Origin of the sequence: Martinezella miluonensis (genome assembly GCF_900094545.1) — a bacterium.
Taxonomy (GTDB): Bacteria; Pseudomonadota; Alphaproteobacteria; order Rhizobiales; family Rhizobiaceae; genus Rhizobium; species Rhizobium miluonense.
This window is the reverse complement of record NZ_FMAH01000011.1, coordinates 55,698-112,999: the sequence shown is the minus strand read 5'-3', so window position 1 is coordinate 112,999 and position 57,302 is coordinate 55,698. Positions and strand designations below refer to the sequence as shown.

The window sequence follows — 57,302 nt, the reverse complement described above, 5'->3', positions numbered from 1 at the left end:
CCGCCTCGACCAAGGAAATCCGCATCGAGACGGTCTTCCGCTATGCGCATCAGTATGAGCGCTCCATCGCGCTGATCGCTTCCGGCCGCGTCGATCTCAAGCCGCTGATCTCGGAGACCTTCGCCTTCGAACAATCCATCGAGGCCTTCGACCGCGCCGTCGAGGCCCGGCCGAGCGACGTAAAGTTGCAGATCGTTCTCGACCAGTAAGCGTCGACTGTCACATCGCCTTGTCTTCAGCCTGATATCGGGCCGTGTATCGGCAAGGCGATGTTTCCTCTCAGTTTCATATCACCGGTAGACGGCCCGGCAGAAGCGATGCTAGGTAGCCTGAAACAAAGAGGAACAGGCTTTAACGCCGTGAAACGGGAAGGACCGCCGTGCCGCACGACGTTGCATTGATCGCATTGATTGCCGCCGGCTTCGTATTCGCGGCTGTTTTCGGCTATGTGGCCGACAGGCTACGTCTGCCGCCGCTGGTCGGCTATTTGGTTGCCGGCGTTATCATCGGTTCATCCACGCCCGGCTTCGTCGCTGACATCTCGCTGGCGTCGCAATTGGCCGAGATCGGCGTCATCCTCCTGATGTTCGGCGTCGGTCTGCATTTCTCCGCCGCCGACCTTTTGGCGGTGCGCGGCGTCGCCATTCCCGGCGCCATCGGCCAGATCATGATCGCCACGGTCCTGGGTATCGGTTTGACCTCGCTCTGGGGATGGAGCATCGGCGCAGGCGTGGTCTTCGGGTTGAGCCTCGCCGTTGCCAGTACGGTCGTGCTCCTGAAGGCGCTGGAGGAGCGCAATCTGGTGAGTTCGACGAATGGCCGTGTGGCTGTGGGTTGGCTCATCGTCGAGGATCTGGCCATGGTGCTCGCTCTCGTCCTGCTGCCGGCCTTCGCCGGTGTCATGGGCGGCCATGCGGAGGCAGGCGATCATGCGGCTTCGGGTTCGATCTGGCTGACGATCGGCATGACGCTCGTCAAGGTCGTGGCTTTCGCCGCCGTCGCGATCTTCCTCGGCCCGCGCATTGTGCCCTGGCTGTTGACGTCGGTGGCGCGCACCGGCTCGCGCGAGCTGTTTACGCTGTCGGTTCTGGCGATCGCGCTCGGCATTGCCTTTGGCGCCGCGGAAATATTCGGGGTTTCCTTCGCGCTCGGCGCCTTCTTTGCCGGCCTCGTAATGAGTGAATCCCATCTCAGCCACAGGGCAGCAGCCGACTCCCTGCCATTGCAGAATGCCTTTTCGGTGCTGTTCTTCGTTTCGGTCGGCATGCTTTTCGATCCATCGGTCCTGATCCGCGAACCGCTGATGATCATCGGCGTGCTGGCGCTGATCATGCTGGGCAAGTCGATGATTGCTTTCGGCGTCGTGCTGTTGCTGCGCTATCCCGCCAGCATGGGCTTTGCAGTGGCAGCCGGCCTGGCGCAGATCGGTGAATTCTCCTTCATCCTGGCCGGGCTCGGCGTTTCGCTGGGTCTATTGTCCCGTGAAGGGCAGGATCTCATTCTCGCAGGCGCGATCCTGTCGATCACGCTCAATCCGCTGGCTTTCTTTGCCATCGAAAAACTAGAGAAATGGACGTTCTCCCGGTGGCCGTCGCTGGCGAACAAATACGGCATGGCAAAGCAGGATGGCCTTCGCCGCGAACTGGCCGTCATCAACAAGCAGCGCGAGGAGCGCGATCGCCAGCATAATCTCGAGATCGAGCAGCTGATCGAAACATTCCCGATGTTTGCCGAGTTGGACGATAATGCGCATGAAGAGCTTCTTCTGCTCTTCCGGCCGCGATCGGCCTCGCCGGGCGACCGTGTCATCCGCACCGGCGATCGTGGCGACAGCATGTTCTTCATCGCCTCCGGTGCCGTCGAAGTACAGCTTGAGGATGACGAAATCCCGCTCGGCGCGGGTTCCTTTTTCGGCGAAATGGCGCTGCTGACCGGCGCGCGCCGCACCGCCGATGTCGTTGCTGTCGATTTCTGTCAACTCTTCGTGCTGGAGCGCCGCGACTTCAACCTGTTCATGTCGCGGCATCCGCAGCTGCGCGCTGCCGTCAGCCACATGGCGCGGGAGCGGCAGGAGAGCAACGTGTCGCGCCAGCGGCGCGACCAGTCGCTCGATGCCGGCTGATATCCGGCTGGCGCATGAGAGGCTTCACGCATTCCGGACGGAAAACCGCTGCGCACTTTTCCTGAAAGTGCTTACCGGCGCGTCAGCCAGGATTTCGAAACGCGGCAGGCCATGGTGTAAGCCGGGTCGAAGACATTGCCGACATCGTAGCGAACGACCTGACCGAGCAGATGGCTGGCGGCCGTCTTGTCCAGCCCGTAGTCCGAGCCGAGCCAGCGCAGCATTTCGCTGGTGGCGTGTTGCAAGGCCTGGTCGAGCGGGCGGGCATTGCCGATGGTGAAAATATCGTCCGCCGTTTCGCCGCGCGGCCAGATGATCGTCTTTTTCTTTTCCACGCTGAGCCGCACCGTCACCTCGAAGGTGGTTTCGATCCCCGTGCCGACGATCTCTCCATCTCCCTGCACGGCATGGCAATCGCCGAGGAAGAAGAGCGCGCCGGGTGCCGCCACCGGAAACCAGATGGTCGTGCCTTGTCCGAGCAGCCGATAGTCCATGTTGCCGCCGAATTCGCCGCTTGTCGCGGTCGATATGGCCTGGCCGAGCGAAGGCGCGACCCCGAAGCAGCCGATCATCGGTGCGAGCGGCAGCGTGAAGGCCTCAAGGCCGGCGACCGGTTCGGCAAGCCTCGTCGTCAGGGCTTCGCGATCGATCTGCCAGATGACCTTCTCGCTCGCGGGCAGCGCGCGCACATCCTGAGGATCGACAACATTGCTTGCGACGACGCTGCGGGTGAAACCCGTATCGCGCGTCGGTACCATGCTCAGGATTTCGACCTTGAGGGAATCGCCCGGTTCCGCGCCTTCGACGAAGATCGGACCATTCATCGGATTGGGGCCTGAGATGCGGTGAACGCCATGCTTGTCGTAACCGGCGGCATCCAGCGTTTCGGTAATCACGGTATCGCCGTCGGCCACATGCAGGGCCGGCGGCAGCGAACCGATGACATTGTAATAGAGAGTGGGGGTGAAACGGTGCGTCGCCATGTTGCGGAACCTTGTTAACAATTTCGTTCGGCCAGACCCTATGACAGCTTTGCCGTGTCGGGAAAGGCCGTGTTCGCGTCTATTTGCAGAACATTGGATCGAAGTCTGGAGGACCGTAGCAAGCCTTGATCCGGATGCAAGTCTGGTATGGGCATGAAATGCCAGATGCGTGGCTTCGAGCAGCCGCATCAAATCATACTGGCTGGTCTCTTCTTTGGCGGCATACTGGGCAGTCCGGCAGATGGAAATCAAGTTCATATCGCCTGCAATACTTGACACAAGTCGCATTTCTGCGACCGTGGCATCACGACATCGTGTGCGGCCTTGCGGGAAAAAGGCTATTTGTATGAATGAGTTCCGGTCATTTCGTTTCATCTTTCGTTTTGCCATGGCAATCGGTGTCCTGATAGCTGCCGGCCTCTCGACGGAGCTGACGACATCAAGGGCGCAGGCGTCCGATGTCGAGCAGCAGACGAAGGCATCGAGCGAGCAGGTCGAGAAGCTGATCGGCGCCATTCGTCAGAATGGCGCTATGTCCGACAAGGATCTGGTGCAGCGGCGCGCTGACTTCGAAAAGCTGATGGCATCGACGCCGGATCCGACACGCGTGCAGATTCGTCATGTCGATGCCAATGGGATCGACGCCAATCTGGTATGGCCGGCCCGGTTGCATCACCCTATCGGCCGACGGGCAATTCTCTATCTGCATGGCGGCGGCTTCTATAGCGGTTCGCTCAGAACGCACCGCAACATCGCCGCCTTGCTTGCCAAGGCTGCATCGGCCGATGTGCTGCTGATCGACTATCGCCTCGCACCCGACTACGGCTTTCCGGCACAGATCAACGATGCCATGGCCGCCTACCGCTGGCTTTTGTCTTCCGGATACAAGGCCGGAAACATCGTGATTGCCGGCGAGTCGGTCGGAGCGACCCTGGCTATCGAGGTCGTCCTGAACCAGATCCGTTTTAACGGGGCGCTTCCCGCTGCCGTCATTGCCATGAGTCCGGTGACCGATTTTGCCGGAACCGGAGAGTCGCTGGCCGCCAACGCTGCCCAGGATCCATTCATGGGCAAGGCCGAGTTGGCAGTCATTCATGATGCCGTTGCGCGCGGCCACTCAGCCGTCGATCCCGATCTGTCGCCGCTCTATGCCAGTTTTGCCCGCTTTCCGCCGCTGCTGATCCAGGTTGGATCACGCGAGACGCTGCTCGACGACAGCAGGCGGCTGGCGGACAAGGTGCAGCAGGCAGGCGGGAATGTCAGCCTGGAAGTCTGGCCCGGCATGATCCACCAATGGCAGATTTTTCCCTTCTGGCTCGACGATGCCAGGAAGGCGGGGGGAAGAGCCGCCGAGTTCGCGAGTTCACATTTTGCCGACAAGCCCGGGCCATAGGCCCGGGCGGCGGCAACGCGGCCATCGAAATTGGGTAAGGAATGGAGCCGGCAGGCGTGGATTGTCCGCCGTCCGCCGCAGCATCGTCCCGGCTCGAGTTTTATTTATCGCGATAAATGATAGCGGAACAAGTTTCTGATGGACAGCGCGACGGAACTCGTTTATGCATTTAAATATCGCGATAATAGATCGCGTGATAAATTCATGGAGATTGAAATGAGCCAGTCGATCCATCAAGCTACTCGCCGGGGTGTCATGGCAGCCGGGCTGGGCCTCGTCGCCGCAGCCGCCACGCCGTTCGCTCAACCTGCACAAGCCTCCAAAAAGCAATCTTCGAAAGGTAAGGACACAATGAGCAGCAGCACGATCACCACCAAGGATGGAACTCAGATCTTCTACAAGGATTGGGGAACGGGCCAGCCGATCGTCTTCCATCACGGATGGCCTTTGAGCTCCGATGACTGGGACGCCCAGATGATATTCTTCCTCAATCAGGGATATCGCGTCATCGCCCATGATCGCCGCGGCCACGGCCGTTCTAGCCAGACGGCAACCGGCAACGAGATGGATACCTATGCAGCCGACGTTGCCGCGCTTGCCGAGCACCTGGACCTGAAAGGCGCTATTCATGTCGGCCATTCGACCGGCGGCGGCGAAGTTGCCCGCTATGTGGCTCAGTATGGCGGTCATGGGCGCGTTTCGAAGGCTGTGCTGATTGGCGCCGTGCCGCCGATCATGGTCAAGTCCGACAAGAATCCCGGCGGCCTGCCGCTTGAAGTCTTCGACGGCTTCCGCGCTGCACTTGCCGCCAACCGCGCGCAATTCTTCCGTGATATCCCCGCAGGCCCGTTCTATGGCTTCAACCGCCCGGGCGCTGCCGTTTCGCAGGGCGTGATCGACAATTGGTGGCGTCAGGGCATGATGGGTGGAACCAAGGCGCATTACGATTGCATCAAGGCCTTCTCCGAGACGGATTTCACCGAAGACCTGAAGAAGATCGAAGTGCCGACGCTCGTCATGCATGGCGATGACGATCAGATCGTGCCGATCGCAGACTCGGCGCTTCTCTCCGTCAAATTGCTGAAGAACGGCACGCTGAAAGTCTACAAGGGCTTGCCGCACGGCATGGCGACGACCCATGCAGACGTCATCAATGCGGACTTGCTCGCCTTCATCAAGGCCTGATGTGATCGCAGGGCAGGGGCAGGGCGTCCGCCGAAAGGCGGGCGCTTCACAGCCTGCCGGGTGCTGTTACCACCCTGGCCGGTTCAGCTGTCGAGTTTCAAAGAGAGCTGAACGGCGCGCGGCAATGGCGGTAGCGGCCGGCTGATTTCGACACGGCGCGTCCAGTTGGCGCGCCGTTCCTGTTCGCGCTCCCGAAGGGCCTTCGAGACAGCGACAAAGGTCATGGCACGTTCGATGACTTGTTCGGCTTTCGTCATGGATGCCTCCATTTGTTCACTTTATGTTCTCATGAGAACTTCATGGAGTCAAGCCGGTGCGCGGCAGGCTCCCTCGCATCTGCAGCTTGGCGGCATCGGGCAGCTCGTTGGCCTTGATCTGTGAAATATCGCGAGCGTGGAAGCGCCGGCGCATTGGCCTGACCTGCATCATCGACCGGACCCGCCGCGAATGTGGGCATGCTTCCAATCGGATGTCGGCGATCGACTAACTTGTGGCTCCGCGGCTCTCCGTTTCCACAGCGACTTCATCATGGAGGATGGCTTGTGCAGACAGGTTTGCGGCAATCGCAGTCCGTGCACGTCGGGCAGCGGTTGCTTCTGCTGCCTGTCGAAAGGCAATGACGTTGCCTCCCCAAACGGCAGGCAACAAAAAAGGCCGGAGCGAAACGCGCCGACCTTCCTGATTGTCGCTCCTACACCAATGCCAGTACATCCGTGGTCAGAAGAGCAAAGCGACCGAAACATTGCGAGCGGCTAATTTGTTAGCGCTCACCAGCAACGTTACGGAGCTTATATAGTTCAATATTCCGGCCAATGCAAGTGATGGGAGGTTTACACTGTTCGACTGCCGTTCCTATCCAATGACGGAACGCTGGAGATGACCTGCAGCTTGCGTCTGCCGGCGAGGCGGTTTCGTCATTGGCTGGAATGAACCTGCATGCCGCTGCCGATCTTATGACAGTCGTTGCTGCACCGCGCCGCAGGCGTGCCGCACTGATGCAAATCCTGTATGATAGGCCCAAATGGAGGAACCGCCGGGCGAATGATTTTACCTGTGAAAGAAAGGCCATTCGCCTGTTTTGAGCTTGGCGTGACAACGCCCGCTTGAAATTTCTTCCGTCATCCGCCACCTGTTCGGCGCGACTTTCAACATTCCCAGGAGACTAGACGCATATGACAACCACCGCAGAAATGACCGCCGAGAGCCACGTCTTCGAGGCCGACGTTGCCCGCCTTCTGCATATGATGGTTCACTCGGTTTATTCGGACAAGGATGTATTCCTGCGTGAGCTGATCTCGAACGCAGCCGATGCCTGCGAGAAGCTGCGCTACGAGGCGATTGCTCATCCCGGCTTGCTGGCGAACGATCCCGACAGCCGCATTCTGCTGACGCTCGATGCCGATAACGGCAAGCTCGTCGTGGAAGATAACGGCATCGGCATGAGCCGTGACGAAATGATCGAGGCCCTCGGCACGATCGCCCGCTCCGGCACGCGCGCCTTCATGGAGCGCATCGAGGCCAACAAGCAGGGCGAGGGCGCCCAGCTCATCGGCCAGTTCGGCGTCGGCTTCTATTCCTGCTTCATGGTTGCCGATCACGTCGATGTCGTTTCGCGTCGCGCCGGCGCCGAAGACGCCTGGCTCTGGTCTTCCGATGGCAAGGGCGGCTACAGCGTCTCCCCCGTCGACGCAAGCGCGGCTCCGGCGCGCGGCACCCGCATCACGCTGCATCTGATGGAAGATGCCAAGAGCTATGCATCGCGCTGGACCGTCGAGCGCATCGTCAAGGAACAGTCGGGCCATGTGCCGGTGCCGATCAAGATCGCCGAGAAGCCCGGCGAGGAGGCCACGCAGCTCACCGACGGAACCGCACTGTGGACCAAGTCGAAGAACGACATCACAGCCGAGGAATATACCGATTTTTATCGCGGCGTTTCGGGCCAGTATGACGAGCCGGCGCTGACGGTGCATTTCCGCGCCGAAGGCCGCCATGAATATTCGGCGCTCGCCTTCGTGCCCGGCTCGCAGCCGTTCGATCTCTTCGACCCGGATCGCAAGGGCCGCATGAAGCTCTATGTGAAGCGCGTCTTCATCACCGATGAGGCGGAATTGCTGCCGCGCTATCTCCGATTCGTCCGCGGTCTTGTCGACACGGCCGACCTGCCGCTTAACGTTTCGCGCGAGATGATCCAGGAAAGCGCGATCCTGTCGGCGATCCGCAAAGGCGTCACCAATCGCATCATTACCGCGATCGAGAAGCAGGCGGAGAGCGACCATGATGCGTTCCTGAAAATCTGGGAAAACTTCGGCAGCCTGATCAAGGAAGGGATCTACGAGGATTTCGAGCGCCGCGCGCAATTGCTGGCTTTGTCGCGCTTTCGCACGACTGCATCTGCGGACGGCTATCGCTCGCTCGCCGATTACGTCAAGGATGTGAAGGAAGGCCAGCAGGCGATCTACTATCTGGTCGGCGGCAGCCTGGAGCAGCTGAAGGCTTCGCCACAGCTCGAAGGCTTCCGCGCCCGCGGCATCGAAGTTTTGTTGCTGACAGATTCCGTCGACAGCTTCTGGGTCACCAATGCTCCGGAATTCGAGGGCAAGAGCTTCAAGTCGATCACCCAGGGTTCCGCGGATCTCACGCAATTCAAAAAGCAGGATGAAGACAAGCCGGAGAGTGCGACGGCTCCGGCCGACGTGCAGGCCTTCATCGATTTCGCTAAGGAAAAGCTTGCCGACGAAGTCTCCGACGTGCGCGCCTCCGATCGCCTGATCGAAAGCGCCGTCTGCCTGGTTGCTTCCGAGCAGGGCTACGACCGGCAGCTCGAGAAAATCCTGCAGGGGGCCGGTCGCTTGCAGTCCGGCGCCAAGCCGATCCTTGAAGTCAATATGGAACACCCGGTCGTCAAGGCGATCGCTGCCAAGATCGATGCACCCTCGCTGCGTGACGATGCGGCGTTCCTGCTGCTCGACCAGGCGCGTGTGCTCGATGGCGACAAGCCGGCGGATCCGCGCGCTTTTGCCGAGCGACTGGTGCGGGTGATGGAAAAAGCGCTCCGGTAATCAAGGCGGCCGGCGCGGCTCGAAAAGACGCGCCGGCCTCTTCAGCCGGGGATCACAGTACCGCTTCGTCCCTCGCGATTAAAATCTTGTCTAAAATAATCATCTTTTTATTGCTAGATGGGCGTTCCTCTTCTATAGAGAAACGCGAATTGGCTGGGCATCGTCCCGCCACGTAAGCGTTAACGTCACTCAACGCGTATGATCGAACGGCTCTGCGGCTTCGGTCTGCGCGACTGTGTCCTGCGGATCGAGACCAAAGAGCCTCGAAAGGATGCAGATGGATACTCCACACACGTCAAATCCGATTGGTTCGGCTCCGAAGATCGAGCGCGTACGCCATGAGCTGAAGCGGCGCTCCTTGACCGTCGCCAGCGTCGTGAACGTCACACCCGGCATGCTGCGCATCGAGTTCTCCGGGGAGGATCTCGCCGACTTCGTCAGCCTCGCGCCCGACGACCACATCAAGGTCTTCGTTCCGGGTTCGGGCGAGGAAATGGAACGACGCGACTATACGCCCCGTCGTTACGATACCGTTACCCGCACGCTCGTCATCGATTTCGCCGTTCATGAAGCAGGCCCCGTTACCCAATGGGCGCTTGAAGCCAGCGTTGGCGACAGGCTGGAGATCGGCGGCCCCCGTGGTTCCGCAGTTATCTCCAACGACATCAAGAATTGGCTGCTCATCGGCGACGAAACGGCCTTGCCGGCAATCGGCAGACGCATCGAGGAAGCCGGCGGCGATGCACACATCACAGCCATCGTCGCAGTTGCTGACGAAGCCGAGCATCAGGTTCTTCAAGGTGAAGCGCGGGTGACGATGCATTGGGCGCATCGGCCCTTGTCGCGAGCGACCGATGCGTCTGCGCTGATAAACATTCTTCGTTCGGTCGAGCTAACGGCCGGTACCTTTGTCTGGATTGCCGCCGAAGCCTCGGTGACACGCGCGCTGCGAACCTATCTCGTCGAAGAGCGCGGCTATCCGCTGAGCTGGATCAAGGCATCCGGCTACTGGGTGAAAGGCAAAGCGGATACAACCGAGAAGTTCGAATAAGGCTGGATATGGCAGGCGCTTATGAAAAAAACGCCTGCCAGTCCTGATGTGACGACCGGCAGACCTTGCCGATGAATGTTCCTGCTCCATCTGATGGCACAACTGTCCGGTAGCTCGATGCCAAGATTGGCTTTACCGGGACTGGAATCAGGGAAGATTTCGGCTTCCTAAATTGCGTGGGATCGCCGAAGGTTAGGTGCAAAATGGAAACGGCGGCGAAGTCATCACCGGTCCTTTTGCAGGTTCCAAGCGCCGAGCGGGAGGCGGTGCGGACGAACGTTGTGCAAACTCCTGTCGCTCGCGACGGCCAATATTGAGGATCGAGGCGAGGTGCTTGCCGTCCCGAAAGAACCGCCGCAGACCTTCGTCGCGCTGATGCTCTTGTCATTGCGCAAGGCCTTCTTCAGCATCGCTCTTGCCAGCGCCGCCATCAATGTGCTGGCGCTGACCGGCTCCTTCTTCATGCTGCAGGTGTATGACCGGGTCATTCCGAGCCGTAGCCTGCCGACGCTTTCCGGACTTGTCGTCATCGTCGCGACGCTGTTCCTGTTCCAGGGAGCGCTGGAGCTGCTGCGCTCCATGCTGCTTGCGCGGATCGGCATGTCGCTCGACGAGCGATTGAATGGAAGGGTCTTCCGCTCGCTCTTGTTCCTGCCAACCCAAAAGCAGACGTCGGATGATGGATTGCAGTCGGTTCGTGATCTGGAGCAAATCCGTTCTTTCCTGTCGGGCAGTGGTTCCACCGCGTTTTTCGACCTGCCCTGGATGCCTTTCTACCTGATACTCTGCTTTCTGTTTCACGTCTGGATCGGCGTCACCGCCCTCTGCGGCGCTGTCCTGCTCGTCGGCATCACCTTGCTTGCCGAAACACTGTCGCGACGGCCGGCGCTCGAGGCGGCAAAGTCTTCAGCCGCGCGTCTCGGCTTCGCGCAAGCAGCGCGGCGAAACTGGGAAGCCGCAATCTCGATGGGATTTGCAGGCCGGCTGACCGAGAAATGGGCTGCAATGAACGATGACTACCTGAGGCATCAGGCTGCCGCGGGTACCATCGTCGGCGCGCTGACGATCGCGGCAAAGATGGCGCGCATGATGCTTCAATCTGCCGTGCTCGCGGTCGGTGCGATCCTCGTCATTCGCCAGGAAGCGACCGGCGGCATCATCATAGCAAGCTCGATCCTGGTGACGCGAGCGCTGGCTCCAGTGGAGCTTGCGATCGCTCAGTGGAAGGGTTTTGTTGCAGCCCGTCAGGGCTGGGCGCGGCTTGCAGCCCTCCTCGATGTCGCGCCGGACGGGCAGCATGTACTCACTCTGCCGGCACCGGTGAACGAACTCGGCGTCGAAAATATCAGCGTGATATCTCCCGGCGGTAGAGACTTCATCCTGCGCAATATCTCGTTCAAAATATCGGCCGGCACGGTGCTTGGCATCATCGGCCCGAGTGCATCGGGCAAATCGTCGCTTGCTCGGGCGTTGACCGGCCTTTGGCCGATTGCAATCGGCACCGTCAGGCTCGACAAGGCGGGGTTGTCGCAATGGGATGCGAACGAGCTCGGCCGGCATGTCGGTTACCTGCCGCAGGATGTCGGTCTCCTCGAGGGCTCGATCGCCGACAATATTTCCCGCTTCGTGAAGGACGTAGCGCCCGAGCCGGTCATAAGAGCGGCGAAGGCTGCCGGCGTCTATGACATGATCGTCAAGCTCCCCGATGGCTTCGATACGATGATCGGGGAGGCGGGATCGCGGCTCTCAGCCGGCCAGAGGCAGCGCATCGCCTTGGCGCGCGCTCTTTACGGAGATCCGTTCCTGGTGGTGCTGGACGAGCCTAATTCCAACCTCGATGCCGAGGGTGAGGCGTGCCTGACCGCAGCGTTGACGGGTGTGCGTGAGCGTGGCGGTATCGCCGTTGTCATCGCCCACAGGCCAAGCGCGCTTGCAGCTGCCGATACGGTGATGATCGTTGCCGGCGGCCAGGTGCAGGCATTCGGCCCGAAGAAGGATGTTCTCGGATTGCCGCCCAAGCCTGCCGGACCGGCAACTCTTGCGATCGCCGGCGGGGAAGCACGATGAGCGAGACGCCTTCGCCATCAACCGAACGCGCCATTCGCCGGCTGTCGCTGTTTGTGGTGATCGCGATATTGCTGCTGTTCGGTGTCATGGGAGGCCTCGCTGCCGCCACCAAAATTTCCGGGGCGGTGATTGCCTCCGGCAGCCTGGTGGTCGACAGCTATGTGAAACCGGTGAAGCATCTGAAGGGCGGCATTACCAGCACGATCTTCGTGAAGAATGGTGATCATGTCGATGCAGGCCAGGCGCTTGTGCGGCTGGACGACACGCAGACCAGGGCCAATCTCGCCATCATCCGCAAGCGCCTCAACGAATTGTCAGCGCGCACCGCGCGCCTGGTGGCCGAGCGCGACGGCAAGGACGAAATCGCCTTTCCGGCCGATCTGCTTTCCGCGATCGGCAGTGAGGATGTCAGGGCCATTCTGGCCGGAGAGCGACAGCTTTTTCGAGACCGCTTGGCATCACGCGAAGGTCAGAAATCGCAGCTGCGCGAGCGAATTCAGCAGTTGAATCAGGAGATCGAAGGTCTTGTGGCGCAGGAGCAGGGCAAGCGAAGGGAAATTGCTTTGATCGCCAAGGAGCTAGGTAGCCTCGAAGGTCTGCTCAACCAAGGCATTATTTCGGCAACCAAGGTCTTTTCGCTGCAGCGTGAAAGCGCTTCGCTGAATGGCGATCTCGGCAATCTCGTCTCGTCGATCGCCCAGACCCGCGGTAAGATCGCTGAAACAGAATTGCAGATCCTTCAGATCGATGCCGATCGCAGCTCGCAGGTCTCCGAACAGCTGCGCCAGGCGGAGAGTGATACCGGGCAGTTTTCCGAGCGCCTGGTTGCTGCCGAGGATGATCTCAAACGGATCGACATCAGGTCGCCGCAGGCCGGCATCGTGGATCAATCGAGCGTCCATGCCGAGGGCGCGGTGATCTCGCCGGCCGAGACGATCATGCAGATCGTCCCCGACAGGGATGCGCTGGTGGCCCAGCTGAAACTTGCGCCGCAGGATATCGACCAAGTCGCCGTCGGACAGTTGGTATCATTGCGGTTTCCCGCTTTCAATCAACGGATCACGCCTGAGCTGAACGGGCATGTGGAGACCGTCTCTGCGGATCTGATGACCGATCAGCGTTCGGGCCAGAGCTATTATGTCGTGCGGGCAAGGGTGCCAAAGCAGGAATGGGGCCGCCTGGGGCAATTGACGCCCCTGCCGGGCATGCCGGTGGAGGCCTTCATGCAGACAGGCCAGAGAAGCGTCCTGGCCTATCTGACGAAACCGATGACCGATCAGATCAAGCGCGCATTCAAGGAGGATTAGGGCACCTCAATGAGGTGCCCTTGTCGTCTTTAGATGTGCCAGTCCGTCGCCGTCGTATGGGTGGAATGGGTTGAAGCGGCGAGCTGGGCGGCATGGTCGTCCAGCGAATAAGCCTTGATGTAGTCGATCTTCATCTCGGATCCGTTCGGCAGCCCGTCCGTCGGAGTGCCCGCCACGCCGCCGACGGCGAGGTCGACCAGCATATACATCGGGCTGTGCATATCGGCAGGCGTAGCGGCATGGGCGACCGCAACGTCGTCGAAATACCAGACGATCTGATCCTTTTCCCAGAGCACGCCGTAATTGTGGAAACCGTCGGTGCTCGGTACCTCGACCGGGATCGAATTCATCGTGTGCTGACCGGTGGCATTCGAATGAACCGTCACGTTGACCGTATCGGGATTTTGCCCGCGCATTTCCACCACGTCGAGTTCCGGCGGCCAGGATCCGTCCTCCGGCAGCAGCCAGAAAGCAGGCCAGACGCCCTGGTTATGCGGCATCTCCGCCCGCATTTCGAAATAACCGTAGGTCTGAGAGAAGGTAGAATGAGTGGTCAGAATGCCTGACGTATAATCATGGTTCTCAACGATCGATTTCAATGCATCCGGGGTTTGTTTTGCCGTGATCGTCAGGATGCCGTCGGAGACGGAAAACGGGTTTGCGGATGCCGTCGGCCCGTAGGCTGGATTGACATACCATTGCAACTCGCCGTTCAGGCTGCTGCCCTTTTCCGGCGCCCAGGAATATTTCGCATCCCAGGTGCCTTGGGTTCCCTGGTGCAGCGAAAGCGTATTGAAATCGTCCGAAAAGGTCTGCGTCAGCGACGATCTGTCAAGCCCGAGCTGGAACTGGTCTGCGTGAAGATCGGAGACGGTCTTGTTGGCGAGGACCAGGCTTTCGCCATTGCCGAGATCGAGCCGGACATTGGCACCTTCCTGGGTGGAATGGCTGACGACCTGATCGAATGACGTCAAGGCATACTGATTGAGCCTGACCTTGTCGTCGTCGCTGAAATCGGTGATGAGGTCGCTGCCATTGCCCTTGGTGATGATAAAGGTATCGGCGCCGCCGCCGCCGGTGAGCACGTCGTTGCCGGCGCCGCCGTCGATCGTCTGGCTGCCACTGCCGCCTGTGATGATATTGTCGGCATCATTGCCATAGGCATGACGATTGTTGCCCGTCACCGTGAGATTTTCGAAATTGGCAGGCAGCGTGTAATCCATCCAGGTGTTGATGGTGTCGATACCGGCGTTGGGCGCTTCATAGGCGCGGTTGATGCTGGAATAGAGATAATAGATATCGTCGCCGGTACCGCCCGTCATCGTCACATTGACGGAGGCGTCGCCCCACATGGAGTCGTTGCCGGCGGTACCGTTGAGCACCGGACCCGAGCCGGTAGCGGAAAAGAAACCAGTCGATGAGTCGCTGTAGTAAAGTGGTTGTCCAAGAGCATTCAAGACAGATTTACGCATGAGAAGCCTCTTCCATGTGCCGGATTATCTCCTCCATCGACCTAATATGTCTCCCCACTCATATGCATCAGATAGCGTGCTTTGTTTTTCTGCCCACCCCCTGGAGCCAGTTTTTTCGTCGTATTATCCAGGTCAGCTCACGGGATCGCATGCGAGCATGGCATACGGGGTAGCGACGCGATCGTGTGTCGCGTCGCCGGGGTTGTTCTCTTAGAGAGAAGCCTTCACCTTCTGGGCGATTTCCGGACTGACCCAAGTCGTCCAGATGTCCTCATGGGTCTTCAGAAAATACTTCGCAGTATCTTCATTGGTGCCCTGATTATCCGTCTGCCATGCAAGGACGCTGTTCACCACATCATTCGTCCATTTCCGCTTCTTCAGATAGTCCGCAGCGACCCCGGCTTTCTCGGCGAATTGCTTGGTGACGACGGTAAAGACTTCCGAGACGGGGTAGGAGTTGACCTTCGGGTTGGCGCAATCGATCACCGAGGTGCAGGCATCCCATTCGGCCTTGTCGTGGGGAACGCCGAAAGACAAGCGTACCATCGGGTACTTGCCGAGGATTGCGGTTGGCGACCAGTAATAGCCGAGCCAGCCGGTCTTCCTCTCGAAGGCATTGGCGATCGTACCGTCGAGCGCGGCGGCAGAACCTGTTTCGACGATTTCAAATCCCTTTTTCTCGCCATCGAGCGCCCGGAAAAGATTGCCGAGCGAGGCCTGGCATTGCCAGCCGGGCGGGCAATTGTAGATGACGCCCTTCTTCGGATCATTCGGCGAGGGGAAGAACTCGGGATGTTCCAATGCCTGCTGGACGGTCTTGATTTCGGGATGGGCGTCGGCCAGGAATTTCGGAATCCACCAGCCGTCCTGGCCGCCTTCGGAAAGAATGCCGGCCGCGATAACCAGCCTGCCCTCGGAAACGGCCTGATCCAGCGGCGTGCGCACCGCATTGATCCAAAGCTCCGGCGCGACGTCGGGCTGGCCCTTTTCGTTCATGGCGGTGAAGGTCGGCAGCGTATCGCCGGTGACAAGGTCGACCGAGCAGCCATAACCTTCCCGGAGGATGATCTTGTCGACATTTGCCGCAACGCCGGCCGACGCCCAGTTCATTTCGGCGATTGAGACCGAGCCGCAATCGGCATGTGCGGCGCCGGCAAAGGTATAGAGTGCTGCAGCGAAGACGGCGGCAGCGATATGCTTTCTCATTTAAGACCCCCAAGGTCCTGATGTTGCTGTTGCGGAAGGGCGTCGCGGCAGAACCCGCCGACTGTTTCCCTTCGCTTTGCGATACCTCGGCTGCGTCAAGGCTATGCCGGGGCCAATCCCGATCAACCGTCACGGTCGGGATGCGTGGGGATTACTGCCATATGCGTGTCCCGGTCATGCGTTGGCGGCATGAAGTTTTTTAGCTTTCCCACAGGAAATGACTTTGAGCGATCGGTCGCCAAGGCGCCTCGGCCTGATAGGCAAGGCTGATCCAAGCGGTCCCGATGCAGGAAACAGATTTCCCCTTTCGGTGGAACTGAGAGATGGCTGTTTCTTTTAATCTACAAAATTTGTGGACAATATTCGCACTATCGAACACATGTCCGACGTTCGGAAAGGGATGAAAATGAGTGCGCCTAAATTGGTCGGCATTGCCGGCAGCTTCAACCGTCCGTCCAAGACCTACGCACTGGTCCAGACCGTCGCCGGTCTGGCGGGCGACCGCTACGGATTTACCAGCAAGGTTTACGACCTGCACGATGTCGGTTCTTCGCTCGGGGTGGCGCAATGGCGCAAGGATCTCGACGCTCAGGCGAAGAACGTGATTGACGATATCGTCTCGTCGGACGCGCTGATCATCGGTTCACCCACTTTCAAGGGATCCTATCCCGGGCTCTTCAAGCATCTCATCGACCTTATCGATCCGCATGAGCTGCGCGCCAAGCCGATCATCATCACCGCGACCGGCGGCGGCGACCGGCATGCGTTGATGGTGGAGCACCAGCTGCGGCCGCTCTTCGGCTTCTTCATGGCCCACACGCTGCCGACCGCGGTCTATGCTGCGGATCGCGATTTCACCGATTACAGGGTTTCCTCCGAACAGCTTTCCAACCGGATCAATGAGGTCGTCGGCGAGTTGGCCGCCTTCTTTCCGCATCGGGTGACGGTGCTGGCGGCCGCTGAATAGCGAGCAACGCCGGTTCGACCGGCAGGTTTTCAATTTTAAATTCAACGAGATGGAGGGTTGCATGACATCGAATATCATCAGTCGCCTGAAGACGATCTTCGGCTTGTCTCCGTTGAGTAAGCGGAAGGGCAGTCCCGCACCCACACACGAGACGTTTGTCGCAAGCTACGACCGGGAGCCTTCGGCCCGCGATTACGAACTCTATTATTGGTGCTCCACGCCGGCGCCCTGGTATTGAACGAAGGCGCCACCGGCTTCGTATTGCGGGTCTCGCCGAAATCGGCTGCGAGGATATCATGAGCAGAGTACTCATCGTGCCCGGATTGTTCGGATCGGGTGAAGGGCATTGGCAGCGCTATTGGCTGCAGGATAAGCCCGACGTCCGGCTTGTCGAGCAAGCCGACTGGGATTTTCCCTATTTCGGTTGCTGGATGGAAAACCTCGAGGCGGCGCTCGAGGATGCCGGTGAAGCCTATCTTGTCGCCCATAGCCTGGGTTGCCTGCTGGCGGCCAGATTGGCGGGGCGTCCGGCTGCGCGAAGGGTGAAAGGCGCGCTTCTCGTTGCGCCCTGCGATATTCCGGTCACCGAAAGGCTGCACGCCGGCCATCTTTCCTTCGGCACGATGCCAACGGAGGCATTGCCTTTTCCCAGCATCACAGTCGGGAGCCTGAACGATATCTATATGACGCTCGACCGGCTGACCATGTTCGGGCGGCTTTGGAATTCCGATGTCCGCAACATCGGCCTTGCCGGACACATCAATATTGCGAGCGGATTTGGACGGTGGCCAAGCGGTTATGGCTTTCTCGAAGCGTTGAAGGCGCGCGCGAGACATCGCAAGCCCCAAGGTTTTTCGGCGACAGTTGCCGCCTCGGCTTGAAAGAGGGCTTTTCACACCGTGCATTCAGCGCCATTGTACTGCCGCGGCTCTTTTGACCATGTCCTCTGCCCGCTGTCCACGACACGCGGTGAGGCTTTTATTTGGGAGGTAATGTGATGAGTTTGCGTATCAATGACATCGCTCCGGATTTCTCCGCCGAGACGACGCAGGGCGAACTTCAGTTCCACGATTGGATTGGCAACGGCTGGGCCGTTCTGTTCTCCCATCCGAAGAACTTCACGCCTGTCTGCACGACCGAACTCGGTGCAATGGCAGGTCTGGAGCAGGAATTCGCCAAGCGCGGCGTCAAGGTCATCGGTATTTCGGTCGACCCGGTCGAAAGCCATGTCAAATGGAAGAGCGATATCAGAACGGCGACCGGCTTCGACGTCGAATATCCGCTGATCGGCGACAAGGATCTCAAGGTTGCCAAGCTCTATGACATGCTGCCGGCCGGTGCCGGCGAAAGCTCGGAAGGACGCACGCCGGCCGACAACGCCACCGTTCGCTCCGTCTTCGTCATCGGCCCGGACAAGAAGATCAAGCTGATCCTCACCTATCCGATGACCACGGGCCGCAACTTCGGCGAAATTCTCCGCGCCATCGACTCGATCCAGCTTACGGCCAAGCATCAGGTCGCAACTCCGGCCAACTGGCAGCAAGGTGAGGATGTCATCATCACCGCCGCCGTTTCCAACGAGGACGCAATTACGCGTTTCGGTTCGTTCGATACTGTATTGCCTTATCTGCGCAAGACCCGTCAGCCGACTGCCTGAGCGGGAGTAACGACAACCGCATTCATCAATGCGGTGCGGCCCAATAGGCCGCACCGTTTTTCAAAGCCTGACATTCTCGCGCAGGAACTCCAGAAGCGTCCGCACGCGCGCTGGCAGCGGGCCACCCTGGCCGATATAAACGGCATAGAATTCCTCGACATCACCGGGATTGAGCTCTTCCAGGACAGGCGTTAGTCGACCGGCTTCAATATCGGATTTGACGGTAAAGGCAGGGAGGCGTGCAAGACCTGCGCCCGCCAGCGCCAGATGGCGCATGGCCTCGCCGTCACCGACCTGTATGCCGCGCGCCGCAGGAAGTGTCATTGTCTGGCTGCCTAGTCTCAGGGGCCAACCTTCCACCGCACGAGAGTAGGAAAAGCCGATGCGGCAATGCGTTTCAAGCTCCGCCGGCGAGCTGGGAACGCCGTGCCGCCGCAGATAATCCGGCGATGCAACGATCATTTTTCGCGTCGTGCCGAGTTTGCGGGCGGTAAGGCTCGAACTCTTGAGCGGCCCGGTGCGAATTGCGACATCCGCCCGCTCTTCCAGCAGATCCACGACCCGGTCGGTGTGCACGAGTTCGAGCGAGACATCCGGATAGAGCGCCATAAAGGACGGGATGAGTGGGGCAAATACGTGATTGCCGAAAGAGCCGCTGGTGTTGATGCGGATATGCCCCGCAACCTGCTCTCCCGCCGAAGCGTGGCGTTCCGCCTCTGCCATATCGGCAAGGATTGCGACGCTGCGCTCGTAGAAGCCACAGCCTTCCGGCGTCAATTGCAGGCGTCTGGTCGAACGATTGATGAGGCGTGCGCCAAGACGCTTCTCCAGCCTCGTGACGAGCTTGCTGACGGCCGAGGGCGTCATGCGGCAGGCTGTTGCTGCCGCGGTGAAGCCGCCAAGCTCCACGGCACGGACGAAGACCTCCATTTCCCCGGAGCGATTGATATCCTGACGGCTCATGATGAATTCAAGTCATAAAACAGTTTCTTTCCGGCAATCTATATCAACGAAGTTGAGGCGTCTATCTATTCAGGACAGCAAAGGAGATCGATGATGGACTACAGAAATCTTGGTGCTTCCGGTTTGAAAGTACCCGTGCTGAGCTTCGGGGCCGGTACGTTCGGCGGCAGCGGCCCGCTATTCAGCGCCTGGGGAACGACCGATGCGACGGAGGCCCGCCGTCTCATCGACATCTGCCTCGAAGCCGGCCTCAATCTGTTCGACACTGCCGATGTCTATTCGGCCGGCGCCTCCGAGGAGATCCTTGGGCAGGCGATCCGCGGCAGGCGAGACGCCGTGCTGATTTCGACCAAGACCGCATTGCCGATGGGGGATGGACCGGCCGACTGGGGCGCCTCGCGCTCCCGGCTGATCAAGGCGGTCGATGCAGCTTTGCATCGCCTCGGCACAGACTATATCGACCTGCTGCAACTCCATGCCTTTGATGCCTCGACGCCCATCGAAGAGACGCTTTCCACACTTGATGGCCTCGTGAAGGCGGGCAAGATCCGCTACGTCGGTGCTTCGAATTTCTCCGGCTGGGAGCTGATGAAATCCCTTGCCGTCTCGGAGCGGCAGTCCTACGCGCGTTATGTCGCGCATCAGGTCTATTATTCGCTTGCCGGTCGTGACTACGAATGGGAACTGATGCCGCTGGGTGCAGATCAGAATGTCGGCGCGCTGGTCTGGAGCCCGCTGGCATGGGGCAGGTTGACGGGAAAGATTCGGCGCGGTCATCCGCTGCCAGAAACCAGCCGCCTGCACGAAACGGCATCTTTCGGGCCGCCGGTCGATGACGAAAAGCTGTTCGATATTGTCGATGTACTTGACGAGATTGCCGCCGAAACCGGCAAGAGCGTGCCGCAGATCGCGATCAATTGGCTGCTGAGCCGGCCGACGGTCGCAAGCGTCATCATCGGTGCGCGCAATGAAGAACAGTTGCGGCAAAACCTCGAGGCGGTCGGCTGGACGCTTTCCAAGGAGCAGATCGAAAAGCTGGATAAAGTCAGTGCTGTTGCAGCACCCTATCCTTATTTTCCGTATCGGCGGCAGGAGGGGTTTGCCAGGCTCAATCCGCCTCTGGTCTGAGCGGAGAGCTTGCAGCTCTCCGAAATCGCCATGACGAGAAATTGGCGGCAGAGGTGGTGTCGCTCCGCCGCCAAATTTATCTTCACCGGCCGCCCTCGATCTTGCGATGGCGCTGGTTCCGGCCGCTTTCGCCGTAGGGATAGGCGGCGGGCTGGGGTGCGCTGATTTCGTTCAGCCTATCCATCTCCGCCTCGGATAGCTTCAGTTCGGCGGCGCCGAGATTGTCGGCAAGCTGCTCCGGCGTGCGCGCACCAAGAATGACCGACCTGATGGCTGGCCGCGCCGCCGTCCAGGCAAGCGCCACCTGCGCCATCGAGACGCCGCGCGCCGTGGCGATCTCTTCCACGGCCGCAATGATTGCCCAAGTCCGTTCCTGCGCATTACGCGGCGCAAAGGATTCGCTGCCGCGATTGGGATTTTCGCCAAGCCGGGTGGCGCCGGTCGGCGTTTCATCGCGCTTGTATTTGCCCGTCAGCCAGCCGCCGCCGAGCGGCGACCATGGAAGCAGGCCTATGCCGGCATCCAGGCAGGCATCGACGATCTCAAGCTCGATGTCGCGAACAAGCAGATTGTATTGCGGCTGCAGCGTGACTGGGCGTGTGTATCCACGCGCCTTGGCGATCTCGGCTGCCTTGGCGATATGCCAGCCGACATAGTTGGAAAAGCCGTAATAGCCGATCTTGCCGGCGCGCACTGCATCGTCCAGAAAGCGAAGCGTTTCCTCGATCGGCGTCAAGGCATCCCAGGCATGTATTTGGTAGAGATCGATGTGCTCGATGCCGAGACGGTGCAGGGAATCGTCCAGCGCCTGACCGAGATGCCGGCGCGAAAGTCCGAGGTCGTTCGGTCCCGTGCCCATCGGGAACCGGCCTTTGGTGGCGATGACGGCCTGGCGGGCCTCGGTCGGACGGGCCTTCAGCCAGCGGCCGATGATCGCCTCCGACTTGCCGGCGCTATAGACGTCGGCGGTGTCGATGAAATTGCCGCCCCATGCGAAATAATCGTCAAGAAGCCTATGTGACGCCGCCTCGTCCGCTTCCGCGCCGAAAGTCATGGTGCCAAGGCAATAGGCCGTGACGACGGCCCCGCTTGGGCCGAGCTTGCGATAATCCATTCCTGCCTCCTCTGAACGGAGCGCTGGTCCCCGATCGGCAAAGCGGTCGGGAGAGCTGCAGGCTCCGTGATCCATAGCAATGTGGTGCTTGAGACGGCCTCCACCGTCGATGGGGTTCGACGCTCGGCGTGTTATTGCCGCGGCCGCACTATCACCATAGCCAATCATCCCATGATTACCAAGCGAATTTGGGCCGAAAACCGCATTCGTTGCCTGGGTCGCTTGGCCCGCGCTAAGATCCCCTTTGTTATGATTCTCCTTTTGCCGAATGCCCCCCTTCATGGATGAAACGCCGACAAGCCGCATGCTCTCCTGGGCGCGCAACTCCACGATCTACCGCCTCGAACGCCGGATGATGACGGAGAAGCAGCTGTTCGATGCGATCGCCAAAAAAGCGAAACAGAAGTTCGAGGATATCAGCGACGCTCAGATCAAGGCGCTTGCCGATTTTGCCGTCAAATTCGCCTATGAGCTGAAAGTGCTCGATGATGTCGCTTATGCCGAGATCAGCACGCGCTCGGCAGTTCGCTCCGGCAAATCGAAGAAAGCCATCGCCTTCAGGCTCGCGTCCAAAGGCATTGACGGCGAAACGGTCGTCGCGGCAGTGGAAGAAGTCGACGATCTCCACTCCGCCGTCATCTTTGCCAGAAAGCGAGGTTTCGGGCCCTTCCGGCGCGGCGATCTTGATGAGAAGCGCAAGACGAAGGAACTGTCAGCCTTTGCCCGCAATGGCTTCAGCTTCGCCATCGGCAAAAGGGTTTTCGACATGGAGCGAGAGGATGCCGAAGAGCTATTGCAGTCGGCCTCCGCATTCTGACGCCTGATGCTCATTGAAATAGCTGAGGTCACCCGCTAGTTTCGCCACGCTTGAGTAGGGCGTGCAGGGGAAGTTCGTGAAAGCAGCTATTCGATTACTCGCCGTGGCGACGTGCATCGCCTGTTTGCCTATGACTGCCCGTGCTGATTGGCAGGCGGTGGAGACGACCAAGACCTACACGATTTCAGGAACAACCGGGGCCGAGCTTTACGACTCTATTGGTGAACGTGGCCCATTGCTCGGGCCGAAGGTCAGGGCGATCGCCCATACCGATTTCAAGCTGACCTGGACGCGGAAATACGAGCCGCAGCCGGATGGTGCTTGCACGATCACCGTCAACATACCGAAGCTGATCATCACCTACACTTTGCCGAAACCCCCGGCGCAATTGCTGGCTTCGACCCGCAAAAGCTGGCAGAAATTCATCGCCGGCGTCGAGGCGCATGAGCGGGTGCATGGCGGGTATATCAAGGACATGGTCAAGGAAATCGAGGCCATGAGCGTCGGCTTCTCCGTGCCCGATGACCCGAAATGCAGCAAGATCCGCGTGGAGTTGACGAAGCGGCTTGGCGAGATCTCCAACAAGGAGCGGCAGCGAAACAGCGACTTCGATAAGGTCGAGTTCAGCGACGGCGGCAATCTCCAGCAGCTCGTTCTAAAACTGGTGCGCGAGGAATAGCTGAGAGGAGCGCAGCCGGTTGGGTTGCTCCCGGCTGCGATTGGTCGGGGCCGCTTAGCGGCCCTTCTGTTTCCGCCATTCGGCGAATTTCTGTTTCGGCGCGTCGCTGGTCGCCGGATAAAGGCCGATGATGGTCGCGCCGTTCAGGACTTCCTCGGTGACGAAATCCTCATAGGCCGTCATCTCCACGGTCTCAGTGGCAATCTCATCGGCGAGATGCGCCGGGATGACGATGACGCCCTCATTGTCGCCGACGAGCACGTCACCGGGGAAAACCGCCACATCGCCGCAGCCGATCGGGCCGTTGATTTCGATGGCCTGATGCAGCGTTAGGTTCGTCGGCGCCGACGGGCGGTGATGATAGGAGGGGATGTCGAGGGCAGCGATTTCCGGGCTGTCGCGGAAGCCGCCATCGGTGACGACGCCGGCCACGCCGCGCACCTGCAGCCGCGAGATCAGGATGGAGCCCGCTGAGGCGGCACGCGCATCCTTGCGGCTGTCCATAACGAGGACGAAACCAGGCGGGCACTGTTCGACGGCGGCGCGCTGCGGGTGCTCCGGATTGCGGAAGACTTCGAGCGTGTTCAGATCTTCGCGCGCCGGAATATAGCGAAGCGTGAAGGCCTGCCCGACCATGTTTGCCTTCTTGGGCGAGAGCGGCCGAACATCCTGGAGGAATTGGTTGCGCAAGCCCCGCCGGAAAAGTGCGGTGGCGATCGTCGGCGTTGCGACGCCCATCAGCTTGTCACGCGTCTCGTTGCTCAGCACGTAGTTGCTCATGCGATATATCCTCTGGGATCAATAGATATCGGGTTCGCCCGGTGTCGGGCCGAAGGTGGTTTCCAGGAAGTCGAAGTCGCAGCCCGTATCGGCCTGCGCCACGTGGCGCGAAAACATCCAGCCATAGCCGCGGCCGAATTTTTCCGCCGGCTTGACCCAGGCGTCGCGCCGCCGCTGCAGCTCGTCCTCGTCGACAAGCATGTCGATGCGCCGCGCCTCGAGGTCGAGACGAATGATATCGCCGTTGCGCAGTAAGGCCAGCGGACCGCCGACATGGGATTCGGGCGAGACATGCAGGATGCAGGCGCCGTAACTGGTGCCGCTCATGCGGGCGTCGGAGAGGCGGAGCATGTCGCGATGTCCCTGCTTCAAGAGCGCCTTTGGGATCGGCAACATGCCCCATTCCGGCATGCCAGGGCCGCCCTGCGGGCCGGCGCCGCGCAGCACCATGACGTGGTCGGGCGTGATGTCGAGATTTTCATCGTCCACCGCTGCCTTCATCTCCGGATAGGTGTCGAAAACCAGCGCCGGTCCCTGATGCCTATGGAAGCGCGGATCGCAGGCGGCCGGCTTGATGACGGCGCCTGTTGGGGCGAGGTTGCCCTTCAGCACCGCGAGCGAACCTTCGTGATAGACCGGATTGTCGAGCGAGCGGATGACGTCGTCATTGTAGCACTTGGCGCCCTCCAGCGTTTCGCCGAGGGTGACACCGGACACGGTAAGCGTGGTGAGGTCGAGCTTGGAGGCGAGCTTTGCCATCAGCGCCCGGAGGCCGCCGGCATAATAAAAATCCTCCATCAGGTAGGCTTTTCCGGTCGGTCTGATATTGGCGAGCACCGGCGTCGTGCGCCCGGCCTCATCGAGATCGTCGAGCGAGAGATTTGTGCCCGCCCGCCGCGCCATCGCGATCAGGTGCACAACGGCATTGGTCGAACAGCCAGTCGCCATCGCCACCGCCACCGCATTGTTGACGGCCGCCTGCGTGACGATCTTGGCGGGAACGAGATCTTCCCACACCATCTCCACGATGCGGCGGCCGACAGCCGAAGACATGCGGATGTGATTGGCATCCGGCGCCGGGATGGAGCTTGCGCCGGGCAGCGTCAGCCCTAGCGCCTCGGCGATCGCCGTCATCGTGCTCGCCGTGCCCATGGTCATACAGTGACCGTAGGAGCGGGCGATACCGGCCTCGACATCGACCCATTCCTTCTCCGAAATGGTGCCGGCGCGGCGCTCGTCCCAGAATTTCCAGGCGTCGGAGCCGGAGCCGAGATATTCACCGCGATAATTGCCGCGGAGCATCGGGCCGGCCGGCAGATAGATCATCGGCAGGCCCATGGAGATCGCGCCCATGACGAGGCCGGGCGTGGTCTTGTCGCAGCCGCCCATCAGCACGGCGCCATCGACCGGGTGCGAGCGCAGCAACTCCTCAGCCTCCATCGCCAGCATATTGCGATAAAGCATGGTCGTCGGCTTCACATAGCTTTCCGATAGTGACAGTGCAGGCAGTTCCAGCGGGAAGCCACCGGCCTGCAGGATGCCGCGTTTCACATCCTCGACGCGATGCTTGAAATGCGCATGGCAAGGATTGGCGTCAGACCAGGTGTTAAGGATGGCGATGACCGGCTTGTCGGTCCATTCTTCCGGACCGTAGCCCATCTGCATGGTGCGCGAGCGATGCCCGGAGCTTCTGAGATCGTCTGGGGCGAACCATCTGGCGCTGCGCAGCTCCGAGGGCTTCTTCCTGCTGTTCATTGTATTCGAGCCTTGTTTGTGACGATGAGCCGAACTGAACGGTGTAAGCGTCGCCTCAGTTGCCGATTTCCGATTGCTGGCTGCGACGCCTGTTCGCTCAATCCTCCCGAGTGGGCCAACTGCAAGAAAGAGCGTTGGCATAAACCAACTAAAGCGCTAATGTATCAGTGCATCAAGTCACAAACTGTGCTTAATGGGCCGACATTCCCGATCAGAAAGGTCGCAAGTGAAGCTCAATCCGAAAGAATTCGCGCTGGATCGTTCCCGCCAGGTGGCGCCGCAGATCCTGGAAATCCTGAGATCGCGCATTCTTTCCATGGGCTTGCCGCCGACGACGGTGCTGTCGCGCATCTCGCTGCAAAGCGAATTTAATGTCAGCCAGACCCCCGTGCGCGACGCGCTGATCCGTCTCGAGGAGGAAGGGCTGGTCGAAGTCTATCCGCAATATGCGACGGTCGTTTCGCGTATCGATATTCGCAACGCCACTGAGGCTCATTTCCTGCGGCTATCGATCGAGATCGAGGCCGTCCGCCGGCTGACGCTCAATTCTGCCGCGGAAACGGCAGAGGCTCTGGAAGCCGTGCTGGTTCGCCAGAAACATGTGATGTCGCCCGAGACCTACGATCTCTTCGATCTGCTCGACAAGGATTTCCATCGGGTGCTTTACGAACGGGCTGATATTCTCGGCCTGTGGTCGACGGTACGCCGCCAGAGCGTGCATCTCGATCGGCTGCGGATGCTGAACCTGCCGATGCCGGGCAAGCTGGAGCAGATCATTACAGACCATCAAGCGATCGTCGATGCCGTTCGCTCGGCGGATGCGGAGGCTGCCGTTGCCGCTCTGCGCAAGCATCTGTCCGGTACCCTGTCGATCATCGATCTCATCTGCGAGCAGCACCCCGACTATGTGAGCCGTTAGGCGCAAACGATCCCCCAAAATTACCGGAGACATGTGGAGCATGTGATCGCTCGCATTGGCTTGCGCGCCACTTCATGCGAGAAAGTACGCGATGAAGATGATGAGGGAGTTGCCTTGACCATCGGGCTTGCGCATGCCGAATTGATTGCGGTTCTGACGGCTGTCACAGGCAGCGACCCAAGAGTAATGACGGTACGGTCGGGCGATGCCTTGCCGTCCGGCCCGTTCGAGCTTGGGCATCGCACGCTGCAAAGCGGATTGCGCGAATGGGTTCAGGAGCAGACGGCCCATCCGGTCGGCTATCTGGAGCAGCTCTACACGTTTGCCGATCGTGATCGAAACAACGAAATTCTCGGTGGGCGCACGATTTCCATCAGCTATCTGGGGCTTGTGCGAGAGCAGGCCGCACCCGGCGGCGGGATGCCGGGCTGGCACGGCTGGTATGAATATCTTCCCTGGGAAGATCATCGGAACGGCCGGCCGCGGGTTGTCGACGATATCGCCGCTCGTCTCGCGCTTTGGATCGGCGAGGATGCGATGCGGCGCGACCAGCGTCGTCGCCGCGTCGATTTTGACTTCGGGCTGAATGGTGCGGCATGGAACGAAGATCTCGTTCTGCAGCGCTATGAACTGCTCTACGAGGCGCGGCTCGTCGCCGAGGCGGGCTGCGACCTCAAGCACAATTTCGGCAGATCGATGTTTGCCGATCATCGCCGCATCCTCGCCACAGGCATGGCGCGGCTAAGAGCCAAGATCAAATATCGCCCCGTCGTCTTCGAGCTCATGCCCCAGAATTTCACGCTTCTGCAATTGCAGAAAACCGTGGAGGCCTTAGCGGGCCTGACCCTGCATAAGCAGAACTTCCGCCGATTGATCGAACAGCAGGACCTGGTGGAAGAAACCGGCGGCACCGAAAGCGAGACCGGCGGACGTCCCGCCAAGCTCTTCCGCTTCCGCCGCGCTATCCTCGAAGAACGCGAATTCGCCGGAACGAAATTACCACTCTCCCGCAATTGACATATGCTCATGCTGAGAATATCTAATTGCGTATGATATGCTCAAAGCGAGCATAATAAGGAGCCGGTCATGAATCTTCCCATATCCGCATCCTCCCTCTACGAGCGCGTGAGCCGCGTCATCCCCAAGGCCGAATGGCTGACGTTCCAGGATGATGTCGAGGCGATCCTCGAATTGAAGCGACGGCACAACGCCGTCATTCTCGCGCATAATTACCAGACGCCGGAAATCTTCCATGGTGTCGCCGATATCGTCGGCGACAGTCTCGCGCTTGCCCGCAAGGCCGTGGAAGTCGATGCAGACATCATCGTCCTTGCCGGCGTGCACTTCATGGCGGAGACCGCCAAGCTGCTGAATCCGGAAAAGACGGTTCTGATTCCCGATATGGAAGCCGGCTGCTCGCTGGCGGAATCGATCACGCCCGAGGACATCGCCTTGCTGCGCCAGGCCCATCCCGGCGTTCCGGTCGTCACCTATGTCAATACGTCGGCGGCGGTTAAGGCGGCGTCCGATATCTGCTGCACCTCGGGAAATGCCCGGCAGGTGGTGGAATCGCTCGGCGTGCCGAAAGTACTGATGCTCCCGGACGAGTATCTGGCGCGCAATGTGGCACGAGAAACCAATGTCGAGCTCATTGCCTGGCATGGGCACTGCGAGGTGCACGAACTCTTCACCGCAGACGATATCCGCCAGCTTCGCGAGAATTATCCCGGCGTGACGGTGCTTGCCCATCCGGAATGCCCGCCCGACGTCGTCGAGGCGGCAGACTTCGCCGGTTCGACCGCCGTCATGTCCGATTATGTCGGCAAGAAGCGTCCGTCGCGCGTCGTGCTTCTGACCGAATGTTCGATGAGCGACAATGTCGCCGTGCATCATCCGGATGTGGAGTTCATCCGTCCCTGCAATCTCTGCCCCCATATGAAGCGCATCACCCTCGGCAATATCCGCAAGGCATTGGAAGAGGGTCGGCATGAAGTGACCGTCGATCCGGCGATCGCCGCCGACGCCCGCCGCGCGGTGGAAAGGATGCTGGCGATATGAGCGAGATCCTCGAAGAATTAAGCGGCCGCATCGTCATCGTCGGTAGTGGCCTTGCCGGGCTGATGACCGCCCTGACATTGGCGCCCGAACCGACTGTGATCGTCACCCGCGCCTTGATCGGCGGCGAGACGTCGAGTGCCTGGGCGCAGGGCGGCATTGCCGCCAGTGTGGGGCAGGGTGATAGTACCGCCTTGCATCTTGCCGATACGCTCGCTGCTGGCGATGGGCTCTGCGACGCAAAGGTAGCAGCAAGGATCGTCGCGGAAGCGCCGGCTGCCATCGCCGCCCTGGAACGGGCAGGGGTCGAGTTTGATCGCAATGATGCTGGCGAATTGTCCCTCGGCCTGGAAGCTGCGCATTCGCTTCGACGTATCGTGCATTCCAAAGGCGATGGCTCGGGTGCTGCCATCGTCCGCGCGCTTGCCGAAGCGGTCACCCGCACGCCGTCGATCGCGGTGCTTGAAGGCTATCAGGCGCAACGCCTGTTGCTGGATGGGGACCGTGTCGCAGGTCTTTTGTGCCTGACCGACAAAGGCAGCGTCGTTCTGCCGTCTTCCCGCATCGTGCTTGCCACAGGCGGCATCGGCGGGCTGTTCGATGCCACGACCAATCCCGTCGGCAATTTCGGGCAGGGGATTGCACTTGCAGCAAGGGCCGGAGCACGGCTCGCCGACATGGAATTCGTGCAATTCCACCCGACGGCGCTCGATAGCCGCCGGCATCCTCTCGCGCTTGTCAGCGAAGCGGTTCGCGGCGAAGGCGCGCTTCTCGTCAATGAAAGCGGTGAGCGCTTCATGGCGCAGGTGGAGGGGGCCGAGCTTGCGCCGCGTGACGTCGTCGCGCGTGCCATCAGTGCGGAAATCGCCCGTGGCGGCCGAGTTTTCCTCGATGCGCGCGATGCCCTCGGCAATCGTTTTGCCGCACGCTTTCCGGTCATCGAGGCCCTTTGCCGCGAGGCAGGCGTCGATCCGGCGAGCGATCCCATTCCGGTGCGTCCAGCCGTTCACTATCATATGGGCGGCGTGGCGACCGACGAGGACGGTCGCAGTTCCGTCCCCGGCCTGTGGGTCGTGGGCGAGGCCGCTTCCACCGGCCTGCACGGGGCTAACCGCCTTGCCAGTAACTCGCTGCTGGAAGCGGCGGTCATGGGTATGCGGGCGGCGCGCGACATTGCGAACACGGATGCAAGCCCTGCAAGATTGCCACATGACCTCCCGGAGGCGATCGCGCCGGATCTGGCACTTGTCCGGCCGATCGTGTCGCGAAATCTCGGCGTGCTGCGCAATGCCGGCGCCATTCATGGTGCGATCGCGGCGCTGTTGCCTCTTTGCAAGAGTGAAGGCCCGGCAGCCGACCCCGCGCTGGTAGCATTGCTGATTGCCGTTTTCTCAAGCCTCAGAACGGAGTCGCGCGGCGCACATGCCCGCACCGATTTTCCACTCAAGATGCATCATGCGCAGCGCCGCATGATGCATCTGTCCGATGCTCTGGATATCGCCAGGTCCGTCATCCCCTTTTCCATGGCAAGGAGTGCCTGATATGACGCTTGCTCCCCTCCCGCGGCTGATCGTCGAACCTCTCGTCCGCAACGCGCTTGTCGAAGATCTCGGTCTTGCCGGCGACGTCACGTCAACGGCCGTCATCCCCGCAGAGCATCGGTCTCGTGTCGATATGGTGGCCCGCCAGCCGGGCGTCGTCGCCGGTCTTGATGCATCCGAACTTGCCTTCCAGCTGGTTGATCCCGGTATCGTCATGACCCGTCATCTGCCCGATGGTACCAAGGTCAGGGCAGGTGATGTGATCGCAACGATCGAAGGGTCTTCGCGCGGTCTGTTGACCGCCGAGCGTACCGCTTTGAACTTCCTCGGCCACCTCTCCGGCATCGCGTCTGTGACGGGCGGCATTGTCGAGGCGATCGCCGGCACGAAGGCATCGATCGTCTGCACGCGCAAGACGACGCCCGGTCTAAGAGCCCTGGAAAAGTACGCCGTGCGTGCCGGTGGCGGCATAAACCATCGCTTCGCGCTCTATGATGCGGTGCTCATCAAGGACAATCACGTCGCCATTGCCGGTGGCATTGCCGAAGCGATCCGCCGTGCCAAGGGCGGCGTGGGGCATATGGTCAAGATCGAAGTCGAGGTGGACACACTGGAGCAGCTTCGCGAAGCGATGCACCAAGGTGTCGATGCCGTGCTGCTCGACAACATGACGCCCGATCAATTGCGCGAGGCCGTCGATATCGTCGGAGGTCGCGCGATCACCGAGGCGTCGGGCCGCATTACGCCGGAAACTGCCGCTGCAATTGCTGCTTCCGGCGTCGATCTCATATCCGTCGGCTGGCTGACGCACAGTGCGCCGACACTCGATATCGGGCTGGATTGGAAGGCGGCGGCCTGAAGCAAAGTCCTTGCGCCTGCGGGTTGGCCATCACCTCGTCAACGCGCGGATTGCACGTCGGTCAATGCGAAGTCATCTCCGACATACAGCAGCGGCGCGGAATGCCGTTTGGCGAGGGCATAGGCGAAGCAATCACCGAAATTGAGGCCGCCTCGCGTGCCGAAACCCTTGCCGTATTCTAGACGGGCCTTCATCGCGGCACGCGCGAGACTTTCGTCAACCGAGGCGATCTCGACGCCGAATTCGACCAAAAACTCGTCGAGATCGGCAATCGCTTCGCTTCGGTCTCCGTCTTTAATCCTACCTGCCATGACCGTACCGGCTTCGACGTAGTTCACCGCCGATACAAGACGTGGGCTGTTCGTCTGAAGAGCCATCATGCAGTCAGGAGCTTCCACTTCTTCAAACATGATTGCGATGATGGCGGATGCATCAACGATTATCATCGGGGAAGATCTAACTCTTCAGATGTGTCGCCGACCGCTTCATCCCATTCCTGCTTCGTGACAGGACGGCGGTCGTAGCGGCCGGCGCGCTCGCGCACGAAAGCCTTCATACGGGCAACATAGTCGCCCTGCGCCTCCCGTTCGGCGCGCAGCCGTTCCAGCCGCTCGCGCATCGCTCGGGTAATGGCGTCGGTCATAGTCTCACCGGTGAGGCGGGACAACTCGCGCGCCAACCGATCCGCTTCTTCGGTTTTGATGCTCAATGCCATATTGTCTTCTTTCTAGACGAATGATCTAGATAGCATTCATGGATCGTCTCTTCAATGAAAAAGCCGCGCAATCAAGTGGGAACCATTTAAAGAATAGACTAAATTTCATACTACGACCGGTACCTGTGCGCCGTCCATGCTGATCACGACGCCGGTGACGTAACCCGCCTTGGCCGAGCTCAGGAAAGCGACGACATTGGCGATGTCGGCCGGATCGGCCATGCGGCCGATCGGGATGCGCTTTAAGGCATCGGCAAGGACTTCGTTCTCGGTCGAGCCGGTAGCCTTTGCCGCCGCCTTCAGGCCCTCAGCAACACGATCCGTTTCCGTGAGCCCGGGATTGAGGCCGACGACGCGCACGCCCCGGCCGGCATAGGCATTGGCGAGCCCGACGCTTGCGAGCATCAGGGCCGCATTGGCCGATCCGCCCGCCAGATGCACGGGTGAAGCGATCTTGCCGCCATTGCCGATGATGTTGATCACTGCGCCCGAACTGCGCGCGCCCATGCGCTTGATGACGGGATCGATCACGTTGATGTAGGAAAAATACTTCGCATCCATCGCAGCGCGCCAGATGGCTGGGGTCAGATCGTCTGCGGGCGTGCGCGCCGCAGCACCCGCGCTGTTGACGAGGATATCGATCGGGCCGAGTTCCGACTCGACCTTATTCACGACCGTGAGGGCCTGCTCGTCGGATATCAGGTCGGCGGCGTAGCCGCGTGCTCCGCGAAGCTTGGAAAGCGCCGTGTCGATATTGGCCTGCGAGCGTGAGCAGATTGCAACTCGTGCACCCTCCTGCAGGAAGAGTTCAGCGCAGGCATAGCCGATGCCCTTCGAGCCGCCTGTGATCAGAACGACTTTATCCTTGAGGCCAAGGTCCATCAGATGTCTCCGGGTGTGTTGCGAAAGTGCCCGCAAGCTACGTCCGGAAATCCGTGCCGTACAGATGTGCAGCCGTCACAGCTTGTTTACCGCGAACCGATGCGGCGAGCAGCTGCTTAGGAAAGCCGTTTGGCCTTCAGTACGGAAACGGCCGTCTCGCTGTTATGGACATAGTCGTTGGCATCGGGTTGCCGCTGCACCAGCAGAATGAAGAGCAGGTCGGTCAGCATCAGCTGCGCGTCGCGCGCGGTGATCGCCGAGGAGCGGACGCGATCTTCGTCGCCGACGGTGTGAAGGCAGATATCGGCGACGCGGGCGAGCGGATTGTCCTGCAGACCAGTCACAGCAATGACGGTCGCCTTGCGCTGGCTCGCCAGTTCTGCGATCCGCAGTGTCTCGATGCTGGCGCCGGAATAGGAAAGGGCAAAGAGCAGGTCGTCAGGACCGAGCGTCGATGCATTGGCCATCTGCACATGGCTGTCGCTGTCGTGCAGGACATTGCGGCCGAGTTTCATCAGTTTGTAGGAAAAATCGCGGGCGACCAGCGAGGAGGCGCCGACGCCGGCCAAATGGATGCGCCTGGCATCGTGAAGGGCTTCGAGCGCCTTGTCTATATCGCCTTCATTGTTGACCGAGATCGTCTGCTGCATGGCTTGCAGCTTGCTGCCCAGCAGTTTCTGCAGGATGGTGAGGTAGCCGTCGCCCACCTCGATCGTGCCGTGGATCATGCCGACCGGTGCGGGCCACTCCTGGGCCTTCGCCTCACTGACGGCAAGCTTCAATTCCTGATAGCCGGCATAGCCGAGCTTCTGGCTGAACTTGACGACGCTCGATTGGCTGCGCCCGGTTTCGATTGCGAGAGCCGCCGATGAGAGGCGGAGCATCTGGTCAGGTTTGTCGACGATGAATTGCCCGATCTGGCGATCTGCGGGTGCCATGGTTTCGAGCTGCGCGCTGATTTTCTTCAAGATAGACATTTGGTCCTTTTGGGGTCCCCTCGAGTCTTCGCGGCCGATACACGCATCATCACGAGCACATGGAAAATAGCATTTGGGTGAAGCTGGGCAACCATGCTTCGCGCGATGAGAGACTATCACAGGGAATTGGAATAAAAAATTCCAATGATCGTTGACAGCATGGAATGATCGAATAATCTTCTGCGGGAAACGGATGGCGAAATCTCCGGCATTTCGCATCATGCCTCAACGGGTTTCTGATCATGGACAGACTTCGCATCTACGGCGGCAAAAGGTTGCAGGGTGCCGTGACGATTTCGGGTGCCAAGAATGCCGCCTTGCCGCAGATCGCAGCGGCACTTTTGAGCCCTCATCCGCTGGAGCTCACCAACCTGCCTTTGGTGAGCGATGTCGAGAACATGCTCGGTGTCATTGCTCTTCATGGCGCGCAGATCACACGAACGGCGCAGGGCATCACGATCGATCCGAGCGCCATCGTCTCGAGGGAAACCTCTTACGATACGGTTCGGCGCATGCGGGCGACGGTTCTGGTGCTGGCGCCGCTGCTTGCCCGTTTCGGTCATGCACGCGTTTCTCTTCCGGGCGGCTGCGCCATCGGCGCCCGGCCCGTGGATATGCATATCAAGGCGCTCGCGACCCTCGGCGCGGATATCGCCATCGAAAACGGTTTGATCGTCGCACAGACTCCCAACGGGCTGAAGGGTGCGCGCATCGTGCTCAGCTCCCCGTCGGTCGGCGCAACGGAAACAGTGATGATGGCGGCCTGCGCCGCCACGGGCGAGACGGAGATTTTGAACGCGGCGCGCGAGCCGGAGGTCGCTGACCTTGCCGCCTGCCTCAGCGCCATGGGCGCGCGGATCGAAGGGGCAGGTACACACCGCATCCTGATCAATGGTGAGACCAGCTGGCGCCCAGCCAAACACCACGGCATTCCCGATCGTATCGAGGCCGGCACCTATGCCGTGGCGGCTGCAATCACCGGCGGACGGCTTGAGCTTATTCACGCCCGGTTGGAAAACCTTGCCTCGGTTGTGCAGGCGCTGGAAGGCATGGGCGTCAGCGTCTGGCCGAGCGATCGCGGCCTTGTCGTTTCGAGAGATGGACCGCTCAAGGGCGCCGATATCACCACCGAACCTTATCCGGGTTTTCCGACGGATCTCCAAGCACAATTCATGGCGCTTGCTTGCTGTGCGGAGGGTGCGTCGCTGATCCGCGAGACGGTCTTCGAAAATCGCTTCATGCATGTGCCCGAGCTCATTCGGCTTGGGGCGAACATCACCCTACAGGGGACGACGGCTCTTGTGCGTGGCGGCACACCGCTCAAAGGGGCGCAGGTGATGGCGACGGACCTTCGCGCTTCGGTCTCGCTGGTGCTGGCAGCGCTTGTTTCGCAAGGCGAGACCATCGTCAATCGCGTCTATCATCTCGACCGCGGCTACGAGCAGCTCGATCGCAAGCTTCGCCTTTGCGGCGCGGATATCGAACGGCTGACGTCATGATCGCTGTGGCAAAAGGCTCCCCTTATTTCCTCGGTGTCGATGGCGGCGGCACCGGCTGCCGTGCCCGCATCGAGGATGCCGTCGGCGCGGTGCTGGGGCAGGGACTATCCGGTCCGGCGACGACGCGGCTTGGCATAGACGAGGCATGGGCTTCCATCACCCGGGCCTCCGATGCCGCAATCGAAGAGGCGGGTCTGAGTGCCGCCGATATCGGCCGCATTCATGCGGGCATTGGTTTGGCGGGCATTGGCCGCAAGGGAGCATTGGCGGCTCTCAAAGCCATAGCGCATCCCTTCGCCAGTATCGATTTTGTCAGCGATGGCGAGGGGGCCTGCCTCGGCGCTCATTCCGGCCGCGACGGAGCGATCGTCATCGCCGGCACTGGGTCCATCGGGTTAGGTCTTGTGGAGGGGCGACAGTTACGGGTCGGCGGCTACGGCTTTCCGATCTCCGACGAGGGCAGCGGTGCCTATCTCGGGCTGAAGGCGGTGCAGCTTGCTTTGCGCGCCCATGATGGTCGCGAGCAGAAGACGGCATTGCTGAGCGAGATCATGCAGCGGTTCCAGAACGATCCGATGGAGGCAGTCGCCTGGATGGATCGCGCATCGGCGACGGACTACGCGACATTCGCACCGATGGTTCTGCGTCATGCAGATCAGGGCGATGCCGTGGCGCGGCGCATCGTCCAGAGTGCCGCCGGACATATCGATACTTTGATCCGTACTCTTTTCGAAAAAGGGGCGCCGCGCGTCTGCCTACTTGGCGGACTTGCAAGCCCGCTCGAGCCGTGGCTTGCGCCGGATGTGCGCCGCAGCCTCAAACCCATCGACGGCGATGCCGTCTCGGGTGCCATCATCCTTGCCAGAAGGGCGATTTGCCAACACTGACCGGCGGCTTTTTTGCCATCGGGTTTTCGCATGTTCAAAGTGGAATATTTTATTCCTTTTCTGATTGACGAGAGGAATAATCGGACATAATGTTAACGAAAGTAAACAGGGAGTGGGTGCTGAACGAGGCCGAAAAGGCACGGCTGCACCGTGACTGATTTCAGTCTTTCGCTTTGTTGAAAACCGAACTTCGCGGAGGCAGGCCCGGCGTCTCATCGGCCGGACTTGCCGCCCTGACCTATCGATATCGAAGCCTCATTTCGAGAACAGGCCCATGACAGAGCAGAAGTTGATATCCGAGCTGGAGCAGTTGGTTTCCGAAGGCCGCAATCCGAATACGATGCATATCGATCTGCTGCCGACCTTCGATCTCCTGCGCGAGATCAATTATGAGGATCAGACGGTACCGATCGCCGTCGAGAAGGTTATTCCGGCCATCGCCGCCGCCGTCAATCAGATCGTCGCCGCCTTCCAGAAGGAAGGCCGGCTGATTTACATGGGGGCAGGCACGAGCGGCCGTCTCGGCGTTCTCGATGCGTCCGAGTGCCCGCCTACCTTCAGCGTGCCATCGAACATGGTGGTTGGTCTGATCGCGGGCGGTCCCGATGCGCTGCGGAGTTCGATCGAAGGTGCAGAAGACGATCCGGAGCAGGGGCGCCGGGCGCTGGAAGAGATCAATCTGACCAAGGTCGATGTCGTCGTCGGCATCGCCGTCAGCGGCCGCACGCCTTATGTCATTGGCGGCTTGAACTATGCCAAGAGCATCGGTGCCTTCACCGTTGCGCTGTCATGCAATCCCAATTCCATCATTGCCGGTATCGCCGATCTGGCGATCTCACCGGTCGTCGGCCCGGAAATTCTGACCGGCTCGACCCGCCTGAAATCCGGTACGGCGCAGAAGCTCATCCTCAACATGCTGACGACGGCGAGCATGATCCGCATCGGCAAAAGCTATCAGAATCTGATGGTTGACGTCAGCGCCAGCAACAAGAAGCTGGTGGCGCGCGCCGCGCGCATCGTCATGCAGGCGACCGGTTGCTCGCAACAGGAAGCGCGCCGAGTGCTCGACTTGACCGGCAACGACGTCAAGCTCGCCATTCTCATGGAAATAACCGGAATGGGCATTGAAGAAGCCCGCGTGGCATTGCAAAACGCTGATGGATTCCTGCGCAAGGCCATCAATGCGAAGAGTACTTAAAAGGACGTCGCGGCGAGCCGCGACGGCAATCAATTGGCCAAAATCGGCCGGGGACATTTGAAAAAGTCGGAGGGATAGGAATGCAAGCGCATTTTGTAGGGAAGTTGATTTCGGGGGTGGTACTGGCGGCAGGCTTTGGCATGGCGGCGGTCGCAATGCCAGCGCAGGCGGCAACGCTGCGCATGGCATGGTCGCAGGACGCGACCGGCCTCGATCCACATAAACAGACTGCCTTCTCCTCCATCCGTTTGCTGGAATTGATCTACGAGCCGCTCGTTCGTCTCGATGGCAATCTGCAGATCGTACCCGGCGTCGCCGAGAGCTGGCAGTTCTCGCCCGATGGCAAGCAGCTGACCTTCAAGCTTAAAGCCAAGGGCAAGTTCCAGAACGGGGCGCCCGTCACTTCGGCTGATGTGAAGGCTTCCTTCCAGCGTATTCTCGACCAAGCGACCGGTGCGGTCGCCCGCGCCAACTTCCTGTCCATCGCCAGCATCGACACGCCCGATGCCACGACCGTGGTCTTCAACCTCTCGCAGCCCGACGTTCCGCTTCTGACGGCCATGACCAGCCTCAACGCCGCTGTCGTGCCGGCGAGCGAAATTACCGCCGGCACCATTGGCACCAAGGCGATCGGCTCCGGCCCGTTCAAGCTCGACAGCTGGGTTCCGAACTCCAAGGAAGTGCTGAGCGCCAATAAGGACTGGGCAGGCGGGACGATCGGCGTCGACGGCATCAATATCAGCGTATTGCCTGACGAAACGGCGATCCTCGCTTCGTTGCGCACCGGCCAGACCGATTTCGCGCTTCTGAACGATCCGCTCGTGGCAACGCTGGTGCCCAAGGAGCCGAAGCTGCAGCTCACCCGCACGCCGGTGCTGTCCTATAATGTCCTTCAGCTCAATCCTTCCCGCAAGCCGATGGACCAGCTTGCCGTGCGCCAGGCGATCTCCTGCGCCATCGACCGCAAGGACGTGATGGATACGGCAGCGCTCGGCGAAGGCAAGGTGACCGGGCCGTTGACGATGCCGCTTTATGCAACCGACCCGAGCCAGCTCTTCTGCTATAAGCGCGACGTTGCCAAGGCGAAAAAGCTGATGGCCGATGCCGGCTTTGCCAATGGCTTTTCGGCGACCGTGATCGCCGCCACCGGCGAACCGCCGACCGCGACGGCTGAAGCGCAAGTCATCCAGTCGCAGCTCGCCGAAATCGGCATCAAGCTCGATATCAAGGTGATGGAACTTAACGTCTATGTCGACACCTGGCTGAAGGGCAATTTCGACATGGCGGTTGCGCTCAATGGCGGCAGTGCCGATCCCTATTCCATGTATAACCGCTACTGGACGAAGACCGGCAACCTGCAGAAGGTCGCCAACTATATCGACGATACGCTCGACAGCCTGATGCAGAAGGGCCGCGCCGAAACCGATCCGACCAAGCGCAAGGCGATCTTTGCCGAATTCGAAAAGCATATCGCCGAAGTCTCGCCCTGGATCTGGCTCTACACGGCTTATGGCTATACCGCCGAGCAGAAGAACGTCGAGGGCTTTGTCCCGACGCCGACCGGTTCGCTGTTTGGTCTGAGCAAGGTCTCGATCAAGTAACGGCTACCTAGACCTAGAGCATTTCCGTTTCAAACGGAGTCACGGGAATGCTCTATCTCTTTGTTTTCACGCAATTCCTGGCGCAAAGCTGCTTCGCATGTTTGCTGGAATTGCTCTAGAGGAATTGCAATGTCATATCTGACGCGCCGGCTGATGACATTCCCGCTGATCATGCTGGGCGTGTCCATCTTCGTCTTCGTCGCCATCCGGCTGGTGCCGGGCGATGCGATTACGGCGATGCTCGGAACCAATGCGGGCCTGTTGACGCCGGAGCAGCGGCAGGCCCTTGCTGCCTATTTCGGCATCGATCAGTCCTGGCCCATCCAATACTGGCATTGGTTGCTGGGGATATTCCAGGGCAATCTCGGCATATCGGTTACTTACGGCAAGCCGGTGCTCGATATCATCCTGGAGCGCTTTCCACTGACGCTCGAGCTTGCGTTGCTTTCCATGGTGATCGCGCTTGCCATCGGCCTGCCGGCGGGCGTGTTTGCCGCTACACGAAACGAAAAACTGTCCGATCTTGCCGTGCGCATCGTTGCCATGATCGGGCAATCCACGCCGAATTTCGTTCTCGGTCTTCTGCTGATCTATGCCTTGTCCGCCGGTTTTGGCGTGCTGCCGACCATGGGTGCCTTCACGCCCCTCTGGCAGAATCCGCTTGAGAATCTCGGCCAGATGATCCTGCCGGCACTGACATTGGGCTTTGCCTTTGCGGCTTCCGTGACGCGTGTCGTGCGCTCCGCCATGCTTGACGTCTTGAGCGATGATTACGTTCGCACGGCCCGCAGCCGCGGTGTGCCGGCGCGGGGCGTTATTTGGCGGCATGCCTTGCCGAATGCGCTGATCCCGGTGGTGACGCTGAGCGGCGTCGAGTTCGGCTACCTGCTCGGCGGTGCCGTGCTCGTCGAGCAGATCTATGCTCTGCCGGGCCTCGGACGCATGGTGCTCGACGCCATTCTGCAGCGCGACTATGCGCTGGTGCAGGGCAGCGTGCTGTTCATTGCGTTCAACTTCATGATCGTCAACCTGCTCGTCGATCTCGCTTATGTCGCGCTCGATCCGCGCGTCCGTCTGGGAGAAGGCTGATGCGGATCGTCAAGGCTATTTTCGGACATATGAGTGGCCGGATCGGCGGCATCATCGTCCTCATCTATGTCGTGCTTGCCATTCTCGGCATGCTGGGCGTGACCCCGCATGATCCCTTGATGCAGAACCGGATCGACCGCCTGCATGCGCCGAGCCTCACCTATTGGATGGGCACCGACCTCTTCGGCCGCGATGTCGCGAGCCGGTTGATGAAGGGCATCGGTGAATCCTTCGTCGTCGCCTTCTTTTCCGTTGCCGCAGCAACCTTGGTCGGCACCGTGCTCGGCCTGACTGCGGCTTGGTCCGGCAAGCGTTGGGACGGCGTGATCATGCGCACTATGGATGTGCTGCTGGCCTTCCCGGCGATCCTGCTTGCGCTTTTGATCATCGCGATCGTCGGGCCAGGCACCTGGACCAGCGTCGCTGCGATCGCGATCGTCTATACGCCGATCTTTACCCGCGTCGTGCGCGGTCCGGCCCTTTCGCTGAAGGGACGCGATTTTGTTGATGCGGCTCGCACTTTCGGCAGCAGCCGCTTCTACATCCTGACGCGGCATCTCCTGCTCAATCTCGTTGCGCCGTTGACGGTGCAGGTGACGCTGGCGCTCGCCTGGTCGCTGCTGACGGAGGCAGGTTTGAGCTTCCTCGGCCTGGGAACGCAGCCGCCGGCCTCCTCATTGGGCCTGATGCTGAGTGACAGCCGCAATCTCATGGAAACGGCGCCCTGGCTGCTGATTTTCCCCGGCGTGACCATCATGATCTCTATTCTCGGCTTCAACCTGCTCGGTGACGCGCTGCGCGATATTCTCGATCCTAAAATGCGGAGGGCGACGATATGAGCCCTCTGCTGTCAGTCTCGGATCTGCGCGTCGGTTTTGGCCGCAATCCGCAGGCCAATCCCATCGTTCGCGGCGTCAGTTTCGATCTCGAAGCCGGCGAGACGCTGGCGATCGTCGGTGAGAGCGGTTCGGGCAAATCCGTTACCGCGCTCTCGATCAATCGCCTCGTCGATTTCGGCGGCGGTCGCATTATCGGCGGATCGATCCGGCTGAAACGTGCCGATAACAGCATCATCGACCTCACCGAGGCCAGCGAAGCGGAGCTGACGAAGATCCGTGGCGCCGAAATCGGCATGATCTTCCAGGAACCGATGACCTCGCTCAATCCGGTCCTGACCATCGGCTCGCAGATCGAGGAATCGTTTAGGCTGCATCGTGGGCTGACGGGCAGGCAGGCAAAGGCCGCCGCCAAGGACGCCTTGGATCGCGTGCGCATTCCCGATGCTGCACGCCGTCTGACCTATTGCCCGAACCAACTCTCCGGCGGCATGCTTCAGCGCGTGATGATCGCGACGGCACTCGCCTGCAATCCGCGCCTGCTGATTGCCGACGAGCCGACGACGGCGCTCGATGTTACCGTCCAGGCGCAGATCATGGCGCTGCTCGCCGAGCTGAAGCGTGAGACCGGCATGTCGATGATTTTCATCACGCACGACATCGGTCTTGTCGCCGGCATTGCCGACAAGGTAATGGTGATGCAGGCCGGCCAGGCGGTCGAGCAAGGCGAGCTCAATCAGATGCTCGATCAGCCAACGCATCCCTACACCCAGCATCTCTTGCATTCCGTCCCGCATTTCGCCGCAGGAAAGGCCGCGCGCACGGATTTCCAAAGTGACGAGGCGCGGGCCAAGCCTGCATTGAAAGTGGATGGCTTGACCGTCCGCTTCCCGGTCAGGGGCAGCTTTCTGCACCGCGCGACTGGTACGGTCCATGCCGTCGAAGGGGTGGGCTTCGACCTGATGCCCAGCGAGACGCTGGCGATCGTCGGCGAGAGCGGTTCGGGCAAATCCACCACTGCGCGGGCAATCCTCGGGCTGGTCAAGTCGACCCGCGGCACGTTTACGACCAATGCCGGCAAGGCTGCCGATCGCACCAGTGCCGTGCAGATGGTTTTCCAGAACCCCTATGCCTCGCTTAACCCGAGACTACGCGTCGACAACATTCTTGCCGAACCGGTGATCGCCGCAAGTGGCCGCATTTCGGCCGAAACGCGCGAACGAATGGCCATGCTGCTGAAGCGCGTTGGATTGCCGGAAAATGCCCTTGAACGCTATCCGCACGAATTTTCAGGCGGCCAGCGGCAAAGACTGTGCATTGCCCGTGCCCTGATGCTGAACCCGTCCGTGCTCGTGCTTGACGAAGCGGTGTCCGCACTCGACGTTTCCGTTCAGGCGCAGGTTCTGGAATTGCTGATCGAGCTTCAGCGCGAATACGGGCTTGCCTATCTCTTCATCTCGCATGACATGGCCGTCGTGGAGCGGATCGCCCATCGCATCGCCGTGATCTATGCCGGGCAGATCGTCGAGATCGGCGATGCGGCCTCGATCTTGTCGCAGCCCAAGCATTCCTATACCAGGCAGCTGATTTCGGCAGTTCCGACGATGGCCCGGCGAAAGGAAAACTTTACGCTCGATACGCGGCAGGTTCCTTCGCTGGTGCGGCCGATCGGCTTTGAGCCGGCTGCGCCGGAATGGCGCCGGTTCGCGCCGGATCACATGGCTCTGGCGGAAGCCTGAGCAACCGGCAAAGAGGCGAGATATGGCTGGGGGGCGCATGCAATTTGAAGAACGTTTCGATCGAGCTTTCGCACCGCTTAAGCAGGCCGTAGCGACCGCTCGCATTCCGGGCGGCGTCCTCGGTATGGTCGATCTCGGCGGCAACCGGCTCGTGCGCGCCATCGGTTCGGCACAGAAGATCCCGAACGTCAGGGCGATGGAGGTCGACACGTGGTTCGATCTCGCGTCGCTCACCAAGGTCATTTTCACCACGCCGCGCATCCTTGCGCAGGCCGAGGCCGGCACCATCGATCTCGATGCACCATTGACGACGCTTCTGCCCGATCTGCGGCAGTACAGTGCCGAGGCCTGGGAGCGAAAGGTGACCTTTCGCCAATGCCTCGTGCATCAGACACCTTTTCCGGCGGTCGAACCGATCTACACCTATGGCCGCGATCCGGATCTCCTGCGCGCCTTCATCCTGCAGCGCGAGTGGCAGGCCGGTCCGCCCGTCTATTCCGACATCAACTTCATCCTGCTGGGCTTTGCACTCGAGCGTCTGAGCGGGCAGACGATCCGTGCCATGGATCCCGGGCCGGGCTTTGCCTTTTCCGCCGCGCCCGATCAGGCAGCGGCGACCGAAGACTGCACCTGGCGCCATCGCATCCTGTCGGGCGAAGTTCATGACGACAATTGCTCGGCATTGCAGGGTGCCGGTCATGCCGGGCTTTTCGGAACGGCGGCGGCAGTTCTCGATTTCGCCAAAGGCCTGCTCGATGGCACCAGGGCATCAGCGCATTCGATCGCGCTGATGCGGACACCGCTTTCCGCCACACGCACGCATGGCTGGGAGCGGCCCTTTGACGGCTGGCATGGCGGTACCCTGTGTTCGCCGGGAACCATCGGCCATACCGGATTTACTGGCACGGCTCTATGGATCGACTTCGACAAGGGCAGGGCCTGGACCCTGCTCACCAACCGCATTCATCCGACACGCCACTTCGACAGCGGCATCCTGGCGCTTCGTCAGACTGTCGGCGATCTTGTCAACGCAGCATAGGAGCCTGACCATGGAACCAATCTGGGCAGTCGGTCTGATGACCGGAACCGTCCTCGACGGCAATATCGATGTCGCCATGCTGAAAACGGACGGCGAGCGGATCGAGGAATTTGGCCCCTATGTTCTCGCTCCCTATCCCGGCTGGATCCGGGCTCTGCTGGAGGAGACGCTGCGACAGGCGCGGGTCTGGAATTTCGAAGGCCCCGAGCCGGCGATCTTCAAGGAAGCAGAACAGGCTTTGACGCGCGCCCAGTCAGAGGCGGTCAGGGAACTGGTGGAAAGCCAGGGAATGACCATGGCCGACATCGGCGTCGTCGGCTTTCATGGCCAAACCGTGCTGCATCGCGCACCGCAAAAGGATCGGCTGGGGCAGACGCGCCAGCTTGGCGACGGCGAGTTGATGCACTCCATCCTCGGCACCAAGGTCGCCTATGATTTCCGCTCTGCCGACATGCGCGCTGGCGGCCAGGGTGCGCCACTCGCCGCCGCCTATCACACCGCCCTGTTGCGCGGCGCGGGTTCTGCTGGCGAGACCGCCATTCTCAATCTCGGCGGCGTCGCCAATATTACCTGGTGGGATGGTGAGGGCAATTTCGTTGCTTTCGATACCGGACCGGCCAATGCGCCGCTCAACGACTTCATCAAATCTCGTGGCCTCGGCGAAATGGATCGCGACGGCGCGCTCGGACGGGCGGGGAAGGTCGATGAGGCGAGGCTCGCGCGGCTACTGCAGCATCCCTATCTCACAGCACCCTATCCGAAGTCACTGGACCGTTTCGATTTCGGCGCCTCGATGGCCGATGGTCTCAGCCCGGAAGATGGCGCCGCGACGCTTTCGGCCTTCACGGCAGGCGCTGTCGGCAAGGCGCTCGATCTTTTGCCACGCCGGCCGAAGAAGGTCGTCGTCAGCGGCGGCGGTCGCCACAATCCGACGATCATGTCGATGCTGCAAAGCCGTGCCGGCGTTGAGCCGATTTTTGCTGAAACGCTGGGCTGGCGCGGCGACGCCGTCGAAGCGGAGTGCTTTGCATTTCTGGCGGTGCGGGTGTTGCGAGGCTTGCCGATCAGCTTCCCCGGCACGACAGGTGCGCCGGCGCCGATGCGCGGCGGACGTCTTGCCGAATAAGGAGGCACCCGTTTGATATAGGCGCGTCGCGCCGTCACAGGTTCTCGCGGCAGTCCAACGATGCTATGAAGAGATCGCAATTGGCGATCGGACGATCTTGGACGGGTATCGCACGGATGGCAGGCAAGCGGTATTGGACAAGGGCTGTCGGCGGCGTGGTCGCCTTGGTCATGTCGTGTTTTGTTACGGTCTCTGCCTTTCTCCCGGCGAATGCGCAACCGGAATGGAGCGTTGCGCCGTCGGCCTGCATCTCTGGCCCCATGATCACGGATACGGGCCAAACCCTTTGCCTTCGCAAAGACAGCTATAACCGCGACCTCTGCGCGGCCATCGATTATTTCGCTCATGCCAATCATCTGCCACCGGATTATCTGGCCCGGCTGGTCTGGCGCGAAAGCCTGTTTCGCTCCGATGCCGTCAGTCCCAAGGGAGCGCGGGGCATCGCGCAGTTCATGCCTGGGACGGCAAGGCTGCGTGGCGTTCGCGATAGCTACGATGCGCTTGAAGCGCTCGGCAAGGCGGCCACTTATCTCGACGAGCTGCGTAACCGCTTCGGCAATCTCGGGCTGGCGGCGGCCGCCTATAATGCCGGCGAGGGCGGCCTCGCGAATTTCTTGAATTCCGGCGATCTTCCCTATGAAACGCGCAGCTACGTCAGTGCGATCACCGCGCATACGGTCGAAGAATGGCGGGATGGGCCGCCTGATCTTGTCGCGCCCGCCTTGGACAAGAACAGGCCTTTCATTCCATCCTGCGTGGCTCTTGCAGAAAGCCGGCGGCTGAAGCCGATTCCCTTCGAGCAGGAGCGGCCCTGGGCACCTTGGGGTGCGCAATTGGCCGAGCATTTTCAGGTCGATGCCGCTCGCCGTTTGTTTGCGGCCAATGTTCGGAAGCTTCCCTCGCCTTTGAACGCGGAAAAGCCTTTGATCGTGCGCCAGCGCAACGCCGATTTCGGCCGGCGCATCCGCTTTGCAGCCCGCATCGGCCGGCAGACGCGCGCCGAGGCCGATGCCGTTTGCACCCAGGTTCGGCAGCAGGGCGGCACTTGCCTGGTGTTCAAAAATTGAGCTTTGCCGATCTTCCGGGCAGATTGCAGATAGGTCGCCAGCATGTAGCGACTGTCCGATCGTCTGCTGATGGATTGTGCTTTACTCCCTTCTGAGGCGCGCCTATTCGTTAAGGCTAGGCCGTTGGGTAACCACAGGAGCGTATGATGGCGCAAAAGCGTGAAGTCCCTGGTATCCGTCCCTACAACAGTCCCGCCGGCGGCTGGGGAGCGTTGAAGGCCACTGCCAATGCCGTGCGCGAGCAGATGGACATTACCGAGGCGCCCGGTCTTCTTTTCCGCACCAACAAGCCGGCCGGCTTCGATTGCCCCGGCTGCGCGTGGCCCGATAAAGAGCATACCTCGACTTTCCAATTCTGCGAAAACGGCGCCAAGGCCGTCACCTGGGAAGCGACGAACAAGCGCGTGACGCCGGAATTCTTCGCCGAACACACCGTTAGCGAGCTCCTGACATGGAGCGATTACGAGCTGGAGAACTCCGGCCGGTTGACCCATCCGATGGTTTATGACCACGCAACCGACACCTATCGGCCTGTTGCCTGGGAGGACGCTTTTGCCCGCATCGGCGAGGTCATGCGCAGCATGCCGGATCCGGATATGGTCGAGTTCTATACATCGGGTCGCGCTTCCAACGAAGCGGCGTTTCTCTTCCAGATCTTCGCGCGAGAATACGGCACCAACAATTTCCCTGATTGCTCGAACATGTGCCACGAGGCGACCAGCGTCGGCCTGCCGCAGTCGATCGGCATCGGCAAGGGCACGGTATCGCTCGACGACTTCGACGAATGCGATCTGATAATCTCGATGGGGCACAACCCCGGCACCAATCATCCGCGGATGATGGGCACGCTGCACGAATGTTCCCGCCGCGGCGTGCCGATCATCGTGTTCAATCCTTTGAAGGAGCGTGCACTCGAGCGTTTCGCGGATCCGCAGAATCCGATCGAAATGGGAACCTTCGGATCGACCCGGATTGCCTCCTCCTACTATCAGGTCAAGATCGGCGGCGATGCGGCGGCGCTCAAGGGCATCATGAAAGCCGTTCTGGCGCTTGCCGAGACCTCGGAAGATGTGCTCGATCATGCCTTCATCGCCGAACACACCACCGGCTTCGATGCTCTCGTCGATGACATCAATCAGACCGAATGGGCCGACATCGAGCGGGTTTCGGGCCTTGCCCGCGCCGATCTGGAGCGGGTCGCCGCGATCTATGCCAAATCCAAGGCGACGATCATCGCTTATGGCATGGGCATCACCCAGCACGCGAAGGGGACGGCCAATGTGCAGCAGATCGCCAATCTTCTGCTGTTGCGCGGCAATTTCGGCAAGCCGGGCGCCGGCATCTGCCCGCTGCGCGGACATTCCAATGTGCAGGGTAATCGCACGGTCGGGATTACGGAGAAGCCAAATGCCGCGCTGATCGAAGGTGTCGAGCGCGCCTTCGGTTTCAAGTCGCCGGTCCATCATGGCCACGATGCTGTTGCTGCCATGCAGGCCATGGCGGAAGGCCGCTCCAAGGTGCTGCTTTGCCTCGGCGGCAATTTCTCGATCGCGCTTCCTGATCCGGAACTGTGCGCCGAGGGCATGCGCAAGCTCGATCTTGCCGTCCATATGAACACCAAGCTCAATCGCTCCAACTTGCTCATCGGCAAGGAGTCTTTCTTGTTCCCCGTGCTCGGCCGTACCGAGCAGGACATTCAGACAACCGGTGCGCAGTCGGTGACGATCGAGGATTCGATGTCGATGGTGCATGCCTCGCGCGGCCGGCTGAAACCGGCTTCGGACGAGCTGCGCTCCGAGCCGGCCATCGTTGCCGCCATGGCGCAGGCCGCTTTGCCGGACAGCAATGTTTCTTGGACGGAGCTCGTGGCCGACTACGATCTCATCCGCGACAAGATCGAAATCGTCTTTCCCGATTTTGCCGATTACAACGAGCGCATCCGCGTGCCGGGCGGCTTTCGCCTGCCGCTTGGGCCGACGGAGCGTGTCTGGAATACGCCCTCGGGCAAGGCCGAGTTCAAGCTGTTTTCCGGGCTTAACGAGGATATCCTGCTTTCGGATAACAGCATCCTCAAGCTTGCGACGATCCGCAGCCACGATCAGTACAATACGACGATCTACGGTTTGGACGACCGCTATCGCGGCGTCTTTGGCCGTCGTGACGTCCTGTTCATGAACGACAGGGACCTGCGAGCCAACGGATTGGAGCATGGCGATCTCGTCGAGATCGAAACGGCGCTGCCCTCAGGCGCCAAGCGTTTGCTGCAGCTGACGGCGATTTCCTACGACATCTCAGAGGGATCCGTCGCTGCCTACTACCCAGAGGCCAATTGCCTGATCCCGATCGATTACCAGGACAAGGAAAGCGGCACGCCTTCCTATAAGTCCATCCCGGTGCGCATCAGCAAGGCGGCGTGATATTTTCGACACGAATGTCGTCACGGAGATATTTGAAAAGCCACCGGCCGGGACAATGTTTGCCCGGCCGGTATGCATTTCGAGTTCGCGCCGGGTGTTATCCGATCGTCATCAGGCTCGCGTTGCCACCGGCTGCCGCGGTGTTGATCGATGTCGTCACCTCTTCCAGCAGCCAGTTCAGGCAATAGGCGTCCGCGCTTGCAGCGATTTCTTCGCTGGAGGCGGCTTGCGTCAGCACCAAAGGGCCGGGAAGGGCGGCAATCGTCTTGATGGTCTGCTTGACCCGTTCGGCATCTCCTTCGATGAGGGCGCCGGCGAACGGTCCGTCGACCGCCCAGTCCTTCGACCAGGAGATGCGGGCGGCGACTGCCGCCGGCAAATTCCGAAGCTCGCTTTGCAAGCCCGAGGTGGCGTCGATGGTGATCGAATTGCCCGCTGCGAGTGCGGCCGCGATCTGGACCTGCAGGCCAAGTGCGGTCTGCGGGACGAGCAGGACCCTGCCGCGCGGATGCAGCGCATAGAGGTTCAATTCGCCGACAGGGCCTGGCAGTTCGGCGTTGAAGCCCAGGGACGACTGGCCGGCAATTGCTCGCGCCTGCTTGGCAGCCCCGGCGGCTCCGTTGCTGTCGAGCCAGGTAAGATACTGCTGTGCAGCCGAATCCGCCTGCACGGTGGCGTTGCGCAGCGGCTCAGTCGACGAGGCGACCAGGCGGCGCAGATACATCGGACCGCCCGCCTTCGGGCCGGTGCCGGAAAGGCCGCGGCCGCCGAAGGGCTGAACGCCAACAACGGCGCCGATGATGTTGCGGTTGACGTAGAGATTGCCCGCTTTGACACGTCCGGTGACATGCGCGATGGTGTCGTCGAGCCGGGTGTGCAGGCCGAAGGTCAGGCCATAGCCGGATGCATTGACGTCGTCGATCAGCTTGTCGAGCCCCTTGCGCTTGTAGCGGATGATATGAAGGACGGGGCCGAACACTTCGCGCTTCAGGTCGCTCAGCTTCTTCAGCTCGATGATCGTCGGGGCGACGAATGTGCCCTTTGCAGCGCTCGAGGGGAGGTCGAGCTGCTCGACGGAGCAGCCGAGCTTGCGCATGCGTTCGATGTGCTCATCGATGCCACGCTTGGCGCTTTCGTCGATGACGGGGCCAATATCGATCGCAAGCTTGTCGGTGCGGCCGACCGACAGTTCGCGAAGCGCACCTCGCAACATGGTCAGGGTACGATCCGCCACTTCCTCCTGCAGGCACAGCACGCGTAGTGCCGAGCAGCGCTGGCCGGCACTGTCGAAGGCGGAAGCGATGACGTCGCCGACGACCTGCTCGGCGAGGGCCGAGGAGTCGACGATCATGCCGTTCTGACCGCCGGTTTCGGCGATCAGCGGGATTGGCTTGCTGAATTTCGACAGTTTCTCGGAAAGCTGCGCCTGGATCAGACGGGCGACTTCCGTCGAGCCGGTGAACATGACGCCGGCCGTTTCGGGCGCGCCGACCAAGGCAGAACCCATCCTGCCGCTGCCCGGCGCGAACTGCAGTACTTCACGCGGAATTCCGGCTTCATGCAGGATGCGGATACCCTGAGCAGCAATCAGCGGCGTGTTGCCGGCGGGCTTGGCGACGACCGGATTGCCCGCAACCAATGCGGCGGCCACCTGACCCGTGAAGATCGCCAGCGGGAAGTTCCACGGGCTGATGCAGACAATCGGGCCGAGGGGCACGCTTTCGGGCGACAGCACCTTGCGCGCCTGTTCAGCGTAATAGCGCAGGAAGTCGATGGCTTCGCGGACTTCGCCGACAGCGTTGGCGGCCGATTTGCCGGCCTCGCGGATCGTCAAGCCCACAAGCAACGGCATCTCGCCCTGCATCATTTCGGCAGCGCGCTCCAAGATCGTCGCGCGCGCGTCCGGGCTGACCGCAGCCCATTGGGCGGCACCAGCGGCGGCAAGGCGCATCACTTCGGCTGCGTCATCGGGGGCAAGCTCGGCAACCTGACCGACAACGTCGGAATGATCGGCGGGATTGAGGATCGGGCGCGTCTCGCCGCGTTCCGAACCATCGGCGAGCAGCGGCTTGGCGATCCACGCCTTGGCGGCGGAAGCATGAAGCTGTCCGGAGAGGTCGGAAAGTGCCATTTCGTTTGACAGATCTATGCCGGCCGAATTCGCCCGAGCGCCTTCGAACAGATCGGCGGGAAGCACGATCTTGTCGTGCTGGGCGCCCATGACAGGCATTGCGCGTACCCGCTCGACGGGATCGGCGATCAGTTCGGATACGGGAACGGCAGGATCGGCAATCTTGTTGACGAAGGAGGAGTTGGCGCCGTTTTCCAGCAGGCGACGGACGAGATAGGCAAGCAGCGTTTCATGAGTGCCGACCGGCGCGTAGATGCGGCAGGGGCGACCGAGGTTTTCGGCGCCGACGACTTCCTCATAGAGCGGCTCGCCCATGCCGTGCAGGCATTGGAACTCATACTTGCCGATCGAAAAATCACTTCCGGCCATCTGATAGATCGTCGCCAGCGTCTGGGCATTGTGGGTGGCGAATTGCGGGAAGACGACGTCGGTTGCCGAGAGCAGCTTCTTGGCGCAGGCGACATAGGAGACATCGGTGTAGATCTTGCGGGTGTAAACCGGGAAGCCTTCGAGGCCATCCAGCTGCGCGCGCTTGATTTCGGCGTCCCAATAGGCGCCCTTGACGAGGCGAACCATCAGGCGATGCCCGGAGCGGCGGGCAAGATCGATGATGAAATCGAGAACGAATGGGCAGCGCTTGCCATAGGCCTGCACGACGAAGCCGATACCATCCCAGCCGGCAAGCTGCGGATCGAGGCAAAGCGTTTCCAGCAGGTCAAGCGACAATTCCAGCCGGTCGGCTTCCTCGGCGTCGATATTCAGCCCGATATTATATTGCTTGGAGAGCAGGGCGAGCGCCTTCACCTTCGGCAGAAGCTCACTCATGACCCTGTCGACCTGCGAGCGCGAATAGCGGGGATGCAGCGCAGAGAGCTTGATGGAGATACCAGGGCCCTCATAGATGCCGCGGCCGGCCGAAGCCTTGCCGATCGCATGGATGGCGGTCTCGTAGTCGCGGTAGTAGCGTTCGGCATCGGCATGCGTCGTGGCTGCTTCGCCAAGCATGTCGTAGGAATAGCGGAAGCCCTTCGCCTCGAGCGCGCGCGCGCGCTTCAGTGCCTCATCGATCGTCTCGCCGGTGACGAATTGCTCACCCATCATGCGCATGGCCATATCGATGCCGCGCCGGATGACGGGCTCGCCGCAGCGCGCGATCAGTCGCGTCAGGGAGGCAGAAAGGCCACTTTCGTTGACGGTCGATGTCAGCTTGCCGGTGACGACCAGTCCCCAGGTGGCGGCATTGACGAACATCGAACGGCCGCCGCCCAGATGCGATTTCCAGTCGCCGCCGGCGATCTTGTCGCGGATCAGCGCATCACGTGTCTCGGTATCGGGAATGCGCAACAATGCCTCCGCAAGGCACATCAGCGCGACGCCCTCCTGGCTCGAAAGAGAGTATTCCTGCACCAGCCCTTCGACGCCGTCGCCCTTGTGCTTGGCGCGCAGCGCCTCGATCAGCGTCTTGGCCGTCTTCTTGGCAGCCGCGCGAACGGGCTCCGGCAGGGTAGCGGCCTCGACCAGCATCGGGAGGCATTCGGTCTCCGGGCGCCGATAGGCAGCGGTGATCGCCTTGCGAAGCGGGCTTTGAGGCTGGATCGGCGGGGCAAACTGCGAAAATGGGGCGGCGTCTGGCGATGGTTCTTCTGCAGAATGTGCGACAATGGCAGTCATGATAACCTCAAGGTGCAAGGGACCCAATAACCAAGCAGGCGCGAGCGATTTCGCTCTGCTTGGCCCTCCCGTTGCTTCGGTGTGAACATACTTCATTCCCGAAAGGCGTTCCGCCTTGAAATTGCGGCTTTCAAGTCATATTGGACTTCAATGGCCCATATTTCAAATAGGAATGCCTATAGGAATGACCAAATCCAGTGAAATTGACCAATTCGACCAAAAGATCCTCGACGCGCTGGTCGAAGATGGCCGCATGTCGATCACGGAGCTGTCCGAACGGGTCGGTCTTTCCAAGACGCCATGCCAGGCGCGGCTGAAGAAATTGATCGATTCCGGTTACATCGATGGCTTCAAGGCGGTGCTCAATCCGATCAAGCTCGGCCTCGATCATGTCGCCTTTGCCGAAGTGAAGCTGACCGACACGCGCGAGGAGGCTTTGCTCAGCTTCAACAATGCCATCAAGAAAATCAAGGAAATCGAAGAGTGCCATATGATCGCCGGCCGCTTCGACTATCTCCTCAAGGTGCGGACGTCGGATATTCGCCGTTATCGCATCGTTCTCGGCGAGAAGATCTCCAGCCTGCCCTTCGTTGCAAGCACATCGACCAATGTGGTGATGCAGTCCGTCAAGGAAAACTGGTCGTAGTTCCAATGTGACATGGAAACGCCAACTAACTCCCTCTGCGCGCCGGATATCCGTCCCGATCTGCCACTCCGTCTAGATTTCGCCAACCGAATCGGATCATTGCGAAACGCTAAAATGAGTGAGATGGAGTACGCATGGAGACCAATGCCAGAGACCGCGACCTTGTCGAGGTCATGAAGCGGTACTTTGCGGTGAAGGCCGAAGTAGAAGACGTGAAGTCCCGCCTGGAGGCGGCAAGGCAGGAGAGCGGCGAAGAGATCGGCGCATTTTACAATCCGCGCACCAATCTGAATCACTCTGCCGATATCGTCCGTTCCCACGCCCTCAAGCAGGAGATGGCGCGTCTGATGGATTGGGCCGAAGCATGGGGGCGTCAGGTTCTGACGCCGAATGGGGCCTGACGGTCGGATAGGGACCGCCAGGCCAAGATCATGAAACCGGATTGGTTCAGCTATCCGATTTCAGCTTGCCCGCCGTCGCCCAGGAATCCTTCGAAATCTCGGTAATGATGATTTCCAGCGATTCCGGCGGGCAGGCCAGCGTTTCGACGGCGACCTTGGTCGCTTCGCGAACGAAGGCGCGCTTCTGGTCCTGTGTGCGTCCGGGATGCATTTCCAAGCGCAAGATGGGCATGACGACTCCTTGATAAACCTTGCCTGACATCAGGCTGGTGGGACTATCTTGCAAAACCAGGGGTCGATAAATAGGCTGTCAATTGGTTCATTCCGAACCTACAGGTACGCAATCATGGACAAATTGGCTGGCATGGCGATGTTCGTCCGAGTCGTCGACGAGGGAAGCTTTGCCGCGGCCGCGGAGACCAGCCAGGTATCGGCCACCATGGTTGCCAAGCATATCCGGACGATCGAGCAGCGCCTGGGCGCGCGGTTGCTCCATCGGACCACGCGTCGCCATCAACTGACCGAGGTCGGCAAGCTTTACTATGAACGGTGCAAGACGGTGCTGGCCGAGGTCGAGCTGGCCGAGGCGGCGGCCTCGGAACTGCAATCGGCACCGCGCGGCCGGCTTCGCCTCGTCGCACCCGTCAGCTTCGGCACACAGACCCTCGTCCCGGCCCTTGTCGAGTATCTGCATCAGAATCTCGACGTCAGCGTCGATCTGGCGCTCGACAACAATCCGTATGATCTGATTGGCGAGGGCTACGAGCTCGGCATTCAGATCGGCGCCTTGACGAACACCGGTCTGGTGGCCCGCCCATTAAAGCCTTACCGGCGTATTCTCGCGGCATCGCCGGATTATCTTGCCCGCTGCGGCAGACCGGAAAGCCCGGAGGATCTCGCCAATCACATGTGTCTCGGCCATTCCTACTGGCGCCTGCAGGGCCTCTGGCACCTCGTTGGTCCGGAGGGCGAGACGCGCGAAATCGCCATAAAGGGCAGGTTCACCACAAACCAAGGGGGTGCTCTGCGCGTTGCCGCTTTGCATGGTGCCGGCATCGTGTTGCAGCCGGAGCTGCTTTTGGCTGCCGATCTCGATGCCGGGCGGCTGGAAGCTGTATTGCCGCTATGGTCGTACAAGCCGACGCCGATGCATCTGGTTTACGCACCGGACCGGCGCCCCACGGCGATGTTGCGCAGCGTGATCGATTTCCTCGTGGCCCGCTTCGGCTGAGGCCAAAAGCCGCTTTTATCGTCGGCGATGCTAATATCGGCTCAGGCGGCCTTGGCCTCTTCCTCGCTCGGCGCCGAAGTGCGGATCAGATAATCGAAAGCTGCTAGCGAAGCTTTGGCACCCTCGCCGACAGCAATGACGATCTGCTTGTAGGGAACCGTCGTGCAATCGCCGGCGGCAAAGACGCCTGGCATCGATGTCTGGCCATGATGATCGACCTCGATTTCGCCGCGAACAGACAGCGCGATCGTGCCCTTCAGCCACTCGGTATTCGGCAGCAATCCGATCTGCACGAACACGCCGTCGAGCGCCAGCGTATGCTTGTCACCCTTCAGGCGATCCTCATAGACAAGGCCGGTGACCTTGCTGCCGTCGCCCAGCACTTCCATCGTCTTGGCCGAGAGAATGACATCGACATTGGCAAGGCTGCGGAGCTTGCGTTGCAGCACGTCGTCGGCGCGAAGTTTGCTGTCGAACTCGATGAGCGTGACGTGCTTGACGATGCCGGCAAGATCGATCGCCGCTTCGACGCCGGAATTGCCACCGCCGATGACGGCGACGCTCTTGCCCTTGAACAGCGGACCATCGCAATGCGGGCAATAGGCGACGCCGTTGTTGCGATAGAGTTCCTCGCCCGGCACGCCCATCTGCCGCCAGCGCGCGCCAGTCGAAAGGATGACGGAGCGAGACTTGAGTGTTGCGCCACTCTCCAGCTCCACTTCGAACAGGTCGCCGTGGCGGCTGAGCTTCTGTGCGCGCTGCAGGTTTATGATCTCGACCGGATAGTCTTTGACATGCGTCTCAAGCGCTGTGGCGAAAGCCGGCCCTTCGGTATGTGGAACCGAAATGAAGTTTTCGATCGCCATGGTGTCGAGCACCTGACCGCCGAAGCGTTCGGCAACGACGCCAGTGCGGATGCCCTTGCGTGCGGCATAAATCGCAGAGGCCGCACCAGCTGGTCCCCCACCGACGACCAGCACGTCGAAGGCTTCCAGCGTCTTGAGCTTTTCGGCCGCGCGTTTGGCGGCACCTGTGTCGAGCTTGGCGATGATCTGCTCGACTTCCATGCGGCCCTGCCCGAAAACCTCGCCGTTCAGGTAGATCGTCGGCACGGACATGACCTGCCGGTCGGCGACCTCCTTCGGGAAGACGGCGCCGTCGATAGCGACATGGCTGATTCGCGGATTGAGGATCGACATCAGGTTCAGCGCCTGCACGACGTCGGGGCAGTTCTGGCAGGACAGCGAGAAATAGGTCTCGAAGCGGAAGTCGCCGTCGAGATCACGGATCTGATCGAGGATCGTCTGTTCGACGCGCGGCGGGTGGCCGCCCACCTGCAGCAATGCGAGGACCAGCGAGGTGAATTCATGACCGAGCGGAATGCCGGCAAAACGCAGGCTGATATCGTGGCCTGGGCTCGTCAGCGCGAAAGAAGGTGCGCGCTCGTTGCCATCATACTGTTGTGTCAGGGCAATCTTGTCTGAGAGGCCGACGATGTCTTTCAGAAGAGCCACCATTTCAGTCGATTTTGCGCTGTCGTCGACGTTGGCGCTGATCTCGATCGGACGCACGACCTTCTCCAGATAGGCCTTCAATTGGCTTTTCAGCGCGTCGTCAAGCATCGATATGTCTCCTGCGGGAAATGGGAATTCTTCGCCTGCGTGAGGTGGCGGACGGTATAGGCTCTTGTATTTGTTAGGTGGCCCTCCCTGGATCCAGGAAGGGCCAGCAATCCTCAAATCAGATCTTGCCGATGAGGTGCAGCGAGGGAGCGAGTGTCTTTTCGCCTTCTTCCCACTTGGCCGGGCAAACTTCGCCCGGATGCGAGCGGACATACTGGGCCGCCTTGATCCTGCGCAAGAGGTCGGCGGCGTTGCGGCCGATGCCTTCGGCGGTGATTTCCATCGCCTGGATGACGCCGTCCGGATCGACGACGAAGGTGCCGCGGTCGGCAAGGCCTTCGGCTTCGCGCATGACGTCGAAGTTGCGAGTGACTGTGCCGGTCGGGTCGCCGATCATGGCATACTGGATCTTGCCGATGGTCTCGGAGCTGTCATGCCAGGCCTTGTGCGTAAAGTGCGTGTCGGTCGAGACGGAGAAGACCTCGACGCCGAGGCGTTGCAGTTCGGCGTAATGATCGGCGACGTCGCCAAGCTCAGTCGGGCAGACGAAGGTGAAATCGGCCGGATAGAAGAAGAAAACCGCCCACTTGCCTGCGATGTCAGCTTCCGTGACCTCGATGAATTTGCCCTGCTTGAAGGCTTGGGCTTTGAACGGCTTAACGGCGGTATTGAGAACGGACATGGTACCCTTGCAATGTTTGGACTGAATGGCTTTCGCGCCGCAACATAGAGCGTGCGCCGCAATAGGCAAAATAGATAAATCAGAAAGAATCGATAGTTTCCATCTATTTAAGCGGCCTTGCACGGCTTCGTTTGTGGATATCATCTGCGCCTTAACGACGCAGCAAGGCGGCCAGGAGACGAGACGCAAAAGTATCGTTTGCCAACGCCCCAAGCGGCGGATTCGGAGGTACAGATTATCAAGGAACCAGCTTGGATTCCGATCTGCAGCTTTCCGCGACGAGCCAGTCGCGAAAAGTTTCCGCCTCCCTGGAAAGGCGGTCGGCTTCGATCAGCCAATAGAACTTGTCGGTGTCCAGGGGCGAATCGAACAGGGTGACCAATGTTCCGTTGGCCAGTTCCTCGGCAATCAAGGAGACCGGGCAGAGGCCGATGCCCTGAGCACCGATGACCGATCCGATCATCAGGCTGAAATCGGCAAAGATCGGGCCTGGCTTCAGAGGCCGATGGACCCCTTTGAGTGCAAACCAGCGCGCCCAGGCCGCCGTCGTTTCATCATGCAGGAGCTCGGCATCGACCAGGTCGGCCGGCGCGTTGAACGAGCCATGGCGAAGCTTGAATTCCGTCGAGCACGTCGGTCGGGTTTGAGCGCTCAAAAGGGGGATGGAATTTGCTCCGGGCCTTGTTCCATGGCGGATCAGCAGATCGACGCTTGCTGCTTCCGGCGTCTTCGCATCGAGCGCATAGACGATGTTGATGCGAATCTCC

Annotated in this window: 51 protein-coding genes (2 of these 51 cut by a window edge); 34 read left to right on the top strand and 17 right to left on the bottom strand. The window is 60.6% G+C overall.

Annotation, left to right across the window (positions count from 1 at the left end):
* Together GA0061102_RS12470 and GA0061102_RS12465 are read left to right on the top strand one after the other, a co-directional pair.
* Positions 1-209: the 3' end of an NAD(P)-dependent alcohol dehydrogenase gene (locus GA0061102_RS12470; RefSeq protein WP_092847410.1), read on the top strand. The gene continues 838 nt to the left of window position 1, outside the view; the window shows 209 of its 1,047 coding nt (coding positions 839-1,047); its start codon lies beyond the left edge, outside the window; its stop codon occupies positions 207-209.
* Between the two features lie 170 nt (positions 210-379).
* Entirely contained in the window at positions 380-2,122 is a 1,743-nt protein-coding gene (locus GA0061102_RS12465) for a cation:proton antiporter domain-containing protein (protein ID WP_092847408.1), read from the top strand.
* A 71-nt stretch (positions 2,123-2,193) separates the two neighbouring features.
* Here the strand turns inward: GA0061102_RS12465 and GA0061102_RS12460 are convergent, their stop codons facing one another.
* Positions 2,194-3,105 carry an acetamidase/formamidase family protein gene (locus tag GA0061102_RS12460; protein WP_092847406.1) on the bottom strand — a complete coding sequence of 304 codons (912 nt, stop codon included), beginning with the start codon at positions 3,103-3,105 and terminating at the stop codon, positions 2,194-2,196.
* 388 nt (positions 3,106-3,493) lie between these two features.
* Here GA0061102_RS12460 and GA0061102_RS12455 point away from each other — a divergent pair, with 388 nt between their 5' ends.
* Together GA0061102_RS12455 and GA0061102_RS12450 are read left to right on the top strand one after the other, a co-directional pair.
* Positions 3,494-4,498 carry an alpha/beta hydrolase gene (locus tag GA0061102_RS12455; RefSeq protein WP_425348530.1) on the top strand — a complete coding sequence of 335 codons (1,005 nt, stop codon included), beginning with the start codon at positions 3,494-3,496 and terminating at the stop codon, positions 4,496-4,498.
* Positions 4,499-4,849: 351 nt separating this feature from the next.
* Entirely contained in the window at positions 4,850-5,683 is an 834-nt protein-coding gene (locus GA0061102_RS12450; RefSeq protein WP_092847462.1) for an alpha/beta fold hydrolase, read from the top strand.
* Between the two features lie 83 nt (positions 5,684-5,766).
* Here GA0061102_RS12450 and GA0061102_RS33135 read toward each other — a convergent pair whose 3' ends face one another.
* Positions 5,767-5,940: a hypothetical protein gene (locus tag GA0061102_RS33135; protein WP_086005378.1), complete on the bottom strand. Its 174-nt coding sequence runs from the start codon at positions 5,938-5,940 to the stop codon at positions 5,767-5,769.
* Between the two features lie 915 nt (positions 5,941-6,855).
* Here GA0061102_RS33135 and htpG point away from each other — a divergent pair.
* The 4 genes from htpG (at position 6,856) to GA0061102_RS12425 (ending at position 13,167) form a co-directional block, all read left to right on the top strand.
* Positions 6,856-8,742 (top strand): molecular chaperone HtpG, encoded by a 1,887-nt coding sequence (gene htpG, locus GA0061102_RS12440; RefSeq protein WP_092847402.1) that lies wholly within the window; start codon positions 6,856-6,858, stop codon positions 8,740-8,742.
* A 277-nt stretch (positions 8,743-9,019) separates the two neighbouring features.
* A complete protein-coding gene (locus GA0061102_RS12435; protein ID WP_092847460.1) occupies positions 9,020-9,793 on the top strand; it encodes a siderophore-interacting protein in 774 nt (257 codons plus the stop codon).
* 330 nt (positions 9,794-10,123) lie between these two features.
* A complete protein-coding gene (locus GA0061102_RS12430) occupies positions 10,124-11,860 on the top strand; it encodes a type I secretion system permease/ATPase (protein WP_092847456.1) in 1,737 nt (578 codons plus the stop codon).
* On the top strand, positions 11,857-13,167 hold the full coding sequence (locus tag GA0061102_RS12425) for an HlyD family type I secretion periplasmic adaptor subunit (RefSeq protein ID WP_092847399.1): 1,311 nt from the start codon (positions 11,857-11,859) through the stop codon (positions 13,165-13,167). Before GA0061102_RS12430 ends, GA0061102_RS12425 begins: the two co-directional genes overlap by 4 nt.
* 29 nt (positions 13,168-13,196) lie before the next feature.
* On the opposite strand, the gene eglC is transcribed toward GA0061102_RS12425, so the two are convergent.
* Positions 13,197-14,639, bottom strand: a complete 1,443-nt coding sequence (eglC, locus tag GA0061102_RS12420) for an endo-1,3-1,4-beta-glycanase EglC (protein ID WP_092847397.1) — start codon at positions 14,637-14,639, stop codon at positions 13,197-13,199.
* 210 nt (positions 14,640-14,849) lie between these two features.
* Positions 14,850-15,845, bottom strand: coding sequence for an ABC transporter substrate-binding protein (locus GA0061102_RS12415; protein ID WP_092847395.1), 996 nt, complete (start codon positions 15,843-15,845; stop codon positions 14,850-14,852).
* 406 nt (positions 15,846-16,251) lie between these two features.
* Between GA0061102_RS12415 and msuE the strand changes: the two genes are divergently transcribed.
* From msuE to GA0061102_RS12395, 4 genes are all read left to right on the top strand, one after another.
* Positions 16,252-16,812, top strand: coding sequence for an FMN reductase (msuE, locus tag GA0061102_RS12410; protein ID WP_092847451.1), 561 nt, complete (start codon positions 16,252-16,254; stop codon positions 16,810-16,812).
* A 61-nt stretch (positions 16,813-16,873) separates the two neighbouring features.
* Positions 16,874-17,050, top strand: coding sequence for a hypothetical protein (locus GA0061102_RS12405; protein WP_245297990.1), 177 nt, complete (start codon positions 16,874-16,876; stop codon positions 17,048-17,050).
* A gap of 58 nt (positions 17,051-17,108) precedes the next feature.
* Complete coding sequence (locus GA0061102_RS12400; protein ID WP_092847392.1) at positions 17,109-17,693, top strand: RBBP9/YdeN family alpha/beta hydrolase; 585 nt, start codon at positions 17,109-17,111, stop codon at positions 17,691-17,693.
* A 116-nt stretch (positions 17,694-17,809) separates the two neighbouring features.
* The gene (locus tag GA0061102_RS12395) at positions 17,810-18,469 is read left to right on the top strand and encodes a peroxiredoxin (RefSeq protein ID WP_092847390.1); all 660 of its coding nucleotides are present in this window, start codon (positions 17,810-17,812) and stop codon (positions 18,467-18,469) included.
* A gap of 60 nt (positions 18,470-18,529) precedes the next feature.
* On the opposite strand, the gene GA0061102_RS12390 is transcribed toward GA0061102_RS12395, so the two are convergent.
* Positions 18,530-19,432, bottom strand: coding sequence for a LysR family transcriptional regulator (locus tag GA0061102_RS12390; RefSeq protein WP_092847388.1), 903 nt, complete (start codon positions 19,430-19,432; stop codon positions 18,530-18,532).
* Positions 19,433-19,525: 93 nt separating this feature from the next.
* On the opposite strand from GA0061102_RS12390, the gene GA0061102_RS12385 reads away from it, so the two are divergent.
* Entirely contained in the window at positions 19,526-20,560 is a 1,035-nt protein-coding gene (locus GA0061102_RS12385) for an aldo/keto reductase (RefSeq protein WP_092847386.1), read from the top strand.
* Positions 20,561-20,642: 82 nt separating this feature from the next.
* On the opposite strand, the gene GA0061102_RS12380 is transcribed toward GA0061102_RS12385, so the two are convergent.
* Positions 20,643-21,674 carry an aldo/keto reductase gene (locus GA0061102_RS12380; protein ID WP_092847384.1) on the bottom strand — a complete coding sequence of 344 codons (1,032 nt, stop codon included), beginning with the start codon at positions 21,672-21,674 and terminating at the stop codon, positions 20,643-20,645.
* Positions 21,675-21,954: 280 nt separating this feature from the next.
* Between GA0061102_RS12380 and recX the strand changes: the two genes are divergently transcribed.
* Both recX and GA0061102_RS12370 read left to right on the top strand, forming a co-directional pair.
* Positions 21,955-22,491: a recombination regulator RecX gene (gene recX, locus GA0061102_RS12375; protein ID WP_092847382.1), complete on the top strand. Its 537-nt coding sequence runs from the start codon at positions 21,955-21,957 to the stop codon at positions 22,489-22,491.
* A 130-nt stretch (positions 22,492-22,621) separates the two neighbouring features.
* Entirely contained in the window at positions 22,622-23,170 is a 549-nt protein-coding gene (locus tag GA0061102_RS12370; protein WP_092847380.1) for a DUF922 domain-containing Zn-dependent protease, read from the top strand.
* Between the two features lie 54 nt (positions 23,171-23,224).
* On the opposite strand, the gene GA0061102_RS12365 is transcribed toward GA0061102_RS12370, so the two are convergent.
* Positions 23,225-23,950 carry a ribonuclease activity regulator RraA gene (locus GA0061102_RS12365; RefSeq protein ID WP_092847378.1) on the bottom strand — a complete coding sequence of 242 codons (726 nt, stop codon included), beginning with the start codon at positions 23,948-23,950 and terminating at the stop codon, positions 23,225-23,227.
* Between the two features lie 18 nt (positions 23,951-23,968).
* Positions 23,969-25,705 (bottom strand): L-arabinonate dehydratase, encoded by a 1,737-nt coding sequence (gene araD, locus GA0061102_RS12360; RefSeq protein WP_092847376.1) that lies wholly within the window; start codon positions 25,703-25,705, stop codon positions 23,969-23,971.
* Between the two features lie 226 nt (positions 25,706-25,931).
* Between araD and GA0061102_RS12355 the strand changes: the two genes are divergently transcribed.
* The 5 genes from GA0061102_RS12355 to nadC all read left to right on the top strand — a co-directional run bounded on the left by GA0061102_RS12355 (position 25,932) and on the right by nadC (position 31,079).
* Positions 25,932-26,624 (top strand): GntR family transcriptional regulator, encoded by a 693-nt coding sequence (locus GA0061102_RS12355; protein WP_092847374.1) that lies wholly within the window; start codon positions 25,932-25,934, stop codon positions 26,622-26,624.
* Positions 26,625-26,738: 114 nt separating this feature from the next.
* Positions 26,739-27,641: an NUDIX hydrolase gene (locus tag GA0061102_RS12350; RefSeq protein WP_092847447.1), complete on the top strand. Its 903-nt coding sequence runs from the start codon at positions 26,739-26,741 to the stop codon at positions 27,639-27,641.
* A 69-nt stretch (positions 27,642-27,710) separates the two neighbouring features.
* Positions 27,711-28,682 carry a quinolinate synthase NadA gene (nadA, locus tag GA0061102_RS12345; RefSeq protein WP_092847372.1) on the top strand — a complete coding sequence of 324 codons (972 nt, stop codon included), beginning with the start codon at positions 27,711-27,713 and terminating at the stop codon, positions 28,680-28,682.
* A complete protein-coding gene (locus GA0061102_RS12340) occupies positions 28,679-30,220 on the top strand; it encodes an L-aspartate oxidase (RefSeq protein WP_092847370.1) in 1,542 nt (513 codons plus the stop codon). The genes nadA and GA0061102_RS12340 overlap by 4 nt, the downstream gene beginning before the upstream one ends.
* Before the next feature lies 1 nt (position 30,221).
* Positions 30,222-31,079: a carboxylating nicotinate-nucleotide diphosphorylase gene (gene nadC / locus GA0061102_RS12335; protein ID WP_092847368.1), complete on the top strand. Its 858-nt coding sequence runs from the start codon at positions 30,222-30,224 to the stop codon at positions 31,077-31,079.
* Positions 31,080-31,117: 38 nt separating this feature from the next.
* Here the strand turns inward: nadC and GA0061102_RS12330 are convergent, their stop codons facing one another.
* The 4 genes from GA0061102_RS12330 to GA0061102_RS12315 all read right to left on the bottom strand — a co-directional run bounded on the left by GA0061102_RS12330 (position 31,118) and on the right by GA0061102_RS12315 (position 33,653).
* Positions 31,118-31,525, bottom strand: a complete 408-nt coding sequence (locus tag GA0061102_RS12330) for a type II toxin-antitoxin system VapC family toxin (RefSeq protein WP_092847366.1) — start codon at positions 31,523-31,525, stop codon at positions 31,118-31,120.
* A complete protein-coding gene (locus tag GA0061102_RS12325; protein WP_092847364.1) occupies positions 31,522-31,794 on the bottom strand; it encodes a type II toxin-antitoxin system VapB family antitoxin in 273 nt (90 codons plus the stop codon). Before GA0061102_RS12325 ends, GA0061102_RS12330 begins: the two co-directional genes overlap by 4 nt.
* A gap of 105 nt (positions 31,795-31,899) precedes the next feature.
* Positions 31,900-32,676, bottom strand: a complete 777-nt coding sequence (locus tag GA0061102_RS12320; RefSeq protein WP_092847362.1) for an SDR family NAD(P)-dependent oxidoreductase — start codon at positions 32,674-32,676, stop codon at positions 31,900-31,902.
* A gap of 116 nt (positions 32,677-32,792) precedes the next feature.
* Positions 32,793-33,653, bottom strand: a complete 861-nt coding sequence (locus tag GA0061102_RS12315; protein ID WP_092847360.1) for a MurR/RpiR family transcriptional regulator — start codon at positions 33,651-33,653, stop codon at positions 32,793-32,795.
* A gap of 242 nt (positions 33,654-33,895) precedes the next feature.
* On the opposite strand from GA0061102_RS12315, the gene murA reads away from it, so the two are divergent.
* The 11 genes from murA (at position 33,896) to GA0061102_RS12260 (ending at position 48,151) form a co-directional block, all read left to right on the top strand.
* On the top strand, positions 33,896-35,152 hold the full coding sequence (gene murA / locus GA0061102_RS12310; RefSeq protein ID WP_092847358.1) for a UDP-N-acetylglucosamine 1-carboxyvinyltransferase: 1,257 nt from the start codon (positions 33,896-33,898) through the stop codon (positions 35,150-35,152).
* Positions 35,149-36,039 (top strand): glucosamine kinase nucleotide-binding domain-containing protein, encoded by an 891-nt coding sequence (locus GA0061102_RS12305; RefSeq protein ID WP_092847356.1) that lies wholly within the window; start codon positions 35,149-35,151, stop codon positions 36,037-36,039. The genes murA and GA0061102_RS12305 overlap by 4 nt, the downstream gene beginning before the upstream one ends.
* 274 nt (positions 36,040-36,313) lie before the next feature.
* On the top strand, positions 36,314-37,237 hold the full coding sequence (gene murQ, locus GA0061102_RS12300; RefSeq protein WP_092847354.1) for an N-acetylmuramic acid 6-phosphate etherase: 924 nt from the start codon (positions 36,314-36,316) through the stop codon (positions 37,235-37,237).
* Positions 37,238-37,317: 80 nt separating this feature from the next.
* Positions 37,318-38,838 carry an ABC transporter substrate-binding protein gene (locus tag GA0061102_RS12295; RefSeq protein WP_092847352.1) on the top strand — a complete coding sequence of 507 codons (1,521 nt, stop codon included), beginning with the start codon at positions 37,318-37,320 and terminating at the stop codon, positions 38,836-38,838.
* Positions 38,839-38,967: 129 nt separating this feature from the next.
* Positions 38,968-39,927 (top strand): ABC transporter permease, encoded by a 960-nt coding sequence (locus tag GA0061102_RS12290; protein WP_092847350.1) that lies wholly within the window; start codon positions 38,968-38,970, stop codon positions 39,925-39,927.
* Entirely contained in the window at positions 39,927-40,766 is an 840-nt protein-coding gene (locus GA0061102_RS12285) for an ABC transporter permease (RefSeq protein ID WP_092847348.1), read from the top strand. The genes GA0061102_RS12290 and GA0061102_RS12285 overlap by 1 nt, the downstream gene beginning before the upstream one ends.
* Complete coding sequence (locus tag GA0061102_RS12280) at positions 40,763-42,502, top strand: ABC transporter ATP-binding protein (protein ID WP_092847346.1); 1,740 nt, start codon at positions 40,763-40,765, stop codon at positions 42,500-42,502. Before GA0061102_RS12285 ends, GA0061102_RS12280 begins: the two co-directional genes overlap by 4 nt.
* A 37-nt stretch (positions 42,503-42,539) precedes the next feature.
* On the top strand, positions 42,540-43,541 hold the full coding sequence (locus GA0061102_RS12275) for a serine hydrolase domain-containing protein (RefSeq protein WP_425348529.1): 1,002 nt from the start codon (positions 42,540-42,542) through the stop codon (positions 43,539-43,541).
* A gap of 10 nt (positions 43,542-43,551) precedes the next feature.
* Complete coding sequence (locus tag GA0061102_RS12270) at positions 43,552-44,667, top strand: anhydro-N-acetylmuramic acid kinase (protein WP_092847342.1); 1,116 nt, start codon at positions 43,552-43,554, stop codon at positions 44,665-44,667.
* Positions 44,668-44,783: 116 nt separating this feature from the next.
* Positions 44,784-45,734 (top strand): lytic transglycosylase domain-containing protein, encoded by a 951-nt coding sequence (locus GA0061102_RS12265; RefSeq protein ID WP_092847338.1) that lies wholly within the window; start codon positions 44,784-44,786, stop codon positions 45,732-45,734.
* Between the two features lie 146 nt (positions 45,735-45,880).
* Positions 45,881-48,151: an FdhF/YdeP family oxidoreductase gene (locus GA0061102_RS12260; RefSeq protein WP_092847336.1), complete on the top strand. Its 2,271-nt coding sequence runs from the start codon at positions 45,881-45,883 to the stop codon at positions 48,149-48,151.
* A 97-nt stretch (positions 48,152-48,248) separates the two neighbouring features.
* On the opposite strand, the gene putA is transcribed toward GA0061102_RS12260, so the two are convergent.
* A complete protein-coding gene (gene putA, locus GA0061102_RS12255; protein ID WP_092847334.1) occupies positions 48,249-51,953 on the bottom strand; it encodes a trifunctional transcriptional regulator/proline dehydrogenase/L-glutamate gamma-semialdehyde dehydrogenase in 3,705 nt (1,234 codons plus the stop codon).
* Between the two features lie 184 nt (positions 51,954-52,137).
* Here putA and GA0061102_RS12250 point away from each other — a divergent pair, with 184 nt between their 5' ends.
* Positions 52,138-52,599, top strand: a complete 462-nt coding sequence (locus tag GA0061102_RS12250) for an Lrp/AsnC family transcriptional regulator (protein ID WP_004125091.1) — start codon at positions 52,138-52,140, stop codon at positions 52,597-52,599.
* 134 nt (positions 52,600-52,733) lie between these two features.
* Positions 52,734-53,000, top strand: coding sequence for a hypothetical protein (locus tag GA0061102_RS12245; protein WP_092847332.1), 267 nt, complete (start codon positions 52,734-52,736; stop codon positions 52,998-53,000).
* Between the two features lie 46 nt (positions 53,001-53,046).
* Here GA0061102_RS12245 and GA0061102_RS12240 read toward each other — a convergent pair whose 3' ends face one another.
* A complete protein-coding gene (locus GA0061102_RS12240; protein WP_037154392.1) occupies positions 53,047-53,232 on the bottom strand; it encodes a 4-oxalocrotonate tautomerase in 186 nt (61 codons plus the stop codon).
* Positions 53,233-53,346: 114 nt separating this feature from the next.
* Here GA0061102_RS12240 and GA0061102_RS12235 point away from each other — a divergent pair, with 114 nt between their 5' ends.
* Entirely contained in the window at positions 53,347-54,231 is an 885-nt protein-coding gene (locus GA0061102_RS12235; protein ID WP_092847330.1) for a LysR family transcriptional regulator, read from the top strand.
* Between the two features lie 41 nt (positions 54,232-54,272).
* Here GA0061102_RS12235 and ahpF read toward each other — a convergent pair whose 3' ends face one another.
* The 3 genes from ahpF to GA0061102_RS12220 all read right to left on the bottom strand — a co-directional run.
* Positions 54,273-55,853 (bottom strand): alkyl hydroperoxide reductase subunit F, encoded by a 1,581-nt coding sequence (ahpF, locus tag GA0061102_RS12230; RefSeq protein ID WP_092847325.1) that lies wholly within the window; start codon positions 55,851-55,853, stop codon positions 54,273-54,275.
* Positions 55,854-55,971: 118 nt separating this feature from the next.
* A complete protein-coding gene (gene ahpC / locus GA0061102_RS12225; RefSeq protein WP_092847320.1) occupies positions 55,972-56,535 on the bottom strand; it encodes an alkyl hydroperoxide reductase subunit C in 564 nt (187 codons plus the stop codon).
* A 238-nt stretch (positions 56,536-56,773) separates the two neighbouring features.
* On the bottom strand, positions 56,774-57,302 hold the 3' portion of the coding sequence (locus tag GA0061102_RS12220) for a LysR substrate-binding domain-containing protein (RefSeq protein WP_092847315.1). Its footprint extends 356 nt past the window's final position; the window shows 529 of its 885 coding nt (coding positions 357-885); the start codon falls outside the window, past its right edge — the gene reads right to left on this strand; it ends in the stop codon at positions 56,774-56,776.

Coding starts and splice junctions, on each gene's coding strand:
- GA0061102_RS12460 (WP_092847406.1), bottom strand. CDS start 3,105: ATGGCGACGCACCGTTTCACCCCCACTCTCTATTACAATGTCATCGGT.
- GA0061102_RS12455 (WP_425348530.1), top strand. CDS start 3,494: ATGGCAATCGGTGTCCTGATAGCTGCCGGCCTCTCGACGGAGCTGACG.
- GA0061102_RS12450 (WP_092847462.1), top strand. CDS start 4,850: ATGAGCAGCAGCACGATCACCACCAAGGATGGAACTCAGATCTTCTAC.
- GA0061102_RS33135 (WP_086005378.1), bottom strand. CDS start 5,940: ATGACGAAAGCCGAACAAGTCATCGAACGTGCCATGACCTTTGTCGCT.
- htpG (WP_092847402.1), top strand. CDS start 6,856: ATGACAACCACCGCAGAAATGACCGCCGAGAGCCACGTCTTCGAGGCC.
- GA0061102_RS12435 (WP_092847460.1), top strand. CDS start 9,020: ATGGATACTCCACACACGTCAAATCCGATTGGTTCGGCTCCGAAGATC.
- GA0061102_RS12425 (WP_092847399.1), top strand. CDS start 11,857: ATGAGCGAGACGCCTTCGCCATCAACCGAACGCGCCATTCGCCGGCTG.
- eglC (WP_092847397.1), bottom strand. CDS start 14,639: ATGCGTAAATCTGTCTTGAATGCTCTTGGACAACCACTTTACTACAGC.
- GA0061102_RS12415 (WP_092847395.1), bottom strand. CDS start 15,845: ATGAGAAAGCATATCGCTGCCGCCGTCTTCGCTGCAGCACTCTATACC.
- msuE (WP_092847451.1), top strand. CDS start 16,252: ATGAGTGCGCCTAAATTGGTCGGCATTGCCGGCAGCTTCAACCGTCCG.
- GA0061102_RS12405 (WP_245297990.1), top strand. CDS start 16,874: ATGACATCGAATATCATCAGTCGCCTGAAGACGATCTTCGGCTTGTCT.
- GA0061102_RS12400 (WP_092847392.1), top strand. CDS start 17,109: ATGAGCAGAGTACTCATCGTGCCCGGATTGTTCGGATCGGGTGAAGGG.
- GA0061102_RS12395 (WP_092847390.1), top strand. CDS start 17,810: ATGAGTTTGCGTATCAATGACATCGCTCCGGATTTCTCCGCCGAGACG.
- GA0061102_RS12390 (WP_092847388.1), bottom strand. CDS start 19,432: ATGAGCCGTCAGGATATCAATCGCTCCGGGGAAATGGAGGTCTTCGTC.
- GA0061102_RS12385 (WP_092847386.1), top strand. CDS start 19,526: ATGGACTACAGAAATCTTGGTGCTTCCGGTTTGAAAGTACCCGTGCTG.
- GA0061102_RS12380 (WP_092847384.1), bottom strand. CDS start 21,674: ATGGATTATCGCAAGCTCGGCCCAAGCGGGGCCGTCGTCACGGCCTAT.
- recX (WP_092847382.1), top strand. CDS start 21,955: ATGGATGAAACGCCGACAAGCCGCATGCTCTCCTGGGCGCGCAACTCC.
- GA0061102_RS12370 (WP_092847380.1), top strand. CDS start 22,622: ATGACTGCCCGTGCTGATTGGCAGGCGGTGGAGACGACCAAGACCTAC.
- GA0061102_RS12365 (WP_092847378.1), bottom strand. CDS start 23,950: ATGAGCAACTACGTGCTGAGCAACGAGACGCGTGACAAGCTGATGGGC.
- araD (WP_092847376.1), bottom strand. CDS start 25,705: ATGAACAGCAGGAAGAAGCCCTCGGAGCTGCGCAGCGCCAGATGGTTC.
- nadA (WP_092847372.1), top strand. CDS start 27,711: ATGAATCTTCCCATATCCGCATCCTCCCTCTACGAGCGCGTGAGCCGC.
- GA0061102_RS12340 (WP_092847370.1), top strand. CDS start 28,679: ATGAGCGAGATCCTCGAAGAATTAAGCGGCCGCATCGTCATCGTCGGT.
- nadC (WP_092847368.1), top strand. CDS start 30,222: ATGACGCTTGCTCCCCTCCCGCGGCTGATCGTCGAACCTCTCGTCCGC.
- GA0061102_RS12330 (WP_092847366.1), bottom strand. CDS start 31,525: ATGATAATCGTTGATGCATCCGCCATCATCGCAATCATGTTTGAAGAA.
- GA0061102_RS12325 (WP_092847364.1), bottom strand. CDS start 31,794: ATGGCATTGAGCATCAAAACCGAAGAAGCGGATCGGTTGGCGCGCGAG.
- GA0061102_RS12320 (WP_092847362.1), bottom strand. CDS start 32,676: ATGGACCTTGGCCTCAAGGATAAAGTCGTTCTGATCACAGGCGGCTCG.
- GA0061102_RS12315 (WP_092847360.1), bottom strand. CDS start 33,653: ATGTCTATCTTGAAGAAAATCAGCGCGCAGCTCGAAACCATGGCACCC.
- murA (WP_092847358.1), top strand. CDS start 33,896: ATGGACAGACTTCGCATCTACGGCGGCAAAAGGTTGCAGGGTGCCGTG.
- GA0061102_RS12305 (WP_092847356.1), top strand. CDS start 35,149: ATGATCGCTGTGGCAAAAGGCTCCCCTTATTTCCTCGGTGTCGATGGC.
- murQ (WP_092847354.1), top strand. CDS start 36,314: ATGACAGAGCAGAAGTTGATATCCGAGCTGGAGCAGTTGGTTTCCGAA.
- GA0061102_RS12295 (WP_092847352.1), top strand. CDS start 37,318: ATGCAAGCGCATTTTGTAGGGAAGTTGATTTCGGGGGTGGTACTGGCG.
- GA0061102_RS12290 (WP_092847350.1), top strand. CDS start 38,968: ATGTCATATCTGACGCGCCGGCTGATGACATTCCCGCTGATCATGCTG.
- GA0061102_RS12285 (WP_092847348.1), top strand. CDS start 39,927: ATGCGGATCGTCAAGGCTATTTTCGGACATATGAGTGGCCGGATCGGC.
- GA0061102_RS12280 (WP_092847346.1), top strand. CDS start 40,763: ATGAGCCCTCTGCTGTCAGTCTCGGATCTGCGCGTCGGTTTTGGCCGC.
- GA0061102_RS12275 (WP_425348529.1), top strand. CDS start 42,540: ATGCAATTTGAAGAACGTTTCGATCGAGCTTTCGCACCGCTTAAGCAG.
- GA0061102_RS12270 (WP_092847342.1), top strand. CDS start 43,552: ATGGAACCAATCTGGGCAGTCGGTCTGATGACCGGAACCGTCCTCGAC.
- GA0061102_RS12265 (WP_092847338.1), top strand. CDS start 44,784: ATGGCAGGCAAGCGGTATTGGACAAGGGCTGTCGGCGGCGTGGTCGCC.
- GA0061102_RS12260 (WP_092847336.1), top strand. CDS start 45,881: ATGGCGCAAAAGCGTGAAGTCCCTGGTATCCGTCCCTACAACAGTCCC.
- putA (WP_092847334.1), bottom strand. CDS start 51,953: ATGACTGCCATTGTCGCACATTCTGCAGAAGAACCATCGCCAGACGCC.
- GA0061102_RS12250 (WP_004125091.1), top strand. CDS start 52,138: ATGACCAAATCCAGTGAAATTGACCAATTCGACCAAAAGATCCTCGAC.
- GA0061102_RS12245 (WP_092847332.1), top strand. CDS start 52,734: ATGGAGACCAATGCCAGAGACCGCGACCTTGTCGAGGTCATGAAGCGG.
- GA0061102_RS12240 (WP_037154392.1), bottom strand. CDS start 53,232: ATGCCCATCTTGCGCTTGGAAATGCATCCCGGACGCACACAGGACCAG.
- GA0061102_RS12235 (WP_092847330.1), top strand. CDS start 53,347: ATGGACAAATTGGCTGGCATGGCGATGTTCGTCCGAGTCGTCGACGAG.
- ahpF (WP_092847325.1), bottom strand. CDS start 55,853: ATGCTTGACGACGCGCTGAAAAGCCAATTGAAGGCCTATCTGGAGAAG.
- ahpC (WP_092847320.1), bottom strand. CDS start 56,535: ATGTCCGTTCTCAATACCGCCGTTAAGCCGTTCAAAGCCCAAGCCTTC.